At 68.3% G+C, this 48564-nt stretch carries 45 protein-coding genes, 1 pseudogene and 1 riboswitch; of the genes and pseudogenes, 27 read left to right on the top strand and 19 right to left on the bottom strand.

Annotated features, from left to right (window positions below; genetic code table 11):
* Positions 1-76: 76 nt before the first annotated feature.
* A complete protein-coding gene (locus ACFU5M_RS20755) occupies positions 77-2620 on the bottom strand; it encodes an AAA family ATPase (protein WP_379051546.1) in 2544 nt (847 codons plus the stop codon).
* 123 nt (positions 2621-2743) lie between these two features.
* Here ACFU5M_RS20755 and ACFU5M_RS20760 point away from each other — a divergent pair, with 123 nt between their 5' ends.
* A complete protein-coding gene (locus tag ACFU5M_RS20760; protein ID WP_379051548.1) occupies positions 2744-3946 on the top strand; it encodes a styrene monooxygenase/indole monooxygenase family protein in 1203 nt (400 codons plus the stop codon).
* Between the two features lie 14 nt (positions 3947-3960).
* Here the strand turns inward: ACFU5M_RS20760 and ACFU5M_RS20765 are convergent, their stop codons facing one another.
* Positions 3961-5217 carry a cytochrome P450 gene (locus tag ACFU5M_RS20765; protein WP_379051550.1) on the bottom strand — a complete coding sequence of 419 codons (1257 nt, stop codon included), beginning with the start codon at positions 5215-5217 and terminating at the stop codon, positions 3961-3963.
* Positions 5218-5700: 483 nt separating this feature from the next.
* Between ACFU5M_RS20765 and ACFU5M_RS20770 the strand changes: the two genes are divergently transcribed.
* The 4 genes from ACFU5M_RS20770 (at position 5701) to ACFU5M_RS20785 (ending at position 9026) form a co-directional block, all read left to right on the top strand.
* Entirely contained in the window at positions 5701-6096 is a 396-nt protein-coding gene (locus tag ACFU5M_RS20770) for a hypothetical protein (protein WP_379051552.1), read from the top strand.
* 88 nt (positions 6097-6184) lie between these two features.
* Positions 6185-6299, top strand: a riboswitch (TPP riboswitch).
* Positions 6296-7663 (top strand): purine-cytosine permease family protein, encoded by a 1368-nt coding sequence (locus ACFU5M_RS20775; RefSeq protein ID WP_379051554.1) that lies wholly within the window; start codon positions 6296-6298, stop codon positions 7661-7663. It overlaps the preceding riboswitch by 4 nt.
* 21 nt (positions 7664-7684) lie before the next feature.
* Positions 7685-8518, top strand: a complete 834-nt coding sequence (locus tag ACFU5M_RS20780; RefSeq protein ID WP_379051558.1) for a DUF72 domain-containing protein — start codon at positions 7685-7687, stop codon at positions 8516-8518.
* Positions 8519-8528: 10 nt separating this feature from the next.
* Positions 8529-9026 (top strand): LOG family protein, encoded by a 498-nt coding sequence (locus tag ACFU5M_RS20785; protein WP_379051561.1) that lies wholly within the window; start codon positions 8529-8531, stop codon positions 9024-9026.
* Positions 9027-9167: 141 nt separating this feature from the next.
* Here the strand turns inward: ACFU5M_RS20785 and ACFU5M_RS20790 are convergent, their stop codons facing one another.
* The 6 genes from ACFU5M_RS20790 to ACFU5M_RS20815 form a co-directional block, all read right to left on the bottom strand.
* Complete coding sequence (locus ACFU5M_RS20790; RefSeq protein ID WP_379051563.1) at positions 9168-9491, bottom strand: CopG family transcriptional regulator; 324 nt, start codon at positions 9489-9491, stop codon at positions 9168-9170.
* A complete protein-coding gene (locus ACFU5M_RS20795) occupies positions 9484-9762 on the bottom strand; it encodes a hypothetical protein (protein ID WP_379051565.1) in 279 nt (92 codons plus the stop codon). The genes ACFU5M_RS20790 and ACFU5M_RS20795 overlap by 8 nt, the downstream gene beginning before the upstream one ends.
* Positions 9763-9796: 34 nt before the next feature.
* The gene (locus tag ACFU5M_RS20800) at positions 9797-11494 is read right to left on the bottom strand and encodes a DUF4153 domain-containing protein (RefSeq protein ID WP_379051567.1); all 1698 of its coding nucleotides are present in this window, start codon (positions 11492-11494) and stop codon (positions 9797-9799) included.
* Between the two features lie 74 nt (positions 11495-11568).
* Positions 11569-12612 carry an ATP-binding protein gene (locus tag ACFU5M_RS20805; RefSeq protein ID WP_379051642.1) on the bottom strand — a complete coding sequence of 348 codons (1044 nt, stop codon included), beginning with the start codon at positions 12610-12612 and terminating at the stop codon, positions 11569-11571.
* A gap of 38 nt (positions 12613-12650) precedes the next feature.
* Positions 12651-13346, bottom strand: coding sequence for a response regulator (locus ACFU5M_RS20810; RefSeq protein WP_379051570.1), 696 nt, complete (start codon positions 13344-13346; stop codon positions 12651-12653).
* An 86-nt stretch (positions 13347-13432) separates the two neighbouring features.
* Complete coding sequence (locus ACFU5M_RS20815; protein ID WP_379051572.1) at positions 13433-13882, bottom strand: MarR family winged helix-turn-helix transcriptional regulator; 450 nt, start codon at positions 13880-13882, stop codon at positions 13433-13435.
* Between the two features lie 154 nt (positions 13883-14036).
* Here ACFU5M_RS20815 and ACFU5M_RS20820 point away from each other — a divergent pair, with 154 nt between their 5' ends.
* Complete coding sequence (locus tag ACFU5M_RS20820; protein ID WP_379051574.1) at positions 14037-15476, top strand: MFS transporter; 1440 nt, start codon at positions 14037-14039, stop codon at positions 15474-15476.
* 2 nt (positions 15477-15478) lie between these two features.
* Here ACFU5M_RS20820 and ACFU5M_RS20825 read toward each other — a convergent pair whose 3' ends face one another.
* On the bottom strand, positions 15479-16609 hold the full coding sequence (locus ACFU5M_RS20825; protein ID WP_379051645.1) for a lipase family protein: 1131 nt from the start codon (positions 16607-16609) through the stop codon (positions 15479-15481).
* A 123-nt stretch (positions 16610-16732) separates the two neighbouring features.
* On the opposite strand from ACFU5M_RS20825, the gene ACFU5M_RS20830 reads away from it, so the two are divergent.
* From ACFU5M_RS20830 to ACFU5M_RS20850, 5 genes are all read left to right on the top strand, one after another.
* Positions 16733-17362, top strand: a complete 630-nt coding sequence (locus ACFU5M_RS20830; RefSeq protein WP_379051577.1) for a TetR/AcrR family transcriptional regulator — start codon at positions 16733-16735, stop codon at positions 17360-17362.
* Between the two features lie 74 nt (positions 17363-17436).
* The gene (locus ACFU5M_RS20835) at positions 17437-18141 is read left to right on the top strand and encodes an endonuclease/exonuclease/phosphatase family protein (protein ID WP_379051579.1); all 705 of its coding nucleotides are present in this window, start codon (positions 17437-17439) and stop codon (positions 18139-18141) included.
* A 212-nt stretch (positions 18142-18353) separates the two neighbouring features.
* Positions 18354-18881: a hypothetical protein gene (locus tag ACFU5M_RS20840; RefSeq protein ID WP_379051582.1), complete on the top strand. Its 528-nt coding sequence runs from the start codon at positions 18354-18356 to the stop codon at positions 18879-18881.
* A 401-nt stretch (positions 18882-19282) separates the two neighbouring features.
* Positions 19283-19849, top strand: a complete 567-nt coding sequence (locus tag ACFU5M_RS20845; RefSeq protein WP_379051584.1) for a copper chaperone PCu(A)C — start codon at positions 19283-19285, stop codon at positions 19847-19849.
* Positions 19815-21053 (top strand): Dyp-type peroxidase, encoded by a 1239-nt coding sequence (locus ACFU5M_RS20850; protein WP_379051586.1) that lies wholly within the window; start codon positions 19815-19817, stop codon positions 21051-21053. Before ACFU5M_RS20845 ends, ACFU5M_RS20850 begins: the two co-directional genes overlap by 35 nt.
* Before the next feature lie 281 nt (positions 21054-21334).
* Here the strand turns inward: ACFU5M_RS20850 and ACFU5M_RS20855 are convergent.
* Positions 21335-22516 (bottom strand): annotated as a pseudogene (locus ACFU5M_RS20855) (transcription termination factor Rho, short form); the annotation flags it as partial.
* Between the two features lie 466 nt (positions 22517-22982).
* Complete coding sequence (locus ACFU5M_RS20860) at positions 22983-24005, bottom strand: ABC transporter substrate-binding protein (protein ID WP_379051588.1); 1023 nt, start codon at positions 24003-24005, stop codon at positions 22983-22985.
* A gap of 155 nt (positions 24006-24160) precedes the next feature.
* Between ACFU5M_RS20860 and ACFU5M_RS20865 the strand changes: the two genes are divergently transcribed.
* From ACFU5M_RS20865 to katG, 5 genes are all read left to right on the top strand, one after another.
* Positions 24161-24922: an enoyl-CoA hydratase gene (locus ACFU5M_RS20865; protein WP_379051590.1), complete on the top strand. Its 762-nt coding sequence runs from the start codon at positions 24161-24163 to the stop codon at positions 24920-24922.
* A 301-nt stretch (positions 24923-25223) separates the two neighbouring features.
* Positions 25224-25745 carry a hypothetical protein gene (locus tag ACFU5M_RS20870; RefSeq protein WP_379051592.1) on the top strand — a complete coding sequence of 174 codons (522 nt, stop codon included), beginning with the start codon at positions 25224-25226 and terminating at the stop codon, positions 25743-25745.
* 12 nt (positions 25746-25757) lie between these two features.
* Positions 25758-26927, top strand: a complete 1170-nt coding sequence (locus ACFU5M_RS20875) for a zinc-dependent alcohol dehydrogenase (protein WP_379051595.1) — start codon at positions 25758-25760, stop codon at positions 26925-26927.
* Between the two features lie 157 nt (positions 26928-27084).
* Complete coding sequence (locus ACFU5M_RS20880; protein WP_379051597.1) at positions 27085-27528, top strand: Fur family transcriptional regulator; 444 nt, start codon at positions 27085-27087, stop codon at positions 27526-27528.
* A gap of 35 nt (positions 27529-27563) precedes the next feature.
* Positions 27564-29795, top strand: coding sequence for a catalase/peroxidase HPI (gene katG, locus ACFU5M_RS20885; RefSeq protein WP_379051599.1), 2232 nt, complete (start codon positions 27564-27566; stop codon positions 29793-29795).
* 77 nt (positions 29796-29872) lie between these two features.
* Here katG and ACFU5M_RS20890 read toward each other — a convergent pair whose 3' ends face one another.
* Positions 29873-30538 (bottom strand): phosphate uptake regulator PhoU, encoded by a 666-nt coding sequence (locus ACFU5M_RS20890; protein WP_379051602.1) that lies wholly within the window; start codon positions 30536-30538, stop codon positions 29873-29875.
* 204 nt (positions 30539-30742) lie between these two features.
* Positions 30743-31153, bottom strand: coding sequence for a hypothetical protein (locus ACFU5M_RS20895; RefSeq protein ID WP_379051648.1), 411 nt, complete (start codon positions 31151-31153; stop codon positions 30743-30745).
* A 271-nt stretch (positions 31154-31424) separates the two neighbouring features.
* On the opposite strand from ACFU5M_RS20895, the gene ACFU5M_RS20900 reads away from it, so the two are divergent.
* Positions 31425-32384, top strand: a complete 960-nt coding sequence (locus tag ACFU5M_RS20900; RefSeq protein WP_379051604.1) for an MBL fold metallo-hydrolase — start codon at positions 31425-31427, stop codon at positions 32382-32384.
* 63 nt (positions 32385-32447) lie between these two features.
* Here ACFU5M_RS20900 and ACFU5M_RS20905 read toward each other — a convergent pair whose 3' ends face one another.
* Positions 32448-33623 (bottom strand): MFS transporter, encoded by a 1176-nt coding sequence (locus tag ACFU5M_RS20905; protein WP_379051607.1) that lies wholly within the window; start codon positions 33621-33623, stop codon positions 32448-32450.
* 55 nt (positions 33624-33678) lie between these two features.
* Here ACFU5M_RS20905 and ACFU5M_RS20910 point away from each other — a divergent pair, with 55 nt between their 5' ends.
* A complete protein-coding gene (locus ACFU5M_RS20910; protein WP_379051609.1) occupies positions 33679-34221 on the top strand; it encodes a CGNR zinc finger domain-containing protein in 543 nt (180 codons plus the stop codon).
* A gap of 27 nt (positions 34222-34248) precedes the next feature.
* On the opposite strand, the gene ACFU5M_RS20915 is transcribed toward ACFU5M_RS20910, so the two are convergent.
* Positions 34249-34632: a DoxX family protein gene (locus ACFU5M_RS20915; protein ID WP_379051612.1), complete on the bottom strand. Its 384-nt coding sequence runs from the start codon at positions 34630-34632 to the stop codon at positions 34249-34251.
* A gap of 213 nt (positions 34633-34845) precedes the next feature.
* Here ACFU5M_RS20915 and ACFU5M_RS20920 point away from each other — a divergent pair, with 213 nt between their 5' ends.
* From ACFU5M_RS20920 to ACFU5M_RS20945, 6 genes are all read left to right on the top strand, one after another.
* Positions 34846-35175: a hypothetical protein gene (locus tag ACFU5M_RS20920; protein WP_379051615.1), complete on the top strand. Its 330-nt coding sequence runs from the start codon at positions 34846-34848 to the stop codon at positions 35173-35175.
* 97 nt (positions 35176-35272) lie between these two features.
* On the top strand, positions 35273-35539 hold the full coding sequence (locus ACFU5M_RS20925) for a hypothetical protein (RefSeq protein WP_379051617.1): 267 nt from the start codon (positions 35273-35275) through the stop codon (positions 35537-35539).
* A gap of 531 nt (positions 35540-36070) precedes the next feature.
* Entirely contained in the window at positions 36071-36727 is a 657-nt protein-coding gene (locus ACFU5M_RS20930) for a DUF2267 domain-containing protein (protein ID WP_379051620.1), read from the top strand.
* Positions 36728-36942: 215 nt separating this feature from the next.
* Entirely contained in the window at positions 36943-37599 is a 657-nt protein-coding gene (locus tag ACFU5M_RS20935; RefSeq protein WP_379051650.1) for a response regulator, read from the top strand.
* A gap of 163 nt (positions 37600-37762) precedes the next feature.
* A complete protein-coding gene (locus tag ACFU5M_RS20940; protein WP_379051621.1) occupies positions 37763-39535 on the top strand; it encodes a GAF domain-containing sensor histidine kinase in 1773 nt (590 codons plus the stop codon).
* Positions 39536-39926: 391 nt separating this feature from the next.
* A complete protein-coding gene (locus ACFU5M_RS20945) occupies positions 39927-40292 on the top strand; it encodes a hypothetical protein (RefSeq protein ID WP_379051623.1) in 366 nt (121 codons plus the stop codon).
* Between the two features lie 514 nt (positions 40293-40806).
* On the opposite strand, the gene ACFU5M_RS20950 is transcribed toward ACFU5M_RS20945, so the two are convergent.
* Positions 40807-40974, bottom strand: a complete 168-nt coding sequence (locus ACFU5M_RS20950; RefSeq protein WP_379051626.1) for a hypothetical protein — start codon at positions 40972-40974, stop codon at positions 40807-40809.
* Positions 40975-41151: 177 nt separating this feature from the next.
* Here ACFU5M_RS20950 and ACFU5M_RS20955 point away from each other — a divergent pair, with 177 nt between their 5' ends.
* Positions 41152-44043: a tetratricopeptide repeat protein gene (locus ACFU5M_RS20955; protein ID WP_379051629.1), complete on the top strand. Its 2892-nt coding sequence runs from the start codon at positions 41152-41154 to the stop codon at positions 44041-44043.
* Positions 44044-44310: 267 nt separating this feature from the next.
* Here ACFU5M_RS20955 and ACFU5M_RS20960 read toward each other — a convergent pair whose 3' ends face one another.
* Positions 44311-45477, bottom strand: a complete 1167-nt coding sequence (locus ACFU5M_RS20960) for a protein kinase family protein (protein WP_379051631.1) — start codon at positions 45475-45477, stop codon at positions 44311-44313.
* 414 nt (positions 45478-45891) lie between these two features.
* On the opposite strand from ACFU5M_RS20960, the gene ACFU5M_RS20965 reads away from it, so the two are divergent.
* Positions 45892-46980, top strand: a complete 1089-nt coding sequence (locus ACFU5M_RS20965; RefSeq protein WP_379051634.1) for an IS630 family transposase — start codon at positions 45892-45894, stop codon at positions 46978-46980.
* Between the two features lie 65 nt (positions 46981-47045).
* On the opposite strand, the gene ACFU5M_RS20970 is transcribed toward ACFU5M_RS20965, so the two are convergent.
* Both ACFU5M_RS20970 and ACFU5M_RS20975 read right to left on the bottom strand, forming a co-directional pair.
* Positions 47046-47444: a hypothetical protein gene (locus ACFU5M_RS20970; RefSeq protein WP_379051637.1), complete on the bottom strand. Its 399-nt coding sequence runs from the start codon at positions 47442-47444 to the stop codon at positions 47046-47048.
* Positions 47445-47631: 187 nt separating this feature from the next.
* Positions 47632-47940, bottom strand: a complete 309-nt coding sequence (locus ACFU5M_RS20975; protein WP_043701241.1) for a DUF6802 family protein — start codon at positions 47938-47940, stop codon at positions 47632-47634.
* Positions 47941-48249: 309 nt separating this feature from the next.
* Here ACFU5M_RS20975 and ACFU5M_RS20980 point away from each other — a divergent pair, with 309 nt between their 5' ends.
* Positions 48250-48408, top strand: a complete 159-nt coding sequence (locus tag ACFU5M_RS20980; RefSeq protein WP_379051640.1) for a hypothetical protein — start codon at positions 48250-48252, stop codon at positions 48406-48408.
* Positions 48409-48564 lie beyond the last annotated feature (156 nt).

Consider the following 48564-nt stretch of genomic DNA (forward strand, 5'->3'; position numbering starts at 1 on the left):
GCCCGTCGCCTGTCACCGGGGCAAACCGGACGGCCACACCACCGATACCTCGGCCCAGTGCGGTTCGGTGATCTCCTCAGCGCCGGGCGCGCTGCGGTTTGCGCGCGGCCTCCTCGGTCACCTGGGCCTGCCGATCGGCGGGCACGAGGACGCGAATGTCCTCCCGCGAGCCGATCATCAGTTTCTGCAGGATCGCGGCCATCTGGGCGTCGACGGTCTTGAAGGAACTGCCGCGCCGGGCGGCGATGGCGGTGTTGGTCCAGCCCGCCGCCGCCAGCACGGCCACCTCCTGTTCGGCCGCCGACAATTCCTCCCAGGGCGAGGGACGGTGTTGCCGGACCGGATGCTCGACGGGTAGGCGGTCCAGCGACAGGACCCCCAGCGCGAGCTGGGCCACCTCGCCGAGTTCCGGCCGTAAGAGACCGCCGTCTCGTTCGGCCTCCGCGAAGGCGGTCTCGCCCAGCACCACTCGGGCGGTATCGGCGGCGAGCTCGGTCTCGGTGGCGAACGGACCGAGATTGGCGATCTGCACACCGATTCGTTCCCGCAGCGTGGCGCCTCCTCCGGTGAGCCGCGCGACATCACGGGCCCGAGTGGTCACCCGGTCGGAGCGCTCGCCGTCGGTGTCGCGGATCAGGCGTGCCAGCGTCCAGGCGCGGATGTGCACCGCCCACACCACGCCCCACTGATCGCCCAGCTCCAGCTGAGTGGTCAGCGACGTATGCGTCACGGTGAGGGCTTCTTCCGGGTCGCCATGTCTGGTCAGTGCGATCGCCCGTGCCAGCCCGACCCAGGACGCCGCCCAGCGCGCCCCGGAGCGCTGCGCGTGGTCCAGATGCCGCCGGGAGATCTCCAAGGCTTGCGCGGGCGTACCGAAGAAGGCCGCCGCCAGCGCCTCGAAGAGCTCGCTCATCGCGGCGCCGCCACGCGCGCCGTTGGCGGCGAACTTCTCCCGTGCACGGGCCAGCACGGCGATCGAGCGCACGTCGCGGTACACCAGCATCAGCTCGGCGCCTCTGGCGAATTCGACCGGGGCGGGCAGATCGAGGTCGCGGTCGGGCTGCTCGCGCCACCTCGCCCGGGTCGCGGGATCCGGCAGGCAGACCGCGACGCATTCGTCGAGCGCGCGTGCGGCATCCTCCTGCAGGCCTTGGCACAGACCGATCCACGCGATCAGAGCCATCGCCTCGACCTGCACCGACACCGGCTGCGGATCGAGGGCCCGGCTGGCGGCCAGCGTGCGCTCGGCCCACCGGCGTGGTTCGCGCAGCGAGCCGGTGAAAAAGGGGCTGCGCAAGGCGATCAATCCGGCCGCGATCTCCAAACCGACCGCGGCCTCCTCCGGCGCGTCGAGGCTGCCCGCCATGGCCGACAGCAGGTTGTCCCACGCCGCCCGCGCCCAATCCAGCAGATCCTGCTCATCCGGGCCGAACCATCCGGCCGCCGCCGCCCGCACCTTGTCGCGGTAGTAGCGGCGGTGCCTGCGCGCCAGCCGAGCCGGCTCGCCACCGCGTTCGGCCAAGCGCTGCTGGGCGAACACCCGGAAACTCTCCAGCAGCGAATACCGCACCGTTGTCGCGGTCAGATGCACCGACACCAGCGACTGGTCGGCCAACCGTTCGAGCAGACCTTCGATCTCCGCACGCGCCAAGCCGCCCGGATCGTCGTCGGCGCAGACCTCCTCGATCGCCTCCAACTCCGCGCCCACCTCCGGCTCCGCCGCGCCGATGCCCTCGTGGTCGACGTCGTAACCGGCCGCGAACACCGACAGCCGGTCGAACAGCAGCCGCTCTTCGTCCCGGCACAGTTCGTAGGACCAGGCGATGACATCGCGAATGCCCCGGTGCCGCGCGTCCGCACCGACCCGAGGACCGTGCGACCAGCGCAACCGCCGGTCGCTCGCCTCCCCACTGAGGTCACCCAAGATCTTCCGCAACGGTTCGCGCATCAACCGCGCGGCCGCCAACCGGATGTAGAGCGGATGGTTGTGCACGTGCCGGCAGACCGCCACGGCCAGCGCGGTCTCGTCGTCGGCGAGGGTGTGCCCGGTCAGACCTGCGCGTGCCCGGAACAGGGCCAGCGCCTGTTCCCGGGACAGCGCGGGCACCGGCACCAACTGCTCATCGACCCATCCGATCGCCTCGCGGCTGGTGGCCAGCACGGTGAGCCCCGGCGCCGCCTCCAGCAGATCCGCGATCACCTGACCCGCACCGTCCAGGACGTGTTCGCAGTTGTCCATCACCAGGATCGTCTGCAAGGTGCGCCCGACCGCGTCACGGCGGCGCAGCGTGTCGAGCACCGCCTCCCATGCCGAGCGTCCGGAGAAATCGGCATCGATCAGCGAGCGTGCGACCTGCTCCTCGACCGCCGCCGCGTCGGCGTCGCGGGACAGCAACGCCAGCCGAACCCAGTGCACCGGCACGCGGCGCGCCTTGTGGAACCGGTGCGCGGCCTCGGTCGCCAGCCGGGTCTTGCCGATGCCACCCGCGCCGATCAGCGTGACCAAGCGCGTTTCGCCCAGCAACGCCATCCCGATCTTTTCCAGCTCACGTTCGCGTCCGACGAAATCACCGCCGGCCGCGGGTGGGAGCCCCGAACCCGACACTCGTCCTACCGACACAAGAGGGCAGCGTAGCCGGATCCGCGGCCGGGAGTTCGCGGTCTCTACCGATGTGCCGAGCCCACCTATACGCGGACGATTGCGCTGTCGGACAGTCGATCGCAGGACCGGAAGGACACTACGGTGGGACAGATACTGGTACTCGGGGCGGGCGAATGCGGGTTGCCCCTCGCCCATCGTCTGCTGCGCGGCGGCCGTCCTGTCACGCTGGTGACCGATCGGGACGCCGAGGCGGTCCTCGCCGGCACCGTCACCAGCACCCAGGTCAAGTTCCCGCCGACGCTCGATCTCGAGTCGGACCTGGGCCTGGGCTTCTGGCGTTCGACGGCGCCGCACATCGAGGGCATCAGGTTCACCATGGTCGTCGAGCGCACGACGGTGGTCACCTGGGCCGGACGATTCACCCGGCCCGCGCAGAGCGTCGATCAACGGACGGTGTTCGCGCGCTGGCTCGGCGAGTTCCTGGCCGAGGGCGGTGACCTGCGTATCGCCGAGCCCTCGGTGCCGGAGCTCGACCGCGCCTGCGCCGGCTACGACCTCACCGTGGTGACCCGTGCCGGTCACGAGCTCGCCGGCTGTTTCGATGCCGATCCGGCGTGGCCGGTGGCCGCCGGGCCGCTGCGGCGGCTCGCGGTGCTGTACCTGGACGGTGTCGAGCCGGACCCGGAGGGCCTCGGCTCATACACCGCGCTGCCCGAGCACGGTGAAGTGATCTCCTATCCCGGCCTGACCGGGCAGCCGGGGCAGGAACGCCGCTGCGAGATATTGCTTTTCGAGGCGCGGCCGGGCGGCGCGCTGGACGTGTTCGACCAGCACGGCACGCCCGCGCAGCGGTGGGAGCGAGCCAGGGAACTGTTGCGGGCGCACCTGCCCGCCGAACTCGCCGAACGCTACCGGCACGCCGAACCGACCGATGCCGGGGCGACACTGGTCGGCGCGGTGACGCCGGTGATGCGCCGTCCGGTGGGCACCCTGCCGTCGGGCCTGCCGGTGCTGGGCGGAGGCGACGTCGTCTGCCGGATGGATCCGGGCGGCGCGCAAGGCGCCAACAACGCCGTGCACTGCGCGATCCGCTACAGCGAGGCGATCCTGCACGACTCGGAGGGTCCCTACGACCGCGCATGGATGCAGTGGGCGGCCGAGCCGTGGCTGACGTCCGTCGCGCACCCCGCCGCGCGGTGGACGGCGACGGTGCTCGATCCGCCGCCCGCCATGCGGGAGATGATGCTCGCCGCCCAGCACGAGCCGGCGCTCGCCGACGCCTTCGCCGACACCTTCGCGCGACCGGCGAACCTCGCCCGGCTCGCGGCGGCAGTCCCGTCCTGACCGGATTCCCGGCCTCAGGGTTGCCAGGGCGGTGTCGCGGGAAAGACGACCGGCAGCGCCGCCAAGGCGCGGTGAAAAGGCCCTGGCCGCCAGGTCAATTGGTGCACCGGCATCGCGGGTCGCAGTTCCGGCAACGCGTCCAGCAACTGGTCCACCGCGTCTTGGGCGATCAGATAGGCCGGGCTACGAGCGGGGCAGGCGTGCGGTCCGGCGCCCCACGCCAGGTGCGACCGGTTGCCGCTGTGATTGCGTCCGCTGACCGCCGGATCGTTGTTGCAGGCAGCGAAGCTGATGACGACCGGCTGATGGGCCGGCAGCCAGACGTCGTCGATCAGGATCGGCTGACGAGGGTAGGTGACCGAGAAGTTGGCCATCGGCGGGTCGGTGAACAACACCTCGTCCAGCGCGTCCCGGGTGGCCAAGCTCCCGCCGAGGACGTCCCCGCCGAACCGGTCGTCGGTGAGGATCAGCACCAGGGTGTTGACGATCAGGTTCTGCAGCGGTTCGATGCCCGCCCCGTAGAGCACGACGAGCTGGTGGATCACCTCCGCTTCGTCCAAACCGGCCGGATGCTGCAACAGTCGCGTGGTGATGTCGCGGCCCGGCTCGGCGCGCTTGAGTTCGATCAGCCGCAGCAGCGCGGTGCCGAGCATGCGGTTGCCCGCTTCGGCGTCCACCCCGTCGAACACGGCGGCGGTCGCGGCGGCGACCTCACGCCCGATCTCCGGCGGGCAGCCCAGCATCGCGTTCACCACCTCGAATGCCAGCGGAAGAGCGTACTCGGACACCAGATCGGCGCTGCCCGCCGCGCAGAAGGCGTTGATCAGCCCGGTCGCGCTCCGCTCCACCGTGTCGTGCAAGGCGTGCAGGTCGACGGCATTGATGCTCGCGGTATTGACCTGCCGGTAGCGCGCGTGTTCTTCGCCCACGCTGCGCATCGCATTGGGGCGCCACTCCAGCACCGGCAGCACCGGGCAGTCGGCGGGTACGTTCGCCTGCCAGGTGCGAGGGTCGGCGGGAAAGTGCTGCGGGTCGTGCATGATTCGCACGGCGGTGTGATAGCTGAGCACCAACATCGCGGGCACACCCGGCGCCAGCTCGACCGGCGCCATCGAACCGTAGCGGGCGCGCATGTCGCGATAGGCGCGATGCGGATCGGCGGCGAACTCCGGGGAGTACAGCGATACACGCTCGACCTCGTGGTCGATGGGCGAACCATGATGGGCGCCGGCGTTGGTCGTCGTCGGGTCGAGGTCTCGGGGCGTGGTCAACGCGTGACTCCCACAGTAGAAGCGTCTTCGGCGAGCGCGGGCGAGACGAGCTCGGCGCGGACCGTCGCGACGCCGTCGTCGTTCGGTCCGTGCGGTGCACCGAGGCGCCGCGTCGTCTCTACCGCGCAACGGATCGACACATAGGATGGTCGCGTAGGTAGAGTACGGGCATCGGTAGTAGCGGGCGGCCTGCGGCGATGCGGTTATGTTGCCGGGCGCCAGCCGGATTCGAACTCGCGCGCCGATCGCCTACCGCCCCCGCTCGCCGCGACCGACCGTCCACGCCGTGCGCGCTTCCGAACCCCGCTGTGATGCTGGGCATTCGCTGCCGACCGCTGGACGGACGAGCCGTGTCCGGCCGAGGTCGGCGGGCCTGCCACACGTCCACATCTTCGGGAACACAAGCACTTCGGTGGCGCAAGGGGCTGGTGTATAACTTCCATCGGCCCGGTCGACTCCACCGACAAGCGATAGCGAGACACGATGCACGGTTACCTGAATCAGGTGTCCCACGGCACGACCCCCTCCGGCTATCCGACGCGCGAGCCCGAGACCCACGCGGTCGCACCACCCCGCACGGCGGATCTCGTCGTCAGTGCGCTGTTGTGGTTTCTGCCCGCGACGCTGGCCGCGATGTCGACGGTCCTCGCGCCGTGGTTCCTGATGGCGGGCGGCATCTGCGCGTCCAAGCCGGAGTGCCGGGTCGACACCAGCGCGGGCGTATGGATCATGGTCGGCGGTGGGATCGTGGGATTCGCCGTGGGGGTGTTGCTCTCGGGTATGGCGGCCCGGCAGGGGCGAGCGTTGTTCCCCGGCGCGCTGGTCGGTGCGGTGCTGGTCGTGCTCGCCTGGTTCGCCGCCTCGTTGCTCATGGGCTGAACCGCCGGGCTCGGTGCGAAGTCCGGCGGAAGGGCCGCGGTCTTCTTTCCCGCTACGGAAACTGGCGCGGGTGTACTATTCGCCGGAATCACCCCATCGCGGGAGCTCGGGCAAGGCCGGGCTGAGAGGGCGAACCGCACGCGTCGCCGACCGCATGAACCTGTCCGGGTAATGCCGGCGTAGGGAGAGCGTTTCCGTCATGTCGTCGTCGACCCGCGCGAACGCGGCGCACGAAGCCCCGCTGACCCTCGACCAGCCCGCACCGAAAGTGCTCTCGTTCTGGGACCAGAGCGCGTTCTGGGCCAATCTCGGCGTCAGCCTCTTCGCGTTCTCCGGCGCGTACACGGTGCTCGCGCCGAACGCCGAGGGAGCCGCGCAGCTTTCGATCGCGGCCGGAATCCTGGCGACCGTGCTGGGCACCCTGGTCGGCGCGGCGATGCTCGGCGCCGCGGCGCTGACAGGCGCGCGCACGGGTCAACCCGCTATGGTCCTGCTGCGCGGGCTGTTCGGCGCGAAGCTCAGCTATCTGCCCACCGCGCTCAATATCGCTCAATTGATCGGCTGGGGAACGTTCGAGCTGATCGTCATCGGTGACGCGGCCGAGGAACTGTTCGGCGGCGGCCCGCACTGGCTCTACGTGGTGGTCGCGGGCACACTCACGACGGTTCTCACGATCTGGCCGCTCGGCTCGGTGCGGCTGCTACGCAGATTCGTGACCGCAGGCGTCGTGATCGCCCTTGTCTGGTTCTATCTGCAGTTCTTCCGCGCCGGTCTGCCCGATCTACGGGCGAACCCGGGCCCGAGCGGGAGCGGGCCGTTCGGCGTCGACTGGAACCTCTTCTGGGTTGCCACCGATGCCGCCTTGGCCGTCTCCATCTCGTGGGTGCCGGTCGCCGCCGACTACACCCGTCATGCCCGCTCCGGCCGCTCGGCGTTCGGCGCGGCCGGCGGCGCGTACGCGCTCACCCAGATCATCGCCTACGTCCTCGGCCTGTTCGCGCTGGCGCTCGCGACCGGCGAAGGCGGACCGTACGCACCGTTCCTGCACGTCGGCCTCGGCGCGCTGTTCTTCTTCGTCTTCGTGTTGCGCGAGGCGGATCAGTCCTTCGCCAATGTCTATTCCACCGCCGTGTCGATCCAGAATCTCGCACCGCGCGTCGACCGCAGGGTGCTCTCGATCGGCCTCGGCGCCCTGATCACGATCCTGGCCCTGCGGTTGAACATGGCGAACTACTTCGGCTTCCTCGGACTGATCGGGTCGGTGTTCGTGCCGCTGCTCGGCGTGCTCGTCGCCGACTTCTTCTTGCGTGCCCATCGCGAGTGGAACACCGCACCGGACGCGCCCGCGCGCTGGGGCATGGTGGCCGCGTGGCTGACCGGGTTCGCGGTGTATCAACTGGTCAACCCCGGCGACGCCGGTGTGTGGACGGAATTCTGGGACCAGGCCCGGCAGGCTCTGCACTTCACCGGGCAGGCGTGGATGAGCGCATCGCTCCTGTCGTTCCTGGCGGCGCTGGCGATGGCCTGGCTGGTCGGAAAGGTGACGGCGAAGAACACATCGGCGTAGCGAATTTGCCACCATGGAGGGATGGGCCGGATCAGGGTCGGTACGTCGGGCTGGGTCTACCCGCCGTGGCGCGGGACGTTCTACCCTCAGGGTCTCGCGCACAAGCGCGAATTGGCCTATTTGTCGGAGCGACTCGACAGCGTCGAGATCAACGGCTCGTTCTATTCGTTGCAGCGCCCGTCCAGCTACCAGAGGTGGGCGGAGCAGACTCCGGACGATTTCGTGTTCGCGGTGAAGGGCAGCCGTTTCATCACGCACATGAAGCGGCTGCGCGACGGTGACGAGCTGCTGGCCAATTTCCTCGCCTCCGGTCCGCTGGCGCTCGGGCCCGAGCTGGGACCGATTCTCTGGCAACTGCCGCCCACCTTCCGCTTCGACGCCGACGTGCTGGACGCCTTCTTGTCCCGGCTCCCCCGCAGCACCGAGCAGGCCGCCGAGATCGCGCGGCGCCACGATCACCGCGTCGACCCCGCGCACACGAGCACCGACGCCGACCGGCCGATGCGACATGCGCTGGAGATCCGGCACGACAGCTTCGTGACCCCGGCGTTCACCGACCTGCTCACCCGCCACAACGTGGCCCTCGTCGTCGCCGACGCCGCGGGCAAGTATCCGCTGCTCGAAGAAGTCACCGCCGACTTCGTCTACATCCGGTTGCACGGGCACGACGAGCTCTACGTCAGCGGATACACCGACGAGGGCTTGGACATGTGGGCGGAGAAGATCGCCTCGTGGGCGAAATCGTGCGACGTCTACACCTATTTCGACAACGACGCCAAGGTGCGGGCGCCCCGCGACGCGATGGCGTTGCGCGAGCGCCTGGAACCGATCGTGGCACCACGGCCCGCGGGGTGAGGACAGGAAGGTGACGCCGGTGCGGCAGGTCGCGGTCTGCGGGCCGAGGGAGTGCACGCAGCAGGAAGCGCAGTGGGCGCGCACGGTCGGCGGGCTCTTGGCGCAAGCGGGGGTGACCGTGCTGTGCGGTGGCGGCGCCGGCGTGATGGCCGCGGTCGCCGCCGGTTGCGCCGAGGCCGGTGGGCTCGTGATCGGTGTGCGTCCGGATACCGACCGAGGCGCGGTGTGTCCCGGCTTGTCGGCGGTGCTGTTCACCAATATGGGCGAGGCGCGCAACGCGATCCTGGTCGAGTCGGCGGACGCCGTCATCGTCATCGGCGGCTCGTGGGGCACGCTGTCAGAGGTCGCGCTCGCCCGGCGGCGCGGCGGGATTCCGGTGATCGCGTTGAGCGGATGGGAGATTCGCGACGCGAACGGGCGACCGGTGGCGGCGATGACGGCCGCGGCCGACCCGGCCGACGCGGTGCGCCGGGCGCTGCACGGGATCACACAGCCCGAACCGTCCTGAGGCCATCGGTCTGACGAAAGGTCGCTCTACTCGGATTTCGCGGGCGACCACGTCGGCTACCGCAGCGCACCCGACGAGTTCGCCACCCACTTCGACCGGATCCTCACCCGCGACGACCGGTGACGCCGTCGCGGCGGAAACTCACGCCGACTGTCGCAGAGGATGCAGGGCGGCCAGAGCCCGCAGTGCGTCGGCGCGCGAAATGGGCTGGTCGTTCTCCAGGGCGGCCAGCTCCAGTTCGATCCAGTCGCGTATGAGTGCGGACATGGTCACGTTGCGCTGCTCGGCGGCCTTCTTGACGCGCTGATGCAGATCCAGCGGGATGCGTAGCGACGTGGTGACGGTGACCATGTCCTCGGCGCGTAGCGGCGGGGGCAGCTCGGCCGGGTCGACGGGCGCGTCGGTGTATTCCAGACCGGACAGGAAGTCCCGGACGTCCTCGGGGTTCGTCGGATAGTCAGTCATCGGCGTGCTCCCAACGCTCGAGTTCGGCCACCTGGGCTTCGGTCATCTCGACCGCGCCCAGGATGTCCCACTGCCAGCCTTCGGTGCGGCGGACAGCGACGATCAGCGGCCGGCCCGTCTCGGTCCGGCCCCATACCGTCAGGACCGCGAGCTGGTTCCGGCCACGCGCCCGCCGAGGCCATCGACGGGTGCCCGTGAGCACTTGCAGCACTTCGCGAGGGTCGATCCCCACCAGCGACAACAGTGCCCACTCAGGCCAGTTATAACCCACGATCAGCGATAATACAAGTGTATTGCATCTGAGTTCACCGCGCTCTCGCCCGGGACAGATTCCAGCTCTGCCAGGCGTCCCCGTCGAGGTCTGCCCGCAGCCCGGTACGCACCTGCGCGCGCAGCGGCTCGGGGAGCCGATCGGTCGCGGGCAGGATGTCCGGCGAGAGGGTGACCAGGTATTCGGTGTCCAGCGTTTCACCCCGCTGCCACCGATCGATGTTCTTCTCGGCGATCAACCGCTCCGGGTCCAGGACGGCCAGCGCCAGCAGCGTCGCCATCGCGGTGCCCAGCACGGCGCGCGGCAACCACGCCCGGCGTAGCCGCAAAACCGCGACCAGCACCAGCACGTAGACACAGCCGAGCCACAGTTCGCAGGCTTCCACCAGCAGGCGCAGCACCGTGAACCCGTAGGCCTGCTGGTAGGTCCACATCCGGCCGAGCGCCGAGGCGACGATCACCAGCGCGAGCACGCTCACCGCCGCCAGCAGCCCGCGCAGCCACCATCGGTCGGTAGCCGTGTCCTGGGCCGCCCAGCGCAGCACGACCGTGAGCACCGCGAGGGTCAGCACGGTGACGGCCGACAGCTGCCAGAACCCGGTGCGCGCGTATTCGGCGTAGGTCAGGCCCGAGGTCTCCTGGACGTGATCGTCGCCACCGAAGAGCACGACGAATTGGGTCGCGACGAACGCCGCGAACAGGATCGCGAGCGCGCCGACCGGCAGCGCCCATTCCGACCGGCGCAAGGTCCGCCCGCCCACGGCCGCTGTGGCGGGCGGCGGGGGGCCGGCCAGCAAGAACAGCGCGCCGAGCGCGCCGAGACCGGCCACCGCGAACAGCACGAGCCACCGCAGCACCGACGGCAGGTCCACGTCCGGCGTCACGGTCTCGAGCAACGCCGCGAACATGGCGTCGGCGCTGCCGAGCAGCGGAACGAACACCGCGAGCAACGCGACGGTCACCGCTACCGACAGCCCGAGCCGCCACGCACGTGGCGCGTTCCCGCCACGCACGCGGGCGGTACCGGTATATGCCCACGGCACGGCGGCGACCGCCTCGAGCCCGACAGCGAAAGTGTCGTAGAGGATGCCGTTCGCCGAGCGGCGTCCGACCACCGCCAGCGAACCGGCGAGGCATGCCGCGATCACACACAAGGCGAACAGCCAGCCCGCGGCGCGGACGGCCCCCACCGCGAGCAGGACGAGCGCGAGCGTCGCCCACCACAGCCGCCCCGCGTTGCGCCGAGGAAAACCGGCGCCGACCGTCTGTCGCTCGGACTTCGTCTCACCCGCACCATCACTCGTCGTACTCGCCGTGCGCCTGCGGGCATTGCGGTCGACGAGGAACACCGCCGTCGCGGCGATACCGGCCGCGAGCAGCCACCCGATGCCTGGCCGGTCCCAGTGGATCAGGACGGCGGCAGCCGATCCGGAGACGAGCGCGGCGAGCGCTACGCCGGGAGGGCAAGCGACCCGGCGCCACTTGGACGGGCGTGGTGGGAAGATGGGCCCGGCCACCGGTCGACCGCCGGTCCCGGCACGCACCTCGGCGACCGCGGCCCCCGAGCGCCCCGGTGGCGCCCACACCGATGCCGCAGCAGCGGGCGTAGCGGGCACTTCACTGGAATCGGTTGCGGGGGGCGCGGATTCAGTCGGCGGACCGGGAGGCAGCTCATCGGCCGGCCCCGATGACACCGGGTCGGACGCCGACGCTGATTCGGGTTCCAGAGGCATGGTTCGTTCCTTCGATAGGCGTGCGATATCACCCCGGGTCCGCACCTGCGGTCCGGGTCGGGTGGTGCGGCTGATCAGCGCTCGGGCAGAACCACCCGGATGCGGGAGCCGGGGTCGGCGACCGCGATGGTTCCGCCGTGCAGGTCGACCACCCAGCGAGAGATGGCCAGGCCCAGTCCGGTGCCCCCGCCCGCGGTGCGGCCGCCCCTGGTGAACCGGTCGAACACCTGGGCGCGTTCGGCGGGTGGAATGCCGGGGCCGTCGTCCTCGACGTCGATCACGACCTCGCCCTGCGATGCGCGCACGGCCAGGCGGACTTCCCCGCCGGCGGGCCCGTGCCGCGCGGCGTTGTCGAGCAGGTTGAGCAGCACCTGATGCAGGCGCGCGCGGTCGGCGTACACGCGGGCGGTACCGGGCAGCACGTCGGTGCGGAAGCGCACGCCGCGTCCGAGCGCGGCGGTCATGACCTCCGCTTCGGCGACGACGTCGGCCAGCAACGGCGCGATCGGCAGATTCTCGCGATCGAGCGGGAAGGCGCCCGCTTCGATGCTGGAGAGGTCGAGCAATTCCGAGACGAGCAGCGTCAGCCGTTCGGTCTGGGCCAGCGCGGTGCGCAGGGTCGCCGGGTCGGGCTGGGAGACGCCGTCGACCAGGTTCTCCAGTACCGCGTTCAAAGCCGTGATCGGAGTGCGCAATTCGTGCGAGACGTTCGCGATGAGATCGCGGCGTTGCTGGTCGGCCGCCGCCAGGTCGGCGGCCATCTGGTTGAACGCCTCGGCCAGTTGCCCGACTTCGTCGCGCGAACTGGCCCGTACCCGCAAGGTGTAGTCGCCGTGGGCCATCCGCTTGGCCGCCGCGGTCATCTCCCGCAGCGGCCTGGTGATGCCGTGGGCGAGGAACTGCGAGGTGACCAACGCGATCACCACCGCGGTGAGCGTGGTGCGCGGGGGCAGCCACCCGATCTTGAATCGGAAGAACCCGAACGCGACACCACCGGAACACAGCATGAGGATCGCGAGCTTCAGCTTGATCGACTTCACCGGGTCCAGCGGCCGCGGCAACAGTTCGGCCACCTGGTCGCTCACCCGGCCCCACTCGCGGGAAACCCTGCCGGACATACTCTCCCGCATTCGCGGCGCGTTCTCCGGACCGGCGCTCATCGGGCCTCCAGGGCGTATCCGACGCCGCGTACGGTGCGGATCAGGTCGGCGCCGAGTTTGCGGCGCAACGCCTTGATGTGACTGTCGACCGCGCGGGTGCCCGCCGCGTCGGACCAGTCCCAGACGTCTTCGAGCAGTCGCTCCCGAGCGAGCACCACACGCGGGCGACGGGCCAACCGGGCGAGCAGATCGAACTCCAGCGGCGTGAGCAGCGCCTCCACCTCCGCGCGCCAGACCCGGCGCTGATCGACGTCGATGCGGAGGTCACCGACCAGTATCGTCGCACCGTCACGGTCGGCCGCCCGCTCCATCCGGCGCAGCAGCGCGTGCACCCGCGCGGCGAGCACGCGCAGCGAAAACGGTTTCGTCAGATAGTCGTCCGCCCCGACGCCCAATCCGACGAGCTGGTCGGTTTCGTCGGCACGAGCGGTCAGCATGAGCACGGGCACCGGGCGGCGCGACTGAATGCGACGACATACCTCCAGCCCGTCGAATCCCGGCAACATGACGTCGAGCACCACCAAGTCGGGGTCGACGGCCTCGGCGGCGGCGACGGCCGAGGGGCCGTCATGGGCCAGCTCGACAGTGAACCCCTCCGCCCGCAGGCGTGCCGCGACGGATTCGGCGATGGTGATCTCGTCGTCCACGACCAGGATCCGCCGTGCGGGGCGCGCCGGTGCGCTGTGTTCCATGCACCGAACCCTAGCCACCGGTTGTGGAGAGAACCGGCGCCATTTGTGGAGATTTCGTGTGCGTCCGCGACGGTGCGGGCACGCGATCACGGCCGGGGCCACGGACGCTTGTCGACGCGTTCGATGTCGGTGTTGAACCGCTTCAGGAATCCGGCGAACGCGGCGACGTCCTCGGGGCTCCAGTCTGACAGCACGCTCTCGAGCGCGCGGACGTTGTAGGTGCGTTCGGCGTCGAGCCGGCGCCCGCCCTCGGCGGTGAGGCGGAACTTGCGCGCCATGCCGCCGTCCGGATCCGGAATGCGTTCGACGAGGCCTGCTGCGCGCATAACGGTTGTCTGCCGGTGCAGCGTGGAGGTGTCCAGGCCGAAGGCATCGCTGAGCTCACCCACCGACATCGGGCCCTGCACTCGCAGCCTGCTCAGCACCGTATAGGCGCTGCGGTCGAGGTGGCCGGTGCCCCGGCGGGCCTTGGCGCTGAGGCTGTGCCGCCCCAGCAGCATGGTTTCGAACTCCACCGAAGATACGGGCTTGTCCACACAACGCTCCTGCCGATATCCGCCGCCACGGGCTCATCTCCGCACCTATACCACACCTACCCGGTCGGACCAGCACATTTGCATATTACAACTCTTGTGCATAATGCAATTCATATGTACTGTGCACAAACATTGACGAGAGAGGGAGATCCGCGTGGCAGCACCATCGGCAGTTCGGTCCGAGGGCATCGTCGGCGTACTCGCGGCGGCGGGCATCGTCGCCGCCTTGATGCAAACCTTGGTGGTGCCCCTGATCGGGGACCTCCCCCGGATCCTGGGCACCACGCCGTCCAACGCCTCCTGGGTGATCACTGCGACACTGCTCGCCGGTGCGGTGGCCACGCCGATCACCGGCCGGCTCGGCGATCTCTACGGCAAGCGGCGCATGCTGCTGGTGTGCACGGTTCCGCTGATCGGCGGATCGCTGGTCTGCGCGATGGCGAGCTCGGTCGTGCCGATGATCGCCGGGCGCGGCCTGCAGGGCATCGGCATGGGCGTGGTGCCGCTCGGCATCAGCGCGTTGCGGGACGTCCTGCCCACCGAGCGGCTCGGCACGTCCATCGCGGTGATGAGCGCATCGATGGGGATCGGTGGCGCGCTGGGGCTTCCGATCGCCGCGGCGGTCGCCGAGAACGCCAGCTGGCGCGTGCTGTTCTGGGGCTCGGCCGTGCTGAGCGCGGGCGTGGCCACGCTGATCTGGCTGCTGGTGCCCGCCATCCCGGCGCGCGGAGGCGGCGCCTTCGACGTGCTCGGCGCACTCGGCCTCGGCACCGCGCTGGTCTGCCTGTTGCTCGCGGTGTCCAAGGGCGCCGACTGGGGCTGGACCAGCGGAACCACCCTCGGCCTGTTCGCGGCCGGGATCCTGATACTGGCGGTCTGGGGTTGGTGGGAACTACGAACCGCCGATCCCCTGGTGGATCTGCGAGTGACCGCGCGCAAGCAGGTGCTGCTGACCAACGCCGCCTCGGTCGTGGTCGGGTTCGCCATGTACGCGCAGTCGTTGATCATCCCGCAACTGCTGCAACTGCCGGTGGTCACCGGTTACGGCCTCGGGCAGTCCATGCTGGCGATGGGATTGTGGATGGCCCCCGCCGGGCTGGTGATGATGGCGGTCTCCCCGCTGGGCGCTCGGCTTTCGGCCGCGCGCGGCCCCAAGGTGACGCTCATCGTGGGCAGCATCGTCATCGCCCTCGGGTACGGCTCGTCGGTGCTGCTGCTGGGATCGACCTGGGGTCTGCTCGTCGTGACCTGCGTATGCAGCGGTGGCGTCGGCCTCGCCTACGGCTCGATGCCCGCGCTCATCATGGGCGCGGTCCCGCTGTCGGAAACCGCGTCGGCCAACAGCTTCAACACCTTGATGCGCTCGATCGGGACCACGGTGTCGGCCGCGGTCGTCGGAGTCGTTCTCGCGCAGATGAGCACCGGCCTCGCCGGACACACCATCCCCACCGAGGCAGGCTTCCGCACCGGACTGCTGATCGGGTGCGGCGTCTCCGCGCTCGCCGCACTGGTCGCGCTGGGCATTCCGGTCCGCAAACCCACCGAGCCGCTGCAGGACACCGCCGAACTCGAGCCCACGGCCGCGCGGGCTTGAACTCAGGCGAACAGGCCCGCGACGAAGGGAATGCTGTCGGGCAACGAAGCGGCCATCGTGGCGCTGTGATCCTTGCCCGGATACACGTGGACATCGGGCCGGACGCCGTGCGATTGCAGATCGATGACCAGCTTCGCGGTCAGCGGGGCGGGGACATCGGTGTCGTTGGTGCCCTGTCCGATGAACATCGGCCGGTCGTATCCCGTCAGGGGCACATCCATGACCGGGCGGGCCGTGGCGGCGAAATCACCGTCGGCTAGCGGGCGGGAGAACAACTGGCCGACCGAGATTCCCTGCGCGCGATCGGCGAGCGGCTGGAAGCACAGTGACTCCGCGGCCGTCGCCAGTTGCTTGCCGATCGGGCTGAGATAGCCGTCCAGATCGAAGCTTGGTCGCGCCGCCTTCAAACCGTTCATCACATACGCGATGTAGGCGGTGAGGTGCGCGTTGCCGATCGCAGGCACATCGGGTCCGAGGAACGAAGCGGCATCGACGATGTTGGAGGCCGGGCCGGTGGCGACGGCGCCGCGGTAGTCGAGGTCCGGAGCGTATTTCGTGGCCAGTGACGCGGTGAACACCGCGGCGCCGCCGCCTTGCGACTGCCCGATCGCCACCCATTTCGACGACAGCGAATCGTCGACGGCGCGCGCCGCGCGCACCATATCGATCGCCGCGTGCGCCTCGGCACGTCCGTCCAGGTACGCGTGCGGTCCCGGGGTGCCCAGACCGATGTAGTCGGTCGCGACGACGGCGTAGCCCTGGCGCAGCCAGGTCGCCAGGTAGTCCAGATCGCGTTTGCTGCGCCCCGCGGTGGAAGGCGCGCATTCGTCGGCGAGACCGACGGTCCCGTGCTCCCAGGAAAGCACCGGCCAGCCACCGCTCGGTGGCGTGCCCTCGGGCACGAAGACCGCGCCGCTGGAAAGCGCGGGCTGCTCGTCGGAGGTCCGTGTCCAATACGTCAGGCGCCGGGCCGTGGCTGCCCCCTCGATCCGGAGCTGTCCGGGCAGGGGCGCATCGGTGGCGACCGTACCCGGCGCCGCGCCCGGCCCGGCGGGATCGGCCACCGCTGAGCCCACCTGCGGCCCCACGCACAGCAGTGCCGCCATGGCCGCGGTAATTCCTGCGCGTCGCACCGACATGGGCGCCACCTCTCGATCATCTGCGTGGTGTCTCAAAGAGACACTGTAGCCCGGCCAACGGTAAAGTGTCACTTTGAGACACCAACGTCGGAACCATCGCGAAGAGAGACTGCGGACATGACGGTCGTGAACGGTCCACGCGAACGCGAGAAGACGCGGGTGCGTCGAGAACTGGTCGAGGCGGCGCTGCGGCTTTTCGAACTGCACGGGTTCGAACAGACCACCGTGCAGCAGATCGCCGACGCGGCACAGGTCTCCCGGCGCACCTTCCACCGCCACTTCCCGTCGAAGCTCGCGGTGGTCTTCAGCCATGAGGAAGATCTGATGGCGCAGTTGCTCGCCGCCGTGGACCAGCGCCCGGCGAGCGAATCGGTGCTGACCGCGCTGCGCGCCGCGCTGAGCGACTTCTTGCTCGACGAGCGGGACGCCCCGGCACGCCACCGCCAAGCGGACACCGCACGCCGGGCCAGGCAGCTACTGGTCGGCAACCCGGAATTGCGCCGGGAGAACTTCATCGGCGCGCTGGGGCGCCAGCGCGCGATGGCGCTGAATTTCGCCGCCCGCGCCGGGCTCTGCGCCGGCGATCTCCGGCCGCAGCTCACGGCCGCGGCCTGTTTCGCGGCCTTCGGCGTCGGCCTCGATCACTGGATGATGGGTACGGACCATTCGATTTCGGCCCTGTACCGCATCCTCGATCGCGCGGTGGCCTCGCTCCAGCAGGGCATCGACATCCAGGGCACGGGCTGAGCGCACGGAGGATCGGCGCAGCCGCGCCGCAACCTGTTCCATCCGGGTCGCATACCATCGCGAAGGTGATCACGGTGGCCACTTGGAACGTTCTGCATCGCGTGCACGCCGAGAACTGGTACGAGGACGTCGCCACCCGATGGCCGGACGAGGGCGCGCGGATCGCGGCGGTGACCGCGCGGGTGGCCGAACGCACCGAGCAGATCATCGCGTTGCAAGAGGTCAGCGGCGATCAATTGGCCAGCCTGCGAATGGCGCTGCCGGATCGGACGTTCCACGCGATGCGGTATCAGCGGCTGCCGACACCGCGGCGCGTGCCCAGCTCCCTACTCGACGGCGGCGAGTATCTCGTCGTCCTCACCGCCGAGCCGAGCCGAGAAGTCACCGCCGAATCCTTCACCCAGGATCGCGGCAAAGGCGCCCTCGTCGTCGACGCGGGCGGGCTGATCGTGATCGCCACCCACGTGACCGGTGACCGCCGGCGCACGGACCAACTCGCCCGCCTGGCCGAGCTCGTCACCGGCGCACCGGAGAACGCCGCGGTACTGCTGGGCGACTTCAACACCGACCGCGCCTCCGTCGCCGCCGGATTGGGCGACGACTTCGTGGTCGCCGAATGCGTCGCCGGTGCGCTCCCGACCCGCCCGCGCGATTCGGGCGCGAAGTCGCAGCACATCGATCACGTGGTGGTGCACGGCGCGACCGTCACGGCGGCGTCGGTCGACGACGTCGGCGGGGTCTCCGACCACAATCTCGTCCACGCGGCCCTCACGATCTGAGCGAGCGGCCGCGGCAACGGCTTCCCGCGTGGACCGCTGCCGGACCGGATCGGGAATGCCGTCGTCTTCGATCGGTGACAGAGATGCTGCGTCCCAGACCGATTCGACTCCTTTCCGCATGACCGGACAGTAAGGGTCGAGACCGACTCGACGGCCGGGCAGCACCTCGATCCGGTGCCGGCAACCGCTACGACAGGAAGTAGTATGAGCCGGTGCGTAATCCGACGGTAGTGGCGGCGCGGTTGCGCGGCGCGTTCGTCGGATCCGCGGCCGGGGCGGTGAGCATCGCCGCGCACGCGCTCGGCGGCGGCGCGCTGTCTCCCGGCGCCGCACCGATCACCCTGCTGATCGCCGTGTGCGCGGCGGTGGGCGTACTGGCCGGTGCGCGGCCCCACCGGCACGGACCGGGCGAGATCATGGCGACGCTGGCGGTCGGGCAAGCCGTCGCGCACTTCGCTTCCACCCTGTCGGCCGGCCATCACCACCACCCGGGCACCACCCCGGCCATGCTCGGCACGCATCTGGCGGCCGTTCCGCTCGGCGCGTTGCTCATCCGCGCCGCCGAACAGGCGGTGCTGCACGCGGTTTCCGACATGCGGCATACGGTGCGCGTGCTCGCCCACGGGCCCAGCGCACCGATCCGAATCGGCTCGTTCGCCCTCGGCCGGACGCTGCCCCGCCCACGGCGCCTGCTGCTCGGTTCGGGCTCCGGTCTGCGCGGTCCACCACTCCGGTTCTGACCCCTTCCTCGCGCCGGCGCGTATCGCGGGCTCACCGCCTGCCGCGCTGGGCTATCGGTCGACCGCCGCCTGCGACGCGAATCGGATGGACACCGACCCATGCGGTTCTCGACCTTTTCCGCGACCTCGAATGCCACGGGCAGTTCCTGGCGCGGCGAAGTGCCGAGGAATCGCCTTGCCACCGGATTCGTTGAGCCGCGGTTTGTTTCGGCAATACCGCCGTGCGGCTCGTGGCGTTCGAGCGAACGCCCGGCTACGGACGATTCGGCTACATCGCGACGAGCCCACCGCACCGACCGACAGCACCCGGACACGGACCGACAGGTCCACCGACAGATCGATCGATGCCAACGCTTTGGTCGGCGCGCACTACCCCACATCGCACAACTTCCGGAGTTCTCATGTCTGTCAACACCTGCACGCCACCGCGCATCGCTCACCTCCTGCGGGGTGCGATCGCCGCCGCGGCACTGCCCCTTCTCCTGACCTCGTGCTCGTCGGCCGACAAGGCGGACACCGTCGCGGCAGCCGATGCCGTGACGATTTCCGACCAGTGGGTCAAGGCGGCCGACAGCGGGATGTCGGCCGCGTTCGGCGACCTGCTCAACAGCGGCGACACCCCCCGCACCATCGTCTCGGCCACCAGTCCCGCCTCCGGCCGGATCGAACTGCACGAAGTGGTCACCGACGCGAACGGGACGAAGGCGATGCGACCCAAGCGCGGTGGTTTCGTCATCCCCGCGCACGGCCGCACCCCGTTGCGGCCAGGCGGCGACCACATCATGTTCATGGACCTGCACGGACCACTGCGCACAGGATCGGAGACGTCGCTCACACTGACCTTCGACGACGGCTCGAGTACGACATTCACCGCCCAGGTACGCGACTTCGCGGGCAACCAGGAGAATTACGTGCCCGATCACGCGGGCTCACATGCCGGCACGCAGACCCCCGCGCACGGTGGCTGAGCGGAACGGACCGCGACCCGCACGGATCAACCGGCGGCGCCTGCTGGGCGGCGGCGTCGCCGCGGCCGGCGTCGCCGGTGCCGGGCTCGGCGCCGCCGCCCGGGTCGGACGGCGGGAACCCGCTCCGTCACCGTGGGACGCGACGGTGCCGTTCTACGGACCGCAACAAGCCGGGATCGACACCCCGCCGCAAGCGCACGCGGCGTTCGTCGCATTCGATCTGCGGTCGGGGGTCCGGCGCGACGACCTCGTCGGACTGCTGAAGATATGGACCGGTGACGCCGCCCGGCTCACTCAGGGGCGACCCGCCCTCGCGGACACCGAACCCGAACTCGCGCAGCGTCCGGCGCGGCTCACCATCACGGTGGGTTTCGGGCCCGCGGTGTTCCCGGCGGCCGGCCTCGAACATCGCAGGCCGTCCTGGCTGCGGCCGTTGCCCCCGTTCGCCATCGACCGGCTCGAAGCCGCCTGGACCGGCGGCGACCTGCTCCTGCAAGTGTGTGCCGACGAGGCGACCACGGTGTCGCACGCGGTGCGCGTGCTGTGCCGGAGCGTGTCCTCGCTGGTTACCGTGCGCTGGGTGCAGCGTGGATTCCGTGATGCCGCGCCAGGGAGGACACCGCGCAACCTGATGGGCCAGGTCGACGGCACGGTGAACCTCGTTCCCGGCACACCGGAGTTCGCCCGTCTGGTGTGGGATGACGGCGCGACCCAGCCCTGGCTGGGCGGCGGCACCTCCTGCGTGCTGCGGCGAATCGCGATGACCCTGGATACCTGGGACCAAATCGACCGAGAGGAAAGGGAACTCACCATCGGCCGCACCGTCGCCGCCGGCGCTCCGCTGACCGGAACAGACGAGTTCGACGAACCGGACTTCACGGCCGTCGACGCGAACGGGATACCGGTCATCCCCCCGTCGTCGCACATCGCTCGGGCTCATCACACGCACGATGGCGAACGTTTCCTGCGTCGCGGTTACAACTACGACGACGTGCCCACGCCGGGCGGTATCTCCAACTCGGGCCTGTTGTTCGCCGCCTATCAGCGTGACGTGGACGCGCAGTTCGTTCCGGTGCAGCGCAGGCTCGCGGAATTCGACGCGCTCAATGTGTGGACGACGCCGATCGGTTCCGCGGTCTTCGTGATCCCGCCCGGAGTCGCGTCCGCGGGCGGCTATCTCGGGCAATCGCTGTTCGAGACGTGAGAGGTGTTCGGCGCCCCGGTGGGCGTCGAACATCCCTACCCGACTGATGCCGAGTCAGTGCGCCAGAAGGGTATTCAACCTCTCGTGCGCACCGAAGAGAACTGGACCGGAGCCCGAGTCGAAGCGGACGTGCCGACCTCCACCTACTTCCTCGGCGCCGGTCTGGAAGCCTGGCTGGCCGCCCTGCGCACCGCCGCCGAAGGTTGGAAACCGCGCCGCCACGCCGAACGCAGTGGCGAAGCCGTTGCGGTGCGGAATGTCCTGCCGAGCCGGACGCCGTCTCAGCCTGCGTTGCGGATCTGGGCCAGGAATTCGGTGTTGGTTTCGGTCTGCCTCAGGCCGGTCAGTAGTAATTCGAGCGCTTGTTGCGGATCGCGGCCCGACAGGGTCTTCCGCAGGGATCGAGTGGCGGCGAGCTCATCGGGGGTGAGTAACAGCTCCTCTTTGCGGGTGCTCGATCGGTCGATGTCGATCGCGGGGAACAGGCGGCGGTCGGCCAGGTGCCGATCGAGCTTCAGTTCGGCGTTTCCGGTGCCCTTGTACTCCTCGAAGATCACCGTGTCGGCCAGCGAGCCGGTCTCGGCCAGGGCGGTGGCGATGATGGTGAGTGAACCGCCGTTCTCGATATTGCGAGCGGCGCCGAGGAATCTCTTCGGTGGCGCGAGCGCCCCGGCGTCGACGCCACCGGAGAGGATGCGGCCGGACCCGGCGGCTGCCAGGTTGTAGGCGCGGGCCAGCCGGGTCAGCGAGTCCAACAGCACGACCACGTCGCGACCCATTTCGACGAGGCGTTTGGCGTGCTCGATGGCCAATTCGGCGAGCGCGATATGTTCGCGGGCGTGCTGGTCGAAGGTCGCGGCGGCGACCTCGGCAGGCACCGCGCGGGACAGGTCGGTCACCTCCTCCGGGCGTTCCCCGACGAGTACCAGCATCAGCCGGCATTCGGGATGATTCTTGGCGATGCCGTGCGCGATCGATTGCAGCACGGACGTTTTGCCCGCCTTCGGCGGTGCGACGACCAACGCGCGCTGCCCCTTGCCGATCGGCATGACCAGATCGGTGACGCGTGTGGTCAGCTCGTGCGGCTCGGTTTCCAGCCGCAGGCGGTCCTGTGGATAAAGGGGCACCAAGTCGGCGAAATGCGGTCGCGACCCCGCATTGCCCGGAGGCAGGCCGTTGATACTGTCGACTCCGATCAGCGGTGCGAGTTTCACGCCTTCACGCTTGGATCCCACTGTGCCGGTGACGATATCGCCGCGGCGAAGGCCGTGCTCACGGATCGAGCGCGCAGGCACATGAGCGTCGCGCGGTCCGGGCAGATAGCCGTCGACGTGCAGCGCGGCGTGGTTGTCGGTGATGTCCAGGATGCCGGTGACCGAGGTCGTCCCGGTCTCTTCATCTTTTCTGCGAATTGTATTGTCCTGCATTGTTTTTCTCCTGAGTGTGGGTTCGCGGATGCGGCGCATCGCCGTCGCTGCCGCCTGCTGGGAATGACGTGCGCTGTACGCGCCGACGTGTGGCCCGACCGGATCCATCCGGTCCGAGCGGGTGCCGTGTCACGGCATGGGAGACCGCCGTGGCGAAGGGGGACTCTTGCGGGAGGGAACTGTCACCTACATCCACAAGATGGATTCGCACCAACTGTAGCGGCACTGATGTCAACACGCAATGGTGCCCGCTTGTTCCACTGACCGAATCGGATGACCCTCGGCCATGATCACGCTCGGCGTGGTCGACCTCGACCACATCCTGGCCCGTCTTGTCGCGCACGGCATCGGCCACGATTCGGTGGAGACTACGGCAACGGCGTGCGCCACGTCGTCGTGCTGGATCCGGACGGGAACAGCCTGTCGCTCACCGAGGCGCCCCCGTCGTAAGCCGGAAAGATCAGGCTCTCGCGGCACCGCGGAGCCTGATCTGTCTTGCGCGCTATTTCGGTGCGTACGGGTTGTACTCGTTGGTGTAGAACTTCGTCGGATCGAATGAACCGGTGATCGCGCCGGTATCCCGCAGCCAAGCCTCCCAGCGCAGGAAATCTGCGTCGGTGATGACGCCGTCGGCCGCGGGCACTCCGACCGACAACCAGTACTTCACCGACGAGGCGTCCTCCCCCGATCGCTTTCGCTTCTCGATGATTTCGGTGAACTTCGCGATGACCTGATCACGCGGGGTCGTTTTCTGCCATTCGATGGCTTTGGCCACCCCGTCGACGAAGGCCCGGACACTCTCGGGGTTCTTGGCGATGAAGTCGTTGCGGAAAACGTACTGACCGCCGTTGAACGGGCCGAATTCCTCGTAGTCGGTGAATACCGGACGGAGTCCACCGTTCGCGATCGCCCGCTGCTGGAACTGCCCGCTCAGGGCGGCGACGTCGACCTGCCCGCGCCGAACGGCGTCCTCGGTATTCGGCGGAGGTAACACCACCAGCTGAACCGACTTGATCTGCTGGTCGTCGAAACCGATCTTCTTCAACGCCGTGTGGATATCCGCCTCGGACTGACCACCCAGTGTATTCACTCCGATCTTCTTGTCCAGCAAATCTTTCGGAGTCTTGATCGGGCTGTTCTCGGGAACGTAGAACCCGGTGAACGTCTTCTCGTCGGACCCGTAATAGTTCACCACGGCCGTAATCGGCGCGCCGCCCTGCGCCAGCTTGGCCACCGCGCCCCCGAACGCACCGCCGAAGTCGACCTGACCGGTCGCCGCCGATTGGATGTCCTGCGGGCCGCTGATGGTATTGCCTTGCCACTCGAGCTTCACTTTGCCTTCGAAGAAGCCGAGATTCTCCGCGAGTTCCGGAATGACGACTTGCGAGGCCCAGCCTTGATAACGCAGGACCGGCACGCCGCCGGACGTGCGGACCTCCCCACCGCCGCATGCGGTCAGCAGCATTGCCACCGTTGCCGCGACTATCGCGCCGACCCCGAACCTGCTCCGCGCTTTCACGCTCATACTCTCCTCGCTATCGGCAACGCACCGACGCGTCGCAGTGCAGCGATCGTTGAGCACAGGCAATTTCGTGTCCATGATTGTCTTCGGCGCGATTCGAAAGCGGCGATCCTCACGCTCGTGGCCGCCGACCGGTCGCGGGCGCCTACGATCCGGTCATGGCGGAGATCAGCAGAGAGCGGCGGGACAAGGTCGCGGTCATCACGGTGCACGATCCGGATCGGCGGAACGCGTTGACACCGGAACTGTCCGGACAACTGGCCGCCGCGGTGGCCGAGGCAGAGCATGATACCGGCGTGCACGCGGTGGTCGTCACCGGAACCCCGCCCGCGTTCTGCGCGGGCGCGGATCTCAGCGCGCTCGGCGAGGCCCGTGAACAAGGCCTGCGGGTGATCTACGAAGGCTTCCTGGCGGTCGCGCGGTGCGCACTGCCGACCATCGCAGCGGTCGGCGGCGCCGCGGTCGGCGCGGGACTCAACTTGGCCCTGGCCGCCGACGTGCGGATCGCCGGTCCCCGCGCGCGGTTCGACGCGCGGTTCCTGCGGCTCGGCATTCACCCCGGCGGCGGGATGACCTGGATGCTGCAACGCGCCATCGGGCCGCAACGGGCCGCCGCGATGACACTGTTCGGGGAGATCCTCGACGCCGGGGCCGCCCTCGACGCCGGATTGGCCCACCGGGTGATCGACGGCGATCACGACGCGCTGCTCGCCGCAGCGGTCGAGTTCGCCGCGGCCGCAGCCGACGCACCGCGCGACCTGCTCATCACCACCAAGCGCACCATGCGCCGCACCGCGAATCTCGACGCCCACGCCGACGCGGTCGACGCCGAGATCGTGCCGCAGGTGGCCTCGCTCGACTCCCCCGAATTCGCCGTGCGACTGGCGGCGAAGAAGGCCGAGATCGGCCGATCGAGATGATCTGATCGGGTCTGCTGCGGCAGCGCAGAGGCCGGTCGCCGAGCACAACCCCGGTCGCGACCGATAGCTGAGGAAGGCGAGCTCCGAACCGCCGCTGACCTTGTCGCACTCGAGCGAGAACGGCGAATCCGGTTTGGTGAGCCCGGCGGCGGGTAGCCGCTTCGAGACCGCATAGGGCATGCGCAGCAGTACTTGCTCCGCTTCCTGTGCGACCGACGGTTGGTGCCGCTGACCCGCAGGGCACGGTGCTTCTCGTGCGCGTCGAAGTGTCTGGCGACTACGGAGAGCAACAGGAGGCCCCATGCACTACATCGATGACACCAAACATTTGCTGAGTGACCTCGTGGGGCGGCTGGTCGAGTCGGCGAGCAGCTATTCGAGCAGCCAAACCGTGACCATCGCGCGCCCGCGAGCCGAAGTCGAGCGGTTCTGGCGTGACGCGGCGAACCTCTCCGAAGTGCTCGGCGATGTCGCCGAGGTCAGGTCGACCGAACCGTCGACCTACGAGTGGACCTTGCTCGCCGGCACCGACGGGCGCACGACCTGGAAGACCACCCTGCGCGAGGAGGACGGGCACTTCCGGTTCATCGGCTCCGACGACGAGGACAGCGCCTCCGCCCAAGGCCTCGAAGTCGATCTCGGCTTTCGCGACGCGCCGCGCGATCTGGGCACCGAAGTAACGATGCGGGCGCGGACCCCGCTGCCCGATCTGCTGACCGGCGCGGCCATGTTCACCGCCCTCTATCGAGCCCGAGCCCGGCTGCAGACCGGCGAAATGCCCACCCTCGCCCACAATCCGAGCGCTCGCTCGTCGGCTCGGTGAACAGGAGGAGACATGCGTGCGCTCTGCTGGAACGGCGTCAACGACCTCGCCGTGGAAACCGTGCCCGACCCGACGCTGGTCAATCCGCATGATGTCATCGTGCAGGTCCGGCTGACCACCACCTGCGGCTCCGACCTGCATTTCATCGACGGATATCTGCCCGGAATGCGGGAGGGCGATGTTTTCGGGCACGAATTCATGGGCGAAGTCGTCGAGATCGGACCCGAGGTCGGCTCGACAAAGGTGGGCGACCGCGTCGTCGTCCCGTCCTTCATCGGGTGCGCATCGTGCTGGTACTGCGACCACGAGCTGTATTCGATGTGCGACACCACCAACCCGAACGGTGCGTTGCAGCAACCTCTTCTCGGCTATCCGAGCGGTGGAATCTACGGCTACACCCACCCCTTCGGCGGCTATCAGGGATCCCACGCGGAATATGTCCGCGTCCCCTTCGGCGACGTCAACTGCTTCCGGATACCGGAGGGCATCACCGACGAACAGGCATTGTTCCTGTCCGATGCCGTACCGACGGGCCTGATGGGTGCCGAATTCTGCAACATCCATCCGGGTGACACCGTCGCGGTGTGGGGCAGCGGCGGTGTCGGATTGATGGCCGGGCACACCGCGCGCCTGCTCGACGCCGACCGGATCTTCGTCATCGACCGGTTTCCCGAGCGACTGCGCATGGCGAGTGAGCAGTTCGGCGCGGAGACCATCGACTACACCGCCGTCGACAGCGTCCAGGAGACGCTGCGCGAGAGCACCGGCGGCCGCGGCCCGGATGCCTGCATCGACGCGGTCGGCATGGAAGGACACGGCACCGGAATCCAGCAACTCTACGATCGAGCCAAACAACTCCTACGGCTGGAATCCGATCGCGCGACACCGCTGCGAGAAGCAATTCTCGCGTGCCGGAAAGGCGGCGTGGTCGCAGTGCTCGGCGTCTACGGCCTGACCGACAAGTTCCCTATGGGCGTCGTGACGAACAAAGGCCTCACCATTCGCACCGCACAGCAATTCGGACAGCGGTATGTGCCCCGGATGTTCGACTACATCCAGCAGGGCGACCTCGACCCGTCCTATTTGATCACCCACGACATGCCACTCGACGACGCGGTGTACGGCTACGACATCTTCAAGCACAAGAAGGAAGGGTGCATCCGATCCGTCTTCCGGCCTTGAAGCCGGGTTCCCGGCGGGCCGGACCGGGTGTGCCGCGGACATCGCAGGCCGACCCGCGCCCCTGACCGACCACCCGGAAGCGTCGATCTCGACTGGGAGAGCGCGACTTTCGGACAAAGTCTTGACTCGTTCCAGAAAGCGGACGAGACTTCCGTGCATGCCAACGGCCTCGGAATTCCAGCAGCTGCTGCGAGGAGTTTCGCTGCGTGTGACCCGCCCACGGGTCGCGGTGCTCAGCGCGGTGCACGACCATCCGCACGCCGACACGGAGTCGATCATCCGTGCCGTGCGATCCGCGCTGCCCGAGGTGTCCCATCAAACGGTGTACGACTCGTTGAACGCGCTCACCGCCACGGGCTTGGTAAGGCGGATTCAGCCCTCCGGGTCCGTCGCGCGCTACGAGTCGCGTGTCGGCGACAATCACCATCACGTCGTATGCCGGGGGTGCGGGGTGATCGCCGATGTCGACTGCGCCATCGGCGAGGCCCCGTGTTTGACCGCGTCCGATGACAGCGGTTTCTCGATCGACGAGGCCGAGGTCATCTACTGGGGCCTGTGTCCCGATTGTGTGGAATCACAGGCTTCCCGATCACAGCTGTGATCGCAGCCCACATCACTCATTCAGGAAGGAATGCTGTGTCATCCGATAGCCGCCCGCCCAATCCTGACACCGAAACTCACAGCGCAAGCGAAAGTGAGAACCCGGCGATCCCGTCCCCTACCGCGAAGACGGATCATCGCCCCCGCAGCAACAAGGACTGGTGGCCGGAGCAGATCGATGTCTCGGTGCTGCACGCCCATTCGTCCAAATCCAACCCCCTGGGTGAGGACTTCGACTACCCGGCGGAGTTCGCGAAACTCGACGTCGATGCCCTCCAGGCCGACGTCGCCGCGGTCCTGACCAATTCGCAGGACTGGTGGCCGGCCGATTACGGCCACTACGGCGGCCTGTTCATCCGGCTGAGCTGGCACGCCGCGGGAACCTACCGCATCTCCGACGGCCGCGGCGGCGGCGGTCAGGGGGCCCAGCGTTTCGCGCCGCTCAACAGCTGGCCGGACAACGCCAATCTGGACAAGGCCCGCCGGCTGCTGTGGCCGGTCAAGCAGAAGTACGGCAACAAGATCTCCTGGGCCGACCTGCTCGTCTTCGCCGGTAACGTGGCCTTGGAGTCGATGGGCTTCAAGACCTTCGGCTTCGGCTTCGGCCGCCCGGACATCTGGGAGCCGGAGGAGGTCTTCTGGGGTCCGGAGGACGCTTGGCTCGGCGACGAGCGCTACAGCGGTGACCGTGAACTGGCGGGCCCCCTCGGCGCGGTCCAGATGGGCCTGATCTACGTGAACCCGGAAGGCCCGAACGGTCAGCCGGATCCGGTGGCCGCGGCGCGGGACATCCGCGAGACGTTCGGCCGCATGGCGATGAACGACGAGGAGACCGCCGCACTGATCATCGGCGGCCACAGCTTCGGCAAGACCCACGGCGCAGGCGACGCGGGCCTGGTCGGCGCCGAGCCGGAAGCCGCCCCGATCGAGCAGCAGGGGCTGGGCTGGAAGAGCGCCTACGGCACCGGCAAGGGCAGGGACGCCATCACCAGCGGCCTGGAGGTCGTCTGGACTTCCACGCCGACCCAGTGGGGCAACGGCTTCCTGCAGAACCTGTACGGCTACGAGTGGGAGCTGACCAAGAGCCCGGCCGGAGCCTGGCAGTGGAAGCCGAAGGACGGCGCGGGCGAGGGCGCCATCCCGGATCCGTTCGACGGCCCCGCGCGTACCCCGACGATGCTGACCACGGACCTCGCGCTGCGGGAAGACCCGATCTACGGCGAGATCACCCGTCGCTGGTTGGAGCACCCCGAGGAGCTGGCCGCGGCGTTCGCCAAGGCGTGGTACAAGCTGCTGCACCGCGACATGGGTCCGATCAGCCGCTACCTCGGGCCGTGGGTTCCCGAGCCGCAGCTGTGGCAGGATCCGGTTCCCGCCGTCGATCACGAGCTGATCGACGAGCAGGACATCGCGGCTCTGAAGAGCAAGGTCCTCGAGTCCGGCCTGTCGGTCGCGCAACTGGTCAAGACCGCTTGGGCCTCGGCGGCCAGCTACCGCAGCACCGACAAGCGCGGCGGCGCCAACGGTGCTCGGATTCGTCTCGAGCCGCAGAAGAATTGGGCGGTCAACGAGCCGGACGAGCTGGCCAAGGTGCTGCCGGTGCTCGAGCAGATCCAGCAGAACTTCAACAGCGCCGCCTCCGGCGGCAAGAAGGTCTCGCTGGCCGACCTCATCATCCTGGCCGGATCCGCGGCGATCGAGAAAGCGGCCAAGGACGCCGGGCACGACGTCACGGTGCCGTTCACCCCCGGGCGGACGGACGCCACTCAGGAGAACACCGACGTCGAGTCGTTCGCGGTGCTGGAACCGCGGGCCGACGGGTTCCGCAACTACGTGCGGGCCGGCGAGAAGGCTCCGCTGGAGCGCCTGCTGCTCGACCGGGCGTACATGCTCGACGTGACCGCTCCCGAGCTGACGGTGCTGATCGGCGGCCTGCGTGCGTTGGGCGCCAACTACGGCGGCACCGACCACGGTGTGTTCACCGACCGGCCGGGCGTGCTGACGAACGATTTCTTCGTCAACCTCCTCGACCAGAACACCGAGTGGAAGGCGTCCGAGTCGGCGGAGAACGTCTATGAAGGCCTCGACCGGTCCTCCGGTGCGGCCAAGTGGACGGCCACCGCCAACGACCTGGTCTTCGGGTCACACTCGGTGCTGCGGGCACTGTCCGAGGTGTACGCGCAGGACGACGCCGAGGCGAAGTTCGTGAACGACTTCGTCGCCGCGTGGGTCAAGGTGGTCGAGAACGATCGGTTCGATCTCGCCTGATCCGTATCGGCGAATTCCAGGCCGGCCCGTCGGGGCCGGCCTGGAGTCGTTTGTCACCGATCTGGTGCCGCCCGGATCTACCCGGGTTGCAGAGCCGTGTCGTCGGGCCGGTGCCCGGTGGTCATGTACAGGGTGCGGCGGCCGACCTCGACGGCATGGTCGGCGAAGCGTTCGTAGTAGCGCCCCAGCAGGGTGACATCGACCGCCGCGGCCGTGCCGTTGTCCCATCCCTCGGCGAGGATCGCCGCCAGCAGGTCGCGGTGCAGATCGTCCATGGTGTCGTCGCGCGCGTCGAGATCGGCGGCGTCGCCGGGGTCGGCGGTGGTCAGCACACCGACCGCCGCATCAGCGAGGTCGACCGCCGTCTCACCCATGTGACTGACCAGATTGCGCACCGGCCCCGGGACGGCGTCGGCGGGATGCCTGCGCCTGGCGGTACGGGCGATGTGCTCGGTCAAGGTGCTCATCCGGGTGAGGTCGTCGACCAGCTGCAGCGCGGTCACCACCCGCCGCAGCTCTCCCGCCACGGGAGCTTCGAGCGCCAGAAGCGTGACCGCGGCGTGTTCGGTGTCCTCACGCATCGCGACGGTTTCGGCGCAGTAGTCGATGGTGCGCTCGGCCAGCTCCAGGTCCGCGCCGAGCAGAGCGTCGGTGGCCATCGCGATGGCGTCGCGGTTACGCGCGCACATCACTCGCAGCTGATCGGCGAGCTGCTCGAGGTGATCGTGGAAGCGGGTGCGCACCTTTCCATCATCGCGCGCATCCGTGTCCTGCGCTGCAGGCTCGCGGCGTCGGGCCGGCACAGGCCTCCCCTTTGTCCTGGCGCGCGTCGCGAGATCGCTGGTCGGACAGCCGCGGCGCTGCGGCCCGGCGGCCGGCACTGCCGCCGCGGTCAGCCGCTGCCGACACGGCGAGCACGGTTCCCGGCCAACTGCCGCGAGACCCGCCTAGCGCTGCACGCGGCCGGCTCGTTGCACCTTCCGCGCGGCGAGCACCAGCGGGACCTGCAGCGGAAGACGAACCAGGGCAACCGCTTTCAAGGGCGCCGGGATCCGATCGTTGCGCAGCCAGTCGACCGCCATCTGGATGTTGGCCGGGAACACCGCCAGGAACAACCAGGCGGCCCATCGCCCGCCCCGTCGCCGCGTCCGCGGCGTGACGAGCGCGGCGGCCACGACGAGTTCGGCGACGCCGGAGCCGTGGGTGTACAAGCGGGGCCGACCGGGCAGCTGTGCGGGAATCACCGAGTCGAACGGTCGTGGCGCGAGGAAGTGCAGTATCCCCACGCCGAACAGGAGCGCTGCCAGTCGCCGCGCCGTCGATGCCGCGCCGCGTTCGCCCGCGTCGGCGCGTTCCATTGTCGCCATCACCTCTCACCTTCCGTCAAGCAAACGGCAAACCCGTATCCAGAGATAGAACATCCAGTAACTTAACTGCCTGCCGACACTAGCGCCCTAGGCGCAATTCGTCGATACCTGGCGATTTAAGCGCAAATCACCGTGATACCCCCGAGATCTGAACGACAGACCCCAACCCTATGTCGAGCAGAAGAGAATGACGATTCACATAGTGGTGCGCGAGTAGGCTGTCGTCGGACATGTCGCTGCGGTCGGGCGGGAAGGGGCGGGCGTGGGATTGCCATCAACCGGACCGTTGACGGCGCGCACCGGCGCTGCCGGAACGTGGTGGTCGTGTTGCACGGCCGGGATGTCGATGCCGTGGCGCACCGCGTTCCCGCGTCGCCCCGACGCGGAGTTGCTCGCCTCGATCACGGACGCGGGGCTGCCCCCGGCACGGGCCACAGTTCGATTGACCGCGCTCGTCCACGGTGTGCGACCTGCCCCGGCCTATGGAGTGATCGAAGGGGTTCTGCGGCCGCGCACGGTCGCGATCGCAATGACCAGTTTCCTCGTCGAACACCCGAGAGCTCGTTTCCTGGTCGATCCGGCGATGTGCACCGACGTGCACACCCGGGTCCTGCCGCGACTGCGCCGCCCCTATCGCGAGCTCGTCGCTCCGAGCAAAGCACTTGTCGGACTGGCTGATTCGCTGGCGATGTCGGCCATCCCCGTCGAGCGAGTCGACTTCGCGATCGCGACGCACCTGCACTGGGACCACGTGGCCGGGCTGCTCGATCTACCGGAGTCGCTCGCACTGCGCGCCACCACGGCCGAACTGAAATGGGCGACGAACCCTGCGGCGACCCCGATCGGGGTCGCCGAGTCGCTCGGCACACGACCGACGCCGTCCTTCGACCTGGACGGACCTCCCGTCTTGACCTTCTCCCGCAGCCACGACCTCTTCGGCGACGGCTCGGTCCTGGCGGTGGATCTCTCCGGGCACACCCCGGGCAGCATCGGGCTCGTTCTCGCCGTACCGGACGGTGGCACCGTGCTGCTGGCCGGCGACGCCGTCTGGCGCCGCGAGCAGATCGCACTGCTGCGCGCGAAGCCGCCTCTACCAGGTCTCCTCGTCGACCATGATCGATCCGCGGCCTTCGCCGCCATCCACCGCCTGCACCGCCTGCCCGCCGGGATCGAGGTCATTCCCGCACACGACCACGCGGCGGCGAAGCGATGGGCGCCGTGAGGAACCCGCCTGGACTTCCGGCGATCCGTCGGCGGGGTGTGCGGCGGTTATGAATCTCAGGTCTCACATGTGCCGCCGGAGCGCGCGGCCGACGGCTGTGGCAGCGGCGACGACGACCGGGACCATCAACAGCGCTCGCGGCAAGCCCGCGACTTCGGCGGCGAAACCGATCGTCGGTGGCGCCAGGAGGATCCCGCCGTAGCCGAGAGTGGTCGCCACCGCCACGCCACTTGCGCCCCCGCGGGCCCCCGCGGCCCCCACAGCGAGCGGGAAGAGGTTGGCCAGCCCCAGCCCGGCGAGGCCGAGCCCCGCGAGCGCGAGCGACGGCCAGGACGTCGATGCGACGAGAGTCGTTCCGGCACAAGCTGTTACGCCGCCGACCAGCAGGACATCCGCGGGACCGATCCGGGTGACGAGAGCGCTTCCGGTCAACCGGCCCACCGCCATGGCACCTTGGACGGTCGCATACCCGGCCGCCGCGAGCCCGTCGCTCACGCCCAGATCCGCGCGCAGATGTAGCGGCGCCCAATTGTCCAGACCACCCTGCGCGAAGGCCGCGCACAGCCCGACCACGCCGAACATCACGACGATCCATCCGGAGTGGCCGGCCGCCGCAGGCCCAGCACAAGATTGGGCGCGGGGAATGGGATCGGCGGTCAGCGCCCACCCGGCGGCCGCGGCTGCCACCACCCCCAGCGGAGCCACCGACAGCAGATGCCCGGCCGGCGAGAGGTGTGCGGCGAGTGCCCCGCCGACCCCGGCCCCGCTCAGGCTGCCCAAACTGTTGGCCGCGTGCAGGGCGGGCATCAGCGGACGGTTCAGCGCGGCCACCAGATCGACCGCCACCGTATTGACAGCCACATCGAGTGCTCCGAAGGCCACGCCGAAGACGGTCAGCGCCACCGCGAGTTGCGGCACGGACGTCGCCAGTGCCGGCAGCACGACCGTCGCCGACAGCATTCCGGCGGCCGTGGCCGCCGCCCGCGCCGCACCCCAGCGACGGCAGATCACACCCCCGGCCGACATCGTCGCCACCGCCGCGACCGCCATAGCCGAAAGCGCCAGACCGAGTTCGCCGGGCGCGGCGTGAACGCGGTGCGCCACCGAGGGGATGCGCACCGCCCATCCCGCGAAGACGAACCCGCCGAGCGCGAACAACACCGTCACCGCGGTCCGGGCCCGTCGCAGCGGCACGAAGTCCGCCCGGCGAGTGCGCACAACCACTTTGTTACCAGCCATACGTTTAGACGGTAAGCAATGAAGGCTTTACCGGTCAACAGTTACACTGGTAAACATGTCGGCCACCAGCAGCGCCCCCGGAGATCTGGAGCAGGTCCGGGCGTTCCTGAATACCTGGCGGCTGCCGCACGAGACCCGAAGCCCCGCGGACGATCTCCCTTCACTGATCACGCGGGCCACGGACTGGCGCACCGCCCTACCGGACATCCCGCGCCCCGGTCCCGGCGACCTGGACGAGCTGCTGGCGCTGCGCACCGACCTCCGTGCGGTCCTCGGTCATCCCGCCCCGGCCGAGTTGCGCGCATGGTTCGCACGGCACCCGGTGACCGTGACCGTCGGCGACGAGGTGCAACCGCTGCGCTACCGCCCCGTCGACAGCGGCGCCGCGGCCGTCATCATGGCGATGGTCGCCGCCGCACTCGCCGGGCAGCAATGGGCGCGATTGAAGTCGTGCCCGGACTGCCGCAACGTCTTCTTCGACCACAGCCGCAACCGCAGCCGCACCTGGTGCTCTATGTACGCCGAAACACCCGACGGGCGCGCCTGCGGCAGCATTTCGAAGGTCCGCGCGTATCGGAAGCGCCGTCGTGGCAACTGAACCGGCCTCGATTCATCCCGCGCCGGGTCAGCCGGTGAAGGACTCGGGGCCGAGCCTGCCCCAGGCCACGAACACGGCCAAGGCCAGATAGGCCAGGTTCAGCACGATGAACTCGGCTTCCGCATTGCGGAGATGGGTGACGATCGCGCCGATCATCAGCAAGACCCAGCAGACGGCGGTCACCGGCACCAGCACCGGCGCGATGTCGAGCACGGCAGGCAGGATCAGCCCGGCGGCAGCCAGGATTTCGATGATCCCGAGGGTCTTGACGAAGCCGATGCTCGCGTGTGCGGTCCATCCGCCACCCGGGGACTCGGCCAGTTTATGTCCGGGCACGAACGTCTTGGTGATACCGCCGGCCAGGGCGACCGCGGCCAGCAATCCGGCGGCGATCCACAGAGTGAGGTTCATGGGGTACTCCTCGCTGAGTTCTTCTCGGCGACTCGGTTCGGCAACCGAGTCGCGATCGGTCGTGCACAAGACACCACCGGCTCGGATCCCGTGACACCCCATCTACGTGACGTGCGCCATGACTGCGCTCGTCTGAGCCCAGTTCCTCCCGGCAGTCGCACCGCACGCCCGGTCCGATATTCTCGGATCCACTGCCACTACCCCAGGGGACACATGGTCACGGGATTCCGCTCCACGACACGCACGCTCGCCCGGTTCGCAGCGGGCGCACTGCTGGTCAACGCCGTCCCGCATACGGTCAAAGGCCTCACCGGAGAACGGTTTCCCACTCCCTTCGCGAACCCGCCCGGAGTCGGCCTTTCCTCCCCGATCGAGAACACAGCGTGGGGGGCCGTCAATCTCGTGGTAGGCAGCGCACTACTGCGCGGAGGCCCACGGACGACGGGCGAGAAGGTCGCGACGGTATCCGGCGGCGCGCTGATGGCATTCGGGATTTCCTACTATTTCGGGCACCTCGCGGACCGCCGCGCCGCCGCTCGATGACGTAGACAGAGGCCACGCCCACCTCGGGACGTTCGCCCCGCGCTTACGGGTAGCAGTACCCTCCCGCCGGACCCACCGCCCGAACAGGCTGAGTGCCATGTCTCCCCGGTTCATCCCGCAACGCTCGCCCGGCGGAGCACCGGACCCGGATGCCGCGCCACTGGCGGTTCCCGCAGTGGTGATCGCCTCGATGATGCTGATCGGGATGCTCGCGGCCATCCTGGTGTTGCTGCCGGGATGGGCCCGCGACTACGGCGCGGGCTTGGTGTATCTCGCTGTCCTGATCTATGCCGGTCTCGCGGTCCGGCTGTTGTGGTGGGGCGTGGCGATCCTGCGTACCCGTGTGGCGGACACCGAGGAATAGAACGCGGGAAGACGGCGGCACTCGAGCAGCCTGTGACGCCCCGGGGAGGGGCTCGGGTGCCGTGCGGCCGAGTTCGCACCAGATGCGAGCGAGGGGGACCAAGGACCCTGGGTACCGGGCGGAATGCCCGTAGTCCTTTGGTCCCGCGCCCGGCCACCCCTCAAGTGCTGATCCGCATCGGCACCGCGCCCGACGACGCGGACGTGATCCCGCCGACCCCGCGACGACCGGTCACGGAGATCTTCACCGTCACCGGCTCCGGCTGAACCCGAGACCTTCGTAGCGGCATCCGGCAGGACGCACGCTATGGAACCGCTCCTGGCGGACGTCCGGGTGACCATGGTCCCGTCGGTGCGGGCACGAGGCCTCTCACCGGTCCCGGCTCGGACGAGGAGTCTCGTCGATATGGGACAGAAGACACCGCCGGGCGGGCCTCGCACGGCGATCTGCCCGTGCACGGCCGGTGTCGCTCAGCCCCGTGGTTTCCCGCAGGCACAACCAACCACGCTTCACCCGTGAAAGGCACACCCCATGAGCTACCACCGCGACCCCCTCGCACCCGCGGTACACACCGCACACGAGTGGCTGCGCACTCTCGCCGACGGACTCGCCACCGAGGACCGGCCCTTCGCGCACCGCGCCCTGCGGGCCTGGCTGCACACCGTTCGTGACCGCATCGGTGTCAACGCGGCCGCGCATCTGAGCGCCCAACTGCCCGAACTCCTGCGCGGAATCTTCTATGAGGGCTGGGTTCCCGCGCACGTCCCCGTTTCACACGACGTGCTCTCCTTCCTCGATCAGTTCGCGCGGGAAGCGGGCGTCTCCCGGGACGAGGCCTACGCGCTCGCGGGCGCGGTGACCGACGGGCTGGCCGAGTTGTTCTCGCCCGGACAGCTCGATCACGTGTTCGCGTTGCTGCCGGAGGACTTGCGGGCGGTCCTGCGCGGAACCGACCTCGCGGGTACCTTGCCGGAGAAGACCGCGGTCCGGCCGGCGCAATCGTCTCGCCTCGACGAACTGGACAACCGCCTACGGGCGCTCACCGACGCGGTGGCGGTGCTCGCCCGCAGCCTCGAAGCGGCTTCTGGTGGCGAAGCCACCGATACCGCGCAGGTTGCCGCCGCCCAGCAAGCCCACCGGATTCTGATCGCCGAAGGATTAGCCCGCTCCGAGGCACCCACGCGCTGACCCGATCGCCGGCGGCGGGTCGACTTCCGACGGGTCGCACCGGGCCGCTCCCCCGGCGCCGTAGCGTGATACGTCTTCGCAAATCCGTGATCCGTCGCCGCCCAGCGGCCCTCCCGCGATGTCCATTCGTCCGCGAAAAGGACTTTGGTCCGTACCGAGCCTTCCGCCCCATGCGTAGTGTCGACCACACACCTGCTCCCGGATTGGACACCACCATGATCACGGTGTTTCTGGTCGACGACCACGAGATCGTCCGTCGCGGCCTCGCCGACCTGCTCTCCGACGACCCGGAGCTCTCGGTGATCGGCGAAGCGGGCGACGTCGCCCAGGCGCTCGCGCGCATCCCCGCACTTCGGCCGGACGTCGCCGTCCTCGACGTGCGCCTGCCCGACGGCAACGGCATCGAACTGTGCCGCGATCTGCTGTCCAAACTCGACGATCTGCGCTGCCTGATCCTCACCTCGTTCACCGACGAACAGGCCATGCTGGACGCGATCCTCGCCGGTGCGAGCGGTTACGTGGTCAAGGACATCAAAGGCATGGAGTTGGCCAAAGCCATCAAGGAAGTCGGCGCGGGGCGCTCACTGCTGGACAACCGCGCCGCCGCCGCCTTGATGCAACGACTACGCGCCAACACCGACCACGACGGCCCTTTGGCCGGACTCACCGATCAGGAACGCAAGCTGCTCGACCTGCTCGGCGAAGGACTGACCAACCGCCAAATCGCGCAGCGCATGTTTCTCGCCGAGAAAACCGTGAAGAATTACGTCTCCCGGCTGCTGGCCAAACTCGGCTTGGAACGGCGCACTCAGGCTGCCGTCTACGCGTCGAAACTGCGCTCCCGGCCGCCCGGCTCCAGCATCGACTTCTGACCGTTGGCTACGACATCGCCTCGGACGTTCCGAACCGAGCCCGGCGCGCGCTCCACCTCGGCCCGGATAGTGCTTCCGACCGCATTCCAGCGCGAGAACGCCGCATTCGGTTCCGCTCGGCTTCGCCGTTCATTTCCGCCACGGGGTGAAATATTCTGGAGCAATGGCGAGCAGCCGCGCTGACGGCGTTCCGGGAGCAGCGCAGCCGACCGATTACGAGTCGGCCGATGCCTATTCGGTGCGTGACACCCTCTCGCAATTGCGGCTGCGCGAACTGCTCGGCGAGGTCAAGGACCGCATCGAACAAATCATCGACGCCCGCGACCGGATGGACGGCCTGATCGAGGCCATGCTGGCCGTCACCTCCGGCCTCGATCTCAACCGCACCCTGCGCACCATCGTGCACACCGCGATCTCCCTGGTCGACGCTCGCTACGGCGCACTCGGCGTCCGTGGCCACGACCAGCAGCTCACCCAATTCATCTACGAAGGTATCGACGAACCGACCCGCGAACGGATCGGTGATCTCCCGCAGGGCCACGGTGTGCTCGGTCTGCTGTTCAGCCAGCCCAAACCCATCCGGCTGGACAACCTCGCCGACCACCCCTCCTCGGTCGGGTTCCCCGGCCACCACCCGCCGATGCGCACCTTCCTCGGCGTACCCGTCCGTATCCGCGACGAAGTGTTCGGCAACCTCTACCTCACCGAGAAAGCGGGCGGCCAGCCGTTCACCGAAGACGACGAAGTCATCGTGCGGGCCCTGGCGGCCGCGGCGGGTATCGCCATCGACAACGCACACCTCTACGAGTCCGCCCGCACCCGGCAAGCCTGGATCGAAGCCACCCGCGACATCACCACCGAATTCCTCGCAGGCACCGCGTCCGAGCGAGTCCTGACCCACCTGGTCGAGGCAACGCACCGGCTCACCGGCTCGCAACGGACCTTCCTCGCGGTCGTCCCGAACCCCGAGAGCCCGCCCGAGGAGATCACCGAACTTTTGATCACGCATACCGCGGGCAGCACGGCCGACCAGCGGCCGATCAAGCTTCCACTGGGAGACACCACCATCGGCTCGGCTTTCCGCTTGCGTTCCCCGCAGCGGTTGGACGACGCGCGCCGCGCCGATCTCGGCAAGATCTTCCCCGGCGCCGGGCCCGCGCTCGTGTTGCCCATGCAGACCTCGGACTCCACCGTCGGCGTGTTGGTAGCGCTGCGCGCGGTGGAATCGGCGCCCTATAACGACGAGGTCCTCGCGTTGACCGCCGCCTTCACCGACCAAGCCGCTCTGGCGATGCGGTTGGCCGACGCCCAGCAGCGCATGCGGGAACTGGACATCCTCTCCGACCGCGACCGCATCGCCCGCGACCTGCACGACCACGTCATCCAGCGACTGTTCGCCGTCGGGCTGAGCCTGCAAGGGACCGTGCCCCGCACCCGTGTGCCCGAAGTGCGTGAACGCATCACCGACGCGATCAACAACCTGCAAGACGTGGTCCAGGAGATTCGCACCTCGATCTTCGACCTGCACGGCGGCAGCAGCCACAGCGCGCGGGTGCGGCAACGCATCGAGGAAGCGATCCGGCAGCAGACCGACGCCGGTGACCTGCGCACCTCCGTGCGCATCGCCGGTCCCCTCTCGGTGATCGATCCGGAGCTGGCCGATCACGCCGAAGCCGTTGTGCGCGAGGCGGTCAGCAATACCGTGCGCCATTCCGGGGCGGAGTCGGTCGCGGTCGAGATCACGGTGGCCGACGACCTGACCGTCGTCGTCGAGGACGACGGATGCGGCGTGCCCACCGATGTGACGCCGAGCGGACTGGCGAACCTGGCTCGGCGCGCCGAGGAGGCGGCCGGAACTTTCACCGTCACGGCCGGTACCGGCCCGGATGGGAGCACAGCGGGCACCCGGTTGTGCTGGCGAGTGCCGCTGCGCTGATCGTCGATGGCCGCTGTGGGCTTCCTAGCCACCAGAGAGGCTGGTCAAGCCATTGTCGTTGTTTCCGCTCGATTACTACCGGAACCCCCTCAGTGCTCACAAGCCTCGTAAGTAGGGCGGGCGCGAAAGTCGCTACTGTGTAACAAGTTTTGGACATTCGACCGATAGGGACTCGGGTGCGGTGAGCGCGCTCATCTCGAGTTGGAGGTCAACTATGTCGCAGTGGAGGAGAAGTCCGCGCACCGTTCGGCAGTCGGTCCTGCTGGCCGCAGTCGCCGGGACGGTGGCACTTGCTCCGGCCGCGCTTGTCATACCGGCATTCGCAACCCCTGACCAAACCCCGGTTACTATCGCACCCGTCGCCACCGCGCCCGTGACGACGGTGCCGCCGGTGACCACCGCGCCGCCGGTCACCACCGTGCCCCCGGTGACCACCGCTCCGCCGGTGACGACCACACCGCCGGTCACCACTGTTCCGCCGGTAACGACCGAACCGCCCGTAACGACCCCGTCATTTCCCAAACCTGCTGAGCCGGAGGACCCCTACGGCCCCGACGGCTTCGATTTCTGGGGCTACGACCGGTGGGGTTACGACCGGTGGGGATACGACCGCTGGGGATACGACCGACAGGGCTACAACGCACAGGGCTACACCTCGCAGGGCTGCGCCCGCTCCGGCGAGGACCGGCCCGACGCCGACCGGCTGGCCTGCGAACTGCGCAGGGCGCGACCATCCACCGGCAGCGCGGGCAGCTGAACCCGCACACCTGCTGAACACCTCCCACATCGACTCGTGGCGCAGAGGACCGCACCGCGGGTCGATGTGCGTGGCCGGTCGACCGGCGCACAGGGCTGGGTCGCCGACGTCGTTCATGGCGGCCCGGTGCAGGAAAGTGGTGCTCGGGTTGGAGAATTGACAAACCAGTTAGAGAACCACGCACCGCGCCGCGTCAAATCGATTGCGGGCTACGGATCCACGCGGCCGACAGTAACCAACCCAGAGCTTCTGGTGTAACCCAACCGGACACCTCAGTCATCGAAACGGGGTCCGCACGACCAAGCGGCACTGCCTGTCCGCGCGGTTCTCATCCTCGCTATGGCGGCGGCCGAGCTGATGAGCCGCTCATCAGCCTAATCGAACTCGGTCGTGACGCCAGCGTCACTTCTGATATGAAACGGTGTGAGCACGAAACGGAGTGAGGGCTTCACCGAAACCCTCCGCAACCGTTCACTTCAAGAGTCCCGATTGGATCCACAAGTCCGGGACGGGGTCACCAGAGCCATTCGATGAGGCGGGCGCCGAGTTCCTGGAGTGCGCCGTTGGCGAGCCAGACGGTGGCGGTGGCCGCGGCGGTCAGCGCGGGGGTGCGGGCGCGGCGCCACCACCGGCTCGCCCGGCCGGGCTGGGGTTCGGGCTGGTGGTTGGTGGTGTCGGTCATCGGTGCGGGCTCGCTTCCGGAGGAGACGGATTGGTGTCCTGACAGGAAGCGCCGTGAGTTCGACGCCATACCACGCGGCGGGTCCGCTACCGTGGGTGAAAACGCATGTCGTGGACAGTTTCTCACTCATCCGAGTCGAGTCGAGTCGGCGACGAGTCGGGGAGGGAGACACCGCCGTTGGCCGAGGGCGTAACCGGGCGACAAGGCGATTCGGCACGAGCACGCTTCGTCGCCGAGCTGGCCGCGCTGCGGGGACGATCGGGATTGACCGCACACGATATCTCCGCCTGGATCCACAATCGGAAGCACCGGAAGGTGGCGGCGTCGACGATCAGCGACTGGCTCAAGCCACAGCCAGTGATCCCCCGCACCGACGAGAAGTTCGTCCTGGTCATCGAATGCCTGCACGTCGCGGGATCCCAGCAGTGGACCCCCGCGGCCCTCGAGCGCTGGAAACGATGGCGGGCGGCCGCATACACCGAATCACGGTCGGGCGCGCAGCAAACTTCGGAAGGCGACACCGGCGCCGCAGCCGCCGAGCCCAGCGGCGTCAGCCAGGACGACGACGGCGGCGGCCCGGCCGCGGTGGTCGTGGGCCTAGTGCCGCAGAAACCTGCCCATTTCGTGTACCGCCAGCAGTTCCGCGACTTGGACCAAGGCTTGGCCCACGGTCGGGTCGCGGTGGTGGTCACCGGGATGCGTGGGGCGGGCAAGACACAGCTGGCCGCCGCCTACGCCCGCCAGGTCCTCGACCACGAGCGCGGGCTGGTCGGATGGGTGAACGCCGAGACCACTGACACCCTGTACACCGGGCTGGCCGAGATCGCCGACCATCTCGGTGTCGCCGCTCCCGATGGGGATCCGGTGAAGTCCGCGCATCGGCTGCGCGACCATTTCAACAACCATCCCGACCGGCACCTGCTGATCCTCGACAACGCCACCGACCCCGACCGACTGCGCGTCGTGTTGCCCACCCGAGGCGGCACCCGAGTCGTGATCACCACCACCGACCAGGCCATGACACGCCTGGCCGACGTCACCGTCGACGCCGGCACCGGTTACACCACCGACCAAGCCCACACCTACCTGCGTGCGGCCACCGGCATTCTCGACGACCCCGACGGCGAACAGCAACTGGCTGAGGAGCTGGGGGGTCTGCCGCTGGCACTGGCCGCCGCCGCCGCCGCGATCAACCCGCCCTATGGGCCCGCTCTGACCTACGACGCCTACCTGACCAGGTTGCATGTACAGCCGCTGCCACGAGCATTACGACGCCGTGACGGAGCCGACCACCCTCAGTCGGTGGATCAGGCGATCACGCTGTCGATCCGTGCCGCCGAAACCTCTACCGGCGACCGTGAACTCGACACCGTTGTGGCATGGCTGCTCGGGCTGTTTGCCGTGCTCTCGGCTTCGGGTGTCAAGCGGGCTCTGCTCACCCACCCCGACCCGTCACTGGACGAGCTGGTCGATGACGCGATCGACCGTTGCGTACAGTACTCGCTGCTGAGCTGGTCCACCGACAACACCGCCCTGTCCACCCACCGGCTCACCGCTCGTGTCCTGCGCGAACGAGCCCATGACACCGACACCGAGGCGACCCTGCTGACGCACGCGTTGGAGGTGATCGAGCCGCGACTGTTCGACAGCAGCGAGGCCTGGGCACGGCGGCTAGAGGGTGCTCATCTGGTCGATCAGATCCAATCTCTCCACGCCGCAGACCTGCCCATCGGCACCCACACATCTACCCAGTTTCTGGCCGCCCTCTGCTGGGCCACCGCCCAGCTCACTCGTGCCGCCGACCTCGCCCGGGCCATCACGCAGGCCCGCCACACCCACACCTGCCACCAACAGATCCTCGGCCCTGACCACCCTGCAACTCTGACCACCGCCAACGATCTCGCTCACGCCTACGAGTCGGCGGGCCGGGTCGCCGAAGCGATCGCGCTGTTCGAACAAAACCTCGACGACCGCATACGGGTACTGGGCGCCGGCCACCCCCACACTCTGATGTCCCGCGGCAACCTCGCCACCGCGTACCAGTCGGCAGGGCGGCTCACCGAAGCCATCCCGCTGTACGAGCAGACCCTCGCCGACTTCGAGCGGGTCTTCGGCCCCGATCATGTCCGCACCTTGACCACCCGTAACAACCTCGCCAACGCCTACCAGTCGGCGAGGCGGGTGGCGGCGGCCATCTCCCTGTTCGAGCGGAACCTCATCGAGTCCGAGCGTGTCCTCGGGGCAGACCATCCTGACACCTTGATCTCACGCAACAACCTCGCTCGCACCTACCAGTTGGCGGGCCGGGGCGAGAAGGCGATCCCGCTGCACGAACAGAACCTGACCAAGCGCATCCGGGTCCTGGGCGCGGATCACCCGGACACCTTGGGTTCGCGCAATAACCTCGCCCTGGCATACGAGTCGGTGCGCCGGATACCCGAGGCGATCTTGTTGCACGAGCGAAACCTCACCGAATACGAGCGTGTCCTCGGGGCAGACCATCCTGACACCTTGATCTCACGCAACAACCTCGCCGCCGCCTACCGCTCGGTGGGTCGATTGGACGAAGCGATCTCCCTGTACGAACAGGCCCTTACCGAGTTCGAGCGAGTACTCGGAGTAAACCACCCCAACACCCTGCTCTCCCGCAACAACCTCGCCCGGGCCTACGAAGTGGCGGGACGTCTCACCCAAGCCATACCACTGTTCGAGCAGAACCTCACCGACTACGAGCGTGTCCTCGGGGCAGACCACCCTGACACCTTGATCTCACGCAACAACCTCGCCGCCGCCTACCAGTCAGCTGACCGGTTGGAGGAGGCGATCCCACTCTTCGAGCGGAACCTCACCGAGTCCGAGCGAGTACTCGACGCAGACCATCCCGAAATCGTCCATGCCCGCGGCAACCTCGCCCTTGCTTACCAGTCGGCAGGACGGATTGCCGCCGCGATTCCGCTCTACGAGCAGATTCTCATTGAGCGCAAGCGAATGCTCGGGGCAGACCACCCCGGCACCATGGCACTGCGTGATTTTCTTGCCGTGATGCGAATTTGGGTCGGGACGAAGTGAAGACCGACCACCCCGAAATCGCATGACAGGGCGCGATGTTGGGTACATCCCATCTCGTCGTTCCGCACCAACCTGCCCGCCCTCGTCGAGTAGGGCGCCTTTCGGCTGCTGGCTACAGTGACTGGGGACGGTCCGCTCTCCGCGACCTGGCCTACGAGGCGGAGACCAATCCCCTCGGCCGGGCCTCTTCGAGACGAAAGACGGTGTCTTGATGGCAGAGTCCGGCGACGCTCACGATCCCCGGGACCGACTTCGCGTTGCGGTTCATCACCACCGGGACCCAGACGCACGGCCAGCTGCTGGTGACCGAGCGGTGGCGCCCGTCTGGGGTGGTCCACAACGACTGCCCGGACATCCTGCGGTGGCGAGAGAGGCCTGGCCGCCCAGCAGGCGGCGGATCTCCTGGTCCGGATACGGGGTGCTCCGGCTGTCCTGCTGGAAGGCACGTGTGAATGCGGACATCGCCGCGGCGATCGGCGCGTGCCGGGTGAGGACCGTGGCGGCCTCCGCACCGATGCCCTCCGGCGGCTTGCCCTCGGCGATGGCACGCACCATCGCGGCGCGTGTCTCCCGGTCTTCTCGCCGGAGCCCGTACAGGGCGGTGACCAGCCAGTTCACCAGGTAGGTGGCGGTGAAGCCGCGGTCGTAGCTTTGGCTTCGGTCGAAGAACGCGGCCTCCTTCGGCGAGAGGTCGAACCCGCAGGAGAGTGCGAGGCCGTAGTCGCCGAAGTAGATGCGTCGACCGTCGGTCAGGATGTTCTCGAAGTGCGCGTCGAGGTGCAGCAGCCCACGGTTGTTCATGAATTCGGTGCCGGCGGCCAGTTCCCGCTCCACCATGGCGCAGGCCCGGTCGGCGGCCTCGTCGCCCGCCTCGATCTGGGCGTTCAACCACTCGTGCAGGCTCTGCGGGATGTACTCCAGGAACAGCGCGATGCTCGCCGAAGAATCCTGCAGGGCCTCGATCCGGTGACGTACCTGTGGTCGGCCGTCCCAGTAGGCGACGGCGCGGTCGATGTCGGCGAGTTCCTCCGGGAGCGGCGTCGTGTCCGGCAGCACCCGCCAGTGATACATCAGCGGGAAACCCTCGTGTTCGGCGGCGAGCACCCAGTTCGTCGTCATGACGTGCACCGCGAGCTCGCGCCAGGCCCCGAAGCCCGGCCCGCCGATCAGGCCGACGCCGAAATGGCAGAAGAGCGGCAAGTCGAACAGGTTCGCCGTGGACCGAACGTGCTCCGGCTGCCGTTCCAGGTCGGTGAGGGGCACTCGCTTCACGAAGACCGGGGATCCGGCGACCTCCAGCAACGCCGACTTCCCGCCGATACCAGCGCCGATCGGCGCGGCCGCATCCACAAGCTCGCGCAACGCGTGATCACTGTGCAGCGCCAGGGCCGTGGAGACGGCGCTGTGAGCGCGCAGACGCGCCGAGCGCGACATTTCGTGGGTCGTCGCCGCGTCGCGGGGTATCGCCGCATCAGGTGAACAGGACGTCACTGCGTCAGGGCAGTTCGCTTCGGCCTCCACGTGGGCGCCGACCTCGATTCAGCCATGGCCACGCGGTCATGCCGGCGGCCGCCGGAGCGGGCGGGAGGTCGGTCCGGGGCCGCACCCGACGGCGGTCCCGGCTTGTCCCCCGGAACCGCACTCTACGTTACGACCCCCACGCGACGACTCCACGTAGTGAGAGACGAGGCGTCAGGCGTCGGCCTGAAGCTAAGGGGCCGCTGGCTTTCGGCATTCTGCCGACCCGTAGAACGCTAGTGCCTTGTCCAGGTGGGTCGATCGGGTAATCGGGGTGTCGGGTTGCTGGTCTGCTCTATCGGCAGCGATGCTGCTGGTGGAGGTGGTGTTGTGGCTCGTAAGCCAGAGGTGTTCGTCCGGCCGGTGACCCCGGAGGAAGGCCGGAAATTGCAGCAGATCACCCGCACGAGCAAGCAGCCGGTGCGGGTGCGGCGCGCGATCGTGGTGTTGGCATCCGCGCAAGGGCAGCCGGTGCGGTTGATCTGTCGGTTGATGCAGGTATCGGAAAGCTATGTGCGTCAAGTGATTCGGGACTTCGACGACAAAGGGTTCGCGGCATTGGACCCAAAATGGAGAGGGGGCAGGCCGAGGGCGACCGATCCGGCGACGCGTGAGCGGATCGGTCAGATCGCCCGGTGCTGCCCCCGTGACCTCGGATGGCCGTTCTCGACCTGGAGTTTGTCGAAACTTCGGGATATGTTGCGTATCAACCAGATCGCGGATATCAGCCGCGAGACCCTGCGAAAGATCCTGACCGACCAGGGCATCTCCTGGCAGGCCACAAAGACATCGAAGGCCGGTAAAGACCCGGAATTCGCCGCGAAGATGGCCCGGGCCCTGGGCCTCTACGACAACCCGCCCGACGATGGGCGCGTGGTCTGTGTCGACGAATTCGGGCCGCTCAACTTGCAGCCGCGCGCTGGTCGCGGCTGGCATCCCAAACGGACCCCGAAGCGGCTGCGGGCGACCTACCACCGCACCCAGGGCGTGCGGCATATGTTCGGCGCTCTCGACCTGGCCACCGGGCAGATCTACTACCGAATCCGTGATCGCAAGCGATGGAAGGAGTTTCGGGCGTTCCTGCAGAGTCTGCGGCAGCGGTGGCCGGGCGAGAAGCTGTATGTGATCGTGGACAACTTCTCCCCGCACAAGCGCGCGGAGGTCAGTGACTGGTGCGTGGGCAACGATGTCGAGCTGGTGTTCCTGCCGACCTATTCGAGCTGGTCGAACTGGATCGAGTGCGAGTTCGCCGCCCTGCGCTACTTCGCGCTCAACGGCACCGACCACCGCAGCCACGGCGAGCAGGACGACGCGATCGGCGCCTACATCCGCTGGCGCAACCAGCACGCCCAGCCCAAGCGAGACTTCGCCGTCAACTCCAAGATCCGGCTGCCAGATTACCTACCGTACGTTGCTTGACGGGCGCTAGATAAATTGCTGCGGTAATCGGACTCGGGTCGACCGCGGGTGTGTTGACACCTGCCCTACGGTTCTCGACGGCGCGCCGGGCTGGAACGAACAGCGGAAACGAACGCAGCTGCGCCGCTCCAGGCGGGATCGATGACCATCTCGTATTCGGTGCTGTCCAGCACGTCGATCCTCAGCACGGTGGTGCTGTTCTCGTCGGTCGCAACGATCAGGCCGTCGATCATCTGGTCTATACCGTCGGCGAACTGCTGGATTCCATTCCAATCAAATGTGGCTGCCCCGGCCGCCACCACGTCCTGGAACTCGGCATAGGTCATGCCGGAGGGGAATCGACCGATCCCTTCGAAGTCCTCGACCCTCCACCGCAAGCTGTTCGGCTGGAACAACCCGAGCACATCGTGCAGGGATACCAGCATTCGCTGGGAGGTCCACATGGGGATCTTTTCAGTGATCATTCAGGCATCCTCAACGGCACGGCAGGACCGCGTTGCGGTCTGATGCCGGGAAGGCTACGACTACACGGGCAAGCTGACACCCGATTTACCGACGCAACCTTTCTGGACATGGCACTAGCTGTGCTGTCTCATGAGGTTGGTTCCACGGTGGTGATCTCGAACGTCAACTGTCCGAATGCGGCACCGCTCACGTGCCCAGCCGCCCCTGATCCGTTCGAATCCACTCCGAGGTTCCGTCCGGGTGACGATGGAACTCCCAGGCGGTATAGTCGCCATCCTTCTCCACCACCTTGACGTGATCGGCGAAGCCGTCGTGATCGACGTCGGTCCACACCTGCATGGCATCGTCGCCGGTGATGGTCATGCTGTCGAGCAGACCGTCTTGGTCGATGTCCTGGGTGGGATGGTGCAGCTCGACCGCGCCGAGGCCGCCTAATTCGGAGTGCGCGTCGATATGCGGTAGATCCAGGCCAGGCAGATCACCCGACGTGACCATGTCCCCTGCTTTCGGGCGCCATGCCTTCGAAGAACTTGGCCAGCATCGGCCCAGAGTATCGAGGTCTTGGCCGCCATTCAATACCTTGTACCACTGGTCGCCGAATTGGAAGCCAACCCAGGCCAGCTGCGAAGGCATGGCCAAGGCCCGCCGAGGGCGCCTCAAAGGCAAACAACCGAAACTGCCACTCGCAGCACGCAAGACGATCCATCGCCGCTACCTCGACGACGACGCGAGCCTGGCCGACGCCGCCCCGGACCTGACGCTTGCCCCCGTTGCGACTAACCCCGCCACCACCCGGCCCGACGGTTGGAAGAGGCAGGCGGCGCCTGCACGCTCTACCTCGTGCCGGGCGGCTACCACGGATTCGATCTGATCGAGCGACGAACTCCGATCGCCCGCGAATTCCACCGTGCCCGGATGGCCGCGCTCGCCGCCGCGTTCACCGCCGACCGACACCTCAGGTGAACGCGCGCAGGCAACAGGCCCGGCCGCTGCCCGAGCACCGAGGTAGCGACAAGCCGACCGGTGATGTTCCCCCGGTTTCGTGGAGTCGAGATGCTGGACTTCAGGCCACGGGTTGGATGGACGGTTGCATCATTTCGTACTCGATCGGAGTCCGCA

This window comes from Nocardia sp. NPDC057455 (assembly GCF_042802775.1).
GTDB lineage: Bacteria > Actinomycetota > Actinomycetes > Mycobacteriales > Mycobacteriaceae > Nocardia.

Bases quoted from the DNA above. Each gene is read 5' to 3' on its own strand.
- ACFU5M_RS20770 (WP_379051552.1), top strand. From the start codon at position 5,701: ATGCACGGTTACCTGAATCAGGTGTCCCACGGCACGACCCCCTCCGGC.
- ACFU5M_RS20775 (WP_379051554.1), top strand. From the start codon at position 6,296: ATGTCGTCGTCGACCCGCGCGAACGCGGCGCACGAAGCCCCGCTGACC.
- ACFU5M_RS20780 (WP_379051558.1), top strand. From the start codon at position 7,685: ATGGGCCGGATCAGGGTCGGTACGTCGGGCTGGGTCTACCCGCCGTGG.
- ACFU5M_RS20790 (WP_379051563.1), bottom strand. From the start codon at position 9,491: ATGACTGACTATCCGACGAACCCCGAGGACGTCCGGGACTTCCTGTCC.
- ACFU5M_RS20800 (WP_379051567.1), bottom strand. From the start codon at position 11,494: ATGCCTCTGGAACCCGAATCAGCGTCGGCGTCCGACCCGGTGTCATCG.
- ACFU5M_RS20805 (WP_379051642.1), bottom strand. From the start codon at position 12,612: ATGTCCGGCAGGGTTTCCCGCGAGTGGGGCCGGGTGAGCGACCAGGTG.
- ACFU5M_RS20810 (WP_379051570.1), bottom strand. From the start codon at position 13,346: ATGGAACACAGCGCACCGGCGCGCCCCGCACGGCGGATCCTGGTCGTG.
- ACFU5M_RS20830 (WP_379051577.1), top strand. From the start codon at position 16,733: ATGACGGTCGTGAACGGTCCACGCGAACGCGAGAAGACGCGGGTGCGT.
- ACFU5M_RS20845 (WP_379051584.1), top strand. From the start codon at position 19,283: ATGTCTGTCAACACCTGCACGCCACCGCGCATCGCTCACCTCCTGCGG.
- ACFU5M_RS20850 (WP_379051586.1), top strand. From the start codon at position 19,815: ATGCCGGCACGCAGACCCCCGCGCACGGTGGCTGAGCGGAACGGACCG.
- ACFU5M_RS20860 (WP_379051588.1), bottom strand. From the start codon at position 24,005: ATGAGCGTGAAAGCGCGGAGCAGGTTCGGGGTCGGCGCGATAGTCGCG.
- ACFU5M_RS20865 (WP_379051590.1), top strand. From the start codon at position 24,161: ATGGCGGAGATCAGCAGAGAGCGGCGGGACAAGGTCGCGGTCATCACG.
- ACFU5M_RS20870 (WP_379051592.1), top strand. From the start codon at position 25,224: ATGCACTACATCGATGACACCAAACATTTGCTGAGTGACCTCGTGGGG.
- ACFU5M_RS20875 (WP_379051595.1), top strand. From the start codon at position 25,758: ATGCGTGCGCTCTGCTGGAACGGCGTCAACGACCTCGCCGTGGAAACC.
- ACFU5M_RS20880 (WP_379051597.1), top strand. From the start codon at position 27,085: ATGCCAACGGCCTCGGAATTCCAGCAGCTGCTGCGAGGAGTTTCGCTG.
- ACFU5M_RS20895 (WP_379051648.1), bottom strand. From the start codon at position 31,153: ATGGAACGCGCCGACGCGGGCGAACGCGGCGCGGCATCGACGGCGCGG.
- ACFU5M_RS20905 (WP_379051607.1), bottom strand. From the start codon at position 33,623: ATGGCTGGTAACAAAGTGGTTGTGCGCACTCGCCGGGCGGACTTCGTG.
- ACFU5M_RS20910 (WP_379051609.1), top strand. From the start codon at position 33,679: ATGTCGGCCACCAGCAGCGCCCCCGGAGATCTGGAGCAGGTCCGGGCG.
- ACFU5M_RS20915 (WP_379051612.1), bottom strand. From the start codon at position 34,632: ATGAACCTCACTCTGTGGATCGCCGCCGGATTGCTGGCCGCGGTCGCC.
- ACFU5M_RS20920 (WP_379051615.1), top strand. From the start codon at position 34,846: ATGGTCACGGGATTCCGCTCCACGACACGCACGCTCGCCCGGTTCGCA.
- ACFU5M_RS20925 (WP_379051617.1), top strand. From the start codon at position 35,273: ATGTCTCCCCGGTTCATCCCGCAACGCTCGCCCGGCGGAGCACCGGAC.
- ACFU5M_RS20930 (WP_379051620.1), top strand. From the start codon at position 36,071: ATGAGCTACCACCGCGACCCCCTCGCACCCGCGGTACACACCGCACAC.
- ACFU5M_RS20935 (WP_379051650.1), top strand. From the start codon at position 36,943: ATGATCACGGTGTTTCTGGTCGACGACCACGAGATCGTCCGTCGCGGC.
- ACFU5M_RS20940 (WP_379051621.1), top strand. From the start codon at position 37,763: ATGGCGAGCAGCCGCGCTGACGGCGTTCCGGGAGCAGCGCAGCCGACC.
- ACFU5M_RS20950 (WP_379051626.1), bottom strand. From the start codon at position 40,974: ATGACCGACACCACCAACCACCAGCCCGAACCCCAGCCCGGCCGGGCG.
- ACFU5M_RS20960 (WP_379051631.1), bottom strand. From the start codon at position 45,477: ATGTCGCGCTCGGCGCGTCTGCGCGCTCACAGCGCCGTCTCCACGGCC.
- ACFU5M_RS20970 (WP_379051637.1), bottom strand. From the start codon at position 47,444: ATGATCACTGAAAAGATCCCCATGTGGACCTCCCAGCGAATGCTGGTA.
- ACFU5M_RS20975 (WP_043701241.1), bottom strand. From the start codon at position 47,940: ATGGTCACGTCGGGTGATCTGCCTGGCCTGGATCTACCGCATATCGAC.